General features: G+C 39.5%; 46 protein-coding genes, 1 tRNA gene and 1 pseudogene (2 of these 48 only partly in view). 26 read left to right on the top strand and 22 right to left on the bottom strand.

Annotated elements, in window-relative coordinates; genetic code table 11:
- The 7 genes in view from FBD94_RS09350 to FBD94_RS26245 are tightly spaced (at most 34 nt apart) and all read left to right on the top strand, a layout consistent with a single transcriptional unit that may run on beyond the window.
- Positions 1–3,108 carry the 3' portion of a SusC/RagA family TonB-linked outer membrane protein gene (locus FBD94_RS09350; protein ID WP_136880009.1) on the top strand. It extends 486 nt beyond the left edge of the window, so only the last 3,108 of its 3,594 coding nucleotides appear in the window; its start codon lies beyond the left edge, outside the window; the stop codon is at positions 3,106–3,108.
- A 12-nt stretch (positions 3,109–3,120) separates the two neighbouring features.
- Positions 3,121–4,551, top strand: a complete 1,431-nt coding sequence (locus tag FBD94_RS09345; protein WP_136880008.1) for a RagB/SusD family nutrient uptake outer membrane protein — start codon at positions 3,121–3,123, stop codon at positions 4,549–4,551.
- 31 nt (positions 4,552–4,582) lie between these two features.
- Positions 4,583–5,293, top strand: a complete 711-nt coding sequence (locus FBD94_RS09340; RefSeq protein WP_131610337.1) for a DUF4843 domain-containing protein — start codon at positions 4,583–4,585, stop codon at positions 5,291–5,293.
- 28 nt (positions 5,294–5,321) lie between these two features.
- Positions 5,322–6,821 (top strand): PKD-like family lipoprotein, encoded by a 1,500-nt coding sequence (locus tag FBD94_RS09335; RefSeq protein WP_136880007.1) that lies wholly within the window; start codon positions 5,322–5,324, stop codon positions 6,819–6,821.
- Between the two features lie 34 nt (positions 6,822–6,855).
- A complete protein-coding gene (locus FBD94_RS09330; protein WP_131610339.1) occupies positions 6,856–7,791 on the top strand; it encodes an ABC transporter ATP-binding protein in 936 nt (311 codons plus the stop codon).
- Positions 7,792–7,811: 20 nt separating this feature from the next.
- On the top strand, positions 7,812–10,103 hold the full coding sequence (locus tag FBD94_RS09325) for a Gldg family protein (protein ID WP_136880006.1): 2,292 nt from the start codon (positions 7,812–7,814) through the stop codon (positions 10,101–10,103).
- Between the two features lie 8 nt (positions 10,104–10,111).
- A complete protein-coding gene (locus FBD94_RS26245) occupies positions 10,112–12,799 on the top strand; it encodes a MutS-related protein (RefSeq protein ID WP_235884421.1) in 2,688 nt (895 codons plus the stop codon).
- Positions 12,800–12,862: 63 nt separating this feature from the next.
- Here FBD94_RS26245 and FBD94_RS09315 read toward each other — a convergent pair.
- Positions 12,863–13,306: pseudogene (locus FBD94_RS09315) on the bottom strand (AIR synthase-related protein); the annotation flags it as partial.
- Positions 13,307–13,809: 503 nt separating this feature from the next.
- Here FBD94_RS09315 and FBD94_RS09310 point away from each other — a divergent pair.
- Positions 13,810–14,481 (top strand): TetR/AcrR family transcriptional regulator, encoded by a 672-nt coding sequence (locus tag FBD94_RS09310; RefSeq protein WP_136880005.1) that lies wholly within the window; start codon positions 13,810–13,812, stop codon positions 14,479–14,481.
- A gap of 236 nt (positions 14,482–14,717) precedes the next feature.
- Here FBD94_RS09310 and FBD94_RS09305 read toward each other — a convergent pair whose 3' ends face one another.
- The 13 genes from FBD94_RS09305 to FBD94_RS09245 form a co-directional block, all read right to left on the bottom strand.
- Entirely contained in the window at positions 14,718–15,692 is a 975-nt protein-coding gene (locus tag FBD94_RS09305) for a cyclase family protein (RefSeq protein ID WP_136880004.1), read from the bottom strand.
- Between the two features lie 3 nt (positions 15,693–15,695).
- The gene (locus tag FBD94_RS09300) at positions 15,696–16,679 is read right to left on the bottom strand and encodes an aldo/keto reductase (protein WP_131610343.1); all 984 of its coding nucleotides are present in this window, start codon (positions 16,677–16,679) and stop codon (positions 15,696–15,698) included.
- 22 nt (positions 16,680–16,701) lie between these two features.
- Positions 16,702–18,888 carry an alkene reductase gene (locus tag FBD94_RS09295; RefSeq protein WP_136880003.1) on the bottom strand — a complete coding sequence of 729 codons (2,187 nt, stop codon included), beginning with the start codon at positions 18,886–18,888 and terminating at the stop codon, positions 16,702–16,704.
- Positions 18,889–18,959: 71 nt separating this feature from the next.
- Entirely contained in the window at positions 18,960–20,159 is a 1,200-nt protein-coding gene (locus tag FBD94_RS09290) for an MFS transporter (protein ID WP_131610345.1), read from the bottom strand.
- Between the two features lie 733 nt (positions 20,160–20,892).
- On the bottom strand, positions 20,893–21,816 hold the full coding sequence (locus FBD94_RS09285; RefSeq protein ID WP_131610346.1) for a helix-turn-helix domain-containing protein: 924 nt from the start codon (positions 21,814–21,816) through the stop codon (positions 20,893–20,895).
- Between the two features lie 16 nt (positions 21,817–21,832).
- The gene (locus FBD94_RS09280; protein WP_136880002.1) at positions 21,833–22,597 is read right to left on the bottom strand and encodes an SDR family oxidoreductase; all 765 of its coding nucleotides are present in this window, start codon (positions 22,595–22,597) and stop codon (positions 21,833–21,835) included.
- Positions 22,598–22,614: 17 nt separating this feature from the next.
- Positions 22,615–22,968, bottom strand: coding sequence for a hypothetical protein (locus FBD94_RS09275; RefSeq protein ID WP_131610348.1), 354 nt, complete (start codon positions 22,966–22,968; stop codon positions 22,615–22,617).
- A gap of 17 nt (positions 22,969–22,985) precedes the next feature.
- Positions 22,986–23,738, bottom strand: a complete 753-nt coding sequence (locus tag FBD94_RS09270; protein ID WP_136880001.1) for an SDR family NAD(P)-dependent oxidoreductase — start codon at positions 23,736–23,738, stop codon at positions 22,986–22,988.
- Positions 23,739–23,751: 13 nt separating this feature from the next.
- Positions 23,752–24,531 carry an SDR family oxidoreductase gene (locus FBD94_RS09265; RefSeq protein ID WP_136880000.1) on the bottom strand — a complete coding sequence of 260 codons (780 nt, stop codon included), beginning with the start codon at positions 24,529–24,531 and terminating at the stop codon, positions 23,752–23,754.
- A gap of 33 nt (positions 24,532–24,564) precedes the next feature.
- Positions 24,565–24,939 carry a hypothetical protein gene (locus FBD94_RS09260; protein ID WP_131610351.1) on the bottom strand — a complete coding sequence of 125 codons (375 nt, stop codon included), beginning with the start codon at positions 24,937–24,939 and terminating at the stop codon, positions 24,565–24,567.
- Positions 24,940–24,946: 7 nt separating this feature from the next.
- The gene (locus FBD94_RS09255) at positions 24,947–25,549 is read right to left on the bottom strand and encodes a short chain dehydrogenase (RefSeq protein WP_131610352.1); all 603 of its coding nucleotides are present in this window, start codon (positions 25,547–25,549) and stop codon (positions 24,947–24,949) included.
- A gap of 206 nt (positions 25,550–25,755) precedes the next feature.
- Positions 25,756–26,553 carry a type 1 glutamine amidotransferase domain-containing protein gene (locus FBD94_RS09250; RefSeq protein ID WP_136879999.1) on the bottom strand — a complete coding sequence of 266 codons (798 nt, stop codon included), beginning with the start codon at positions 26,551–26,553 and terminating at the stop codon, positions 25,756–25,758.
- Between the two features lie 181 nt (positions 26,554–26,734).
- On the bottom strand, positions 26,735–27,688 hold the full coding sequence (locus FBD94_RS09245; RefSeq protein WP_136879998.1) for an aldo/keto reductase: 954 nt from the start codon (positions 27,686–27,688) through the stop codon (positions 26,735–26,737).
- An 86-nt stretch (positions 27,689–27,774) separates the two neighbouring features.
- Here FBD94_RS09245 and FBD94_RS09240 point away from each other — a divergent pair, with 86 nt between their 5' ends.
- On the top strand, positions 27,775–28,503 hold the full coding sequence (locus FBD94_RS09240) for an IclR family transcriptional regulator (RefSeq protein WP_169472262.1): 729 nt from the start codon (positions 27,775–27,777) through the stop codon (positions 28,501–28,503).
- Positions 28,504–28,596: 93 nt separating this feature from the next.
- Positions 28,597–28,697: transfer RNA gene (locus FBD94_RS25915), tRNA-Ser, on the top strand.
- A 120-nt stretch (positions 28,698–28,817) separates the two neighbouring features.
- Here FBD94_RS25915 and bshB1 read toward each other — a convergent pair.
- The 6 genes from bshB1 to FBD94_RS09210 all read right to left on the bottom strand — a co-directional run bounded on the left by bshB1 (position 28,818) and on the right by FBD94_RS09210 (position 34,709).
- Positions 28,818–29,564, bottom strand: a complete 747-nt coding sequence (gene bshB1 / locus FBD94_RS09235; protein WP_136879996.1) for a bacillithiol biosynthesis deacetylase BshB1 — start codon at positions 29,562–29,564, stop codon at positions 28,818–28,820.
- A gap of 15 nt (positions 29,565–29,579) precedes the next feature.
- Positions 29,580–30,563 (bottom strand): type I glyceraldehyde-3-phosphate dehydrogenase, encoded by a 984-nt coding sequence (locus tag FBD94_RS09230; RefSeq protein ID WP_136879995.1) that lies wholly within the window; start codon positions 30,561–30,563, stop codon positions 29,580–29,582.
- An 81-nt stretch (positions 30,564–30,644) separates the two neighbouring features.
- Entirely contained in the window at positions 30,645–31,511 is an 867-nt protein-coding gene (locus tag FBD94_RS09225) for an alpha/beta fold hydrolase (protein WP_136879994.1), read from the bottom strand.
- Positions 31,512–31,516: 5 nt separating this feature from the next.
- Positions 31,517–32,068 (bottom strand): carboxymuconolactone decarboxylase family protein, encoded by a 552-nt coding sequence (locus FBD94_RS09220; RefSeq protein ID WP_136879993.1) that lies wholly within the window; start codon positions 32,066–32,068, stop codon positions 31,517–31,519.
- A gap of 206 nt (positions 32,069–32,274) precedes the next feature.
- Positions 32,275–33,114: a helix-turn-helix domain-containing protein gene (locus FBD94_RS09215; protein ID WP_136879992.1), complete on the bottom strand. Its 840-nt coding sequence runs from the start codon at positions 33,112–33,114 to the stop codon at positions 32,275–32,277.
- A 149-nt stretch (positions 33,115–33,263) separates the two neighbouring features.
- Positions 33,264–34,709, bottom strand: a complete 1,446-nt coding sequence (locus tag FBD94_RS09210) for an aminotransferase-like domain-containing protein (protein ID WP_136879991.1) — start codon at positions 34,707–34,709, stop codon at positions 33,264–33,266.
- A gap of 139 nt (positions 34,710–34,848) precedes the next feature.
- Here FBD94_RS09210 and FBD94_RS09205 point away from each other — a divergent pair, with 139 nt between their 5' ends.
- Positions 34,849–35,346 carry a quinol:electron acceptor oxidoreductase subunit ActD gene (locus FBD94_RS09205; protein WP_136879990.1) on the top strand — a complete coding sequence of 166 codons (498 nt, stop codon included), beginning with the start codon at positions 34,849–34,851 and terminating at the stop codon, positions 35,344–35,346.
- 56 nt (positions 35,347–35,402) lie between these two features.
- Positions 35,403–36,671, top strand: a complete 1,269-nt coding sequence (locus tag FBD94_RS09200) for a quinol:cytochrome C oxidoreductase (RefSeq protein ID WP_136879989.1) — start codon at positions 35,403–35,405, stop codon at positions 36,669–36,671.
- A gap of 329 nt (positions 36,672–37,000) precedes the next feature.
- Here the strand turns inward: FBD94_RS09200 and FBD94_RS09190 are convergent, their stop codons facing one another.
- Positions 37,001–37,894, bottom strand: a complete 894-nt coding sequence (locus FBD94_RS09190; protein ID WP_136879987.1) for a winged helix-turn-helix domain-containing protein — start codon at positions 37,892–37,894, stop codon at positions 37,001–37,003.
- A gap of 103 nt (positions 37,895–37,997) precedes the next feature.
- Between FBD94_RS09190 and FBD94_RS09185 the strand changes: the two genes are divergently transcribed.
- Positions 37,998–39,068 carry a ligand-binding sensor domain-containing protein gene (locus tag FBD94_RS09185; RefSeq protein WP_136879986.1) on the top strand — a complete coding sequence of 357 codons (1,071 nt, stop codon included), beginning with the start codon at positions 37,998–38,000 and terminating at the stop codon, positions 39,066–39,068.
- A 74-nt stretch (positions 39,069–39,142) separates the two neighbouring features.
- Here the strand turns inward: FBD94_RS09185 and FBD94_RS09180 are convergent, their stop codons facing one another.
- Complete coding sequence (locus FBD94_RS09180) at positions 39,143–39,886, bottom strand: SDR family oxidoreductase (protein ID WP_136879985.1); 744 nt, start codon at positions 39,884–39,886, stop codon at positions 39,143–39,145.
- A gap of 104 nt (positions 39,887–39,990) precedes the next feature.
- Here FBD94_RS09180 and FBD94_RS09175 point away from each other — a divergent pair, with 104 nt between their 5' ends.
- The 13 genes from FBD94_RS09175 to FBD94_RS09115 form a co-directional block, all read left to right on the top strand.
- On the top strand, positions 39,991–40,341 hold the full coding sequence (locus tag FBD94_RS09175; RefSeq protein WP_136879984.1) for a winged helix-turn-helix transcriptional regulator: 351 nt from the start codon (positions 39,991–39,993) through the stop codon (positions 40,339–40,341).
- 27 nt (positions 40,342–40,368) lie between these two features.
- Complete coding sequence (locus FBD94_RS09170; RefSeq protein ID WP_136879983.1) at positions 40,369–41,334, top strand: SAM-dependent methyltransferase; 966 nt, start codon at positions 40,369–40,371, stop codon at positions 41,332–41,334.
- Positions 41,335–41,688: 354 nt separating this feature from the next.
- Positions 41,689–43,128: a sulfatase family protein gene (locus FBD94_RS09165; protein WP_235884419.1), complete on the top strand. Its 1,440-nt coding sequence runs from the start codon at positions 41,689–41,691 to the stop codon at positions 43,126–43,128.
- Positions 43,129–43,154: 26 nt separating this feature from the next.
- The gene (locus FBD94_RS09160; RefSeq protein WP_136879981.1) at positions 43,155–44,612 is read left to right on the top strand and encodes a Gfo/Idh/MocA family protein; all 1,458 of its coding nucleotides are present in this window, start codon (positions 43,155–43,157) and stop codon (positions 44,610–44,612) included.
- Between the two features lie 19 nt (positions 44,613–44,631).
- A complete protein-coding gene (locus FBD94_RS09155; RefSeq protein WP_136879980.1) occupies positions 44,632–46,173 on the top strand; it encodes a sulfatase family protein in 1,542 nt (513 codons plus the stop codon).
- 10 nt (positions 46,174–46,183) lie between these two features.
- Positions 46,184–47,614, top strand: a complete 1,431-nt coding sequence (locus FBD94_RS09150) for a hypothetical protein (RefSeq protein ID WP_136879979.1) — start codon at positions 46,184–46,186, stop codon at positions 47,612–47,614.
- A 21-nt stretch (positions 47,615–47,635) separates the two neighbouring features.
- Positions 47,636–48,598: a sugar phosphate isomerase/epimerase family protein gene (locus FBD94_RS09145; RefSeq protein ID WP_136879978.1), complete on the top strand. Its 963-nt coding sequence runs from the start codon at positions 47,636–47,638 to the stop codon at positions 48,596–48,598.
- A 104-nt stretch (positions 48,599–48,702) separates the two neighbouring features.
- The gene (locus FBD94_RS09140) at positions 48,703–51,216 is read left to right on the top strand and encodes a CehA/McbA family metallohydrolase (protein WP_136879977.1); all 2,514 of its coding nucleotides are present in this window, start codon (positions 48,703–48,705) and stop codon (positions 51,214–51,216) included.
- Positions 51,217–51,291: 75 nt separating this feature from the next.
- Entirely contained in the window at positions 51,292–53,394 is a 2,103-nt protein-coding gene (locus FBD94_RS09135) for a prenyltransferase/squalene oxidase repeat-containing protein (protein WP_169472260.1), read from the top strand.
- Complete coding sequence (locus FBD94_RS09130; protein WP_136879975.1) at positions 53,387–55,489, top strand: prenyltransferase/squalene oxidase repeat-containing protein; 2,103 nt, start codon at positions 53,387–53,389, stop codon at positions 55,487–55,489. The genes FBD94_RS09135 and FBD94_RS09130 overlap by 8 nt, the downstream gene beginning before the upstream one ends.
- Before the next feature lie 138 nt (positions 55,490–55,627).
- Complete coding sequence (locus FBD94_RS09125) at positions 55,628–56,209, top strand: RNA polymerase sigma-70 factor (protein ID WP_136879974.1); 582 nt, start codon at positions 55,628–55,630, stop codon at positions 56,207–56,209.
- A gap of 97 nt (positions 56,210–56,306) precedes the next feature.
- Positions 56,307–57,410, top strand: coding sequence for a FecR family protein (locus FBD94_RS09120; RefSeq protein ID WP_136879973.1), 1,104 nt, complete (start codon positions 56,307–56,309; stop codon positions 57,408–57,410).
- 132 nt (positions 57,411–57,542) lie between these two features.
- Positions 57,543–57,671: the 5' end (the start) of a SusC/RagA family TonB-linked outer membrane protein gene (locus tag FBD94_RS09115; protein WP_169472259.1), read on the top strand. It continues 3,225 nt past the right edge of the window; only the first 129 of its 3,354 coding nucleotides appear in the window; it begins with the start codon at positions 57,543–57,545; its stop codon lies off the right edge, out of view.

Below are 57,671 nucleotides of genomic sequence, written 5' to 3'. Positions count from 1 at the left end.
GTGATTGATAAGGTAATTGCATTATTTGAGATTAGAAGGACCAGTACCGCCCAACAGCAAATTGTTGCAAGAGGTCTCGTAACGGATTCATTAAATAAACCTATTGCAGGCGTTTCTGTCGCTGTTAAAGGTAAAAAGGCAACCGTATTTACCAAGGCTAACGGAACTTTTGAGATTATACTTCCCAAACCTGAATCGGTCTTAACATTCAGCTATATTGGAATGGAACCTCAGGATCATAGTATAAAGAACCCTGCTCAATTGATCAGAATTGTCTTGAAACCACAAGCACGTGATCTTGATAACGTTGTAATTACAGGGTATAGCAATATTAAAAAAGACAGCTTTACCGGAAACTCAATTAATGTTACTAAAGAACAACTTTTACAGGTTGGTAACCGTAACGTGGTGGATATACTCCAGGTATTTGATCCCTCTTTCAGGGTACAGATTAACAACTTAAGAGGATCAGATCCAAATACAATGCCCGAGTTTTATGTAAGAGGAAGATCTGGTATTGGAGTAAAAGAATTAGATAAAGGTGCCGACTTATCACAGGCCGCATTAACCAATAATCCGAATCTTCCGATTTTTATTATGGATGGATATGAGGTGTCTGCGCAAAGGGTTTATGATTTTGATATTAATCAGATAAAATCAATAACCATATTGAAAGATGCAGCTGCGACAGCTGTTTATGGATCAAGAGCTGCAAATGGCGTTATTGTTATTGAAACCGTGCCACCAATACCGGGTAAACTGCGGATCGGTTATAATTTTGTAGGTACTGTTACTGCACCAGATCTTTCTGATTATAATCTGATGAATGCAGCCCAAAAACTAGAGGCAGAGATTTTAGCAGGATCATACGTGATAAAAAGTAATCTTCCAGCTCAAAATGCACTTCTTTTAACAGATGAGCTGTTAAGAAAACAATCTCAGGTATTAAGGGGTGTAAATTCTGATTGGATCAGTCAGCCACTGACCAATGAATTTAATCAAAAACATACTTTAAATATTGATGGAGGTACAGATCAGGTTCGTTTTGGTGTTGCACTTAGAATGGATCAGCAAAATGGTGTAATGAAACAATCTGCCAGGAAACGTGCCGGAGCAGGACTGTCGCTGGAATACAGACTGAAAAATTTATCTGTTCGTAATGATATCAATTATGATGTGGTAGACTCTAAAAATTCACCTTATGGAAGTTTTGGCGATTACACCTGGAAAGCTCCCTATGATGAGATTTATGATGTTAATGGGGTAGTCCAGAAAAATACTTTTGGCTGGCACGGTGGAGCAACGGATATGTTAAATCTGATTAACCCATTATATGAGGCAAGAAATACACAGAATTACAGTATTGGCAATACAACAACAATGAGTAATAACCTGTCTCTAAACTGGACAGTTTTAGATGGATTGCAAATTAGAGGTACTTTATCTTTAACTAAAGCAGAAAACAGCAATGAGAACTTCATTGATCCGGCATCTGGAAGATATTATATTGATGGAAAGACTGATTATACCACAATCGGTAGTTTGGATTTGAGATCTGGAAGTTCATTGGGGATTAATGCCAATGCTTTTGCAAACTATGTGAAAAGTATAGATAATCACAATATCAACTTGTCACTAGGTGTAAATGCAATTGAAAATTCAGCCAAAAGCAATTCATCAAGATATACGGGTTTTGCTTCAGGCAGTCAGCATGCTCCTAACCTTGCCAGTAAAATTGCAGACAAGCCATTTTATGGTGAATCAAAATCAAGATTGTTTGGTACGTTTTTAACAATGAACTATTCATTCAAGGATATTTACCTTTTTGATGTTTCTACACGCCTTGATGGTTCCTCAGAATTTGGTTCGAAAAGTAAATTTGCTCCGTTCTGGTCATTGGGGGCAGGATTGAATTTGCATAAATACGATTTTGTAAAAGATATTCCTGTTATTAGCAGAGCTCGTATCACCGCAAACACCGGACAGTTAGGTAAGACTAATTTCCCTCCATTTGCAACCAAGGATAACTATTCAATCTCTAATAACTGGTATAGTACAGGGCCGGGTGTATCCTTATACTATATGGGAAATCCAACTTTAAGCTGGGAGAAAACAAGAACATTGGACGTTATATTTGATTTAGGATTGTTTAGGGATCGTTTAACATTTAATTTCAACTATTACACTAAAAACACGCAGGATCTTGTAACTGATATCAATTTGCCATTGTCGTCGGGTTTCCCTCAATATAAAGGGAATATTGGTGAAGTTGAAAATAAGGGTTACGAATTTAGATTACGTTATGATGTGATTCGTCAAAAGGATTTCACCTTAGCTGTTTATGGTAACTTTGCATCCAATACGAATAAGCTAACAGGCATTTCTAAAGCATTAAAAGCTTATAATGATTTGGTAGATAAAGAGTATGAAGGTTATAATCCCGCAACTGGTGCCAACTCCATACCTAAGCAAACTAAATATTCAACACCACATATTAAATATGTAGAGGGTGGTTCACTTACTTCATTGTTTGGAATGAAGTCAGTGGGTATTAATCCAATGGACGGACAAGAGATATTTCTACGTAAAGATGGTACAATAACCACAGAATGGAATGCAGCAGATCAGGTAATTATTGGTGAGTTAAGTCCTAAAGGCCAAGGTGCATTTGGTATAAATGCAGGTTATAAAAACATAACATTATTTGCTTCATTTATGTACGAGTACGGACGTGATGAATACAATAGTACTTTACTTAATAAGGTAGAGAATGTGGATATCTATAACCGGAATGCGGACCTGAGGTTTTTAAATGACAGATGGAAACAGCCAGGAGATATCGCAAGCTTTAAAAATATAGCTGACATTGCCTGGACTACCCGTCCTACTTCCAGATTTATACAACGTGCTAATTCCATTTCACTTAATTCACTAAGTGTGGGTTATATGCTTGATCAAAAGGCACTGAAAAAATTAGGAAGAATTAACATGGCCCGTATTCAGGTAAATACCAATAATGTATTTAAAATATCTACTGTGAAACAAGAGAGAGGATTAGAGTATCCTTATGCCAGAACGTTTGACCTTTCATTGAATTTAGGATTTTAGAACAAACCAGTTATGAGAAAAAATATCAGATTAATAATATTTACCGCTTTTGTGATGACCGGATTATCGTCGTGTACAAAGTGGCTGGATATACAACCAACAGATCGGGTAAGTGATGAAACACTTTTTTCCGATTCTAAAGGATTTAGAACTGCTTTGAATGGAATTTATCAGCAGGTTGCGGTTCCTCAATTGTATGGGCGACAACTTACCTGGGGTATTAACAGTGCGATGGCTAATGATTATTATCCATTTAACTTGAATGATGAGCTTAAGAGTGCTTCAAATGCAGATCTGGCAAATAATAATATTAAAGGATCGTTAGCTGATATATGGAGAAAAGCATATACCGCAATTGCTAATTGCAATAAACTGCTTATTGAAATAGAGGGTAAGGATGATTCCTTTTTTCAGTTTGGCAGATCTGAAAAAAACCTCATTAAAGGTGAGGCACTGGCGCTGCGGGCACTCTTGCATTTTGATGTGGTACGTATTTTTTCTCCTGCTACCATCAGAAACAATGAACAACCGTTTGTGCCTTATCAGGAGTATTATCCAGCACATATAGCCGAAGCATTAACAACAAAAGAGATCATGGTAAAAATTATCAGAGATTTTGAGCTGGCTCAGGCACTTGTTGAAGAAAATGATCTTACTAAGAATTCGTTTTACCTGAGTGGAGGATTAGCATACACTTTGAATGGAATTTCTACACAGGATTTGGTGTTCTTTACCTTTCGGATGAATAGGTTAAACTATGTCGCTATCAATGCATTATTAGCCAGAGCTGCTATGTATTCAGGTGATTACGTTAAAGCTAAAAAAGCAGCATTTCTAGTGTATAATTTTGGACCGGATGGTAAGAGATGGTTCTCTTTTACTCCAGAATACCTTACTAATAGTGTTACAAGATCTCAAAAGTTACCGGAAGACTTATTACTGGCCTTTTACGATCCAAAACTAGTAACCAATATTAAGGATTATAGAGGAACTCTTACTTTTCAGCTTAATACAAACTATCAGACTTTCTTTCCTCCGGCAGAACGTGATTACCGCCGAAACATTATCAATACTACTGATAACGTTTCTTATAAATGGCTGGAATCTGTTTCTCAGACGCCTCAAAACCTGATCATGCCAGTAGTGCGATTAAGCGAGGCCTATTACATTTATAGTGAGTGTTTATATAGAGAAGGAAATACGACCGATGCATTAATCTTTTTAAATAAAATACGTAGCGCCCGTGGAAAATCCAGTGCATTCCTGGATATCACTGAAAATGGATATTATGGTGAATTGTTAATGGAATACAGACGCGAGTATATGTCTGAAGGACAAACCATATTCGCACATAAACGCCTGAATAGGCGAATGGTACTTGGCAATCAAACGATAGAGGTGAACGACAGATTTACTGCTCCTGTTCCAGAAGACGAAAGATAATTTATTAATAATTCTGAATAAGTAAAATATTATGTACGCTATAAAAACAAAACTAATCTTAGGTGCAGTTGCATGTTTGATTGGGATTACTTCTTGTAAACGTAATGAGATTCAACCCTATAATGGAGATCGTTACCTACAGTTTGTTGATAAATATACAGATACCATTCCTGTTTCATTTTTCCTGTATCCTAATAAGAATGAGTTTCAGATTAAGTTACCGGTAAAGATGGTTGGAATTAAGACAACCGAGAATTTATCGTTCTCAATTAATGTAGATGCCAAAGCTACTACTGCTTTTCCCTCATTATTTAACTTAGATTTAAAGGGGACTTTTAAAAAAGGCCAGGCACGTGATACCATTATTGTTAATGTATTTAGACAGGCTGATTTAAAAGGCAAGGAAACTTTTTTGGTTTTGGATCTAGTTGCAAATGACAATTTTAAACTTGGAGAAGTAATTAATCGAAGACGGGTATTGCGGATTACCGATAAGATTTCAAAACCTGTATGGTGGGATGCTACCATGACAAGTACCTATCTGGGTACCTATTCTGATAAAAAATTCAGAACATTTGTTGAGGTAACAGGAGAAGGAGATCTCGAGATTTTTAGCACAGAAAAGAGAAGGGATCTGATGTTGGAGTTTAAATACTATTTAATCAGGATGAAAGATCTTGGAACCCCAATATTAGAAGAAAATGGTAGTGATATGCTGGGCTCAGTTCCTTTAATTGGTTAGTCTAAATTTATAATTAAACATTATTAAAATGAAAACAAAATTCATATTTACGGCTATCATACTTGGTTTCTACACTTTGTTTATTAGTTCGTGTATAAAAGATAAAGGCAATTATGATTTCGCACCAGCAGATGCTGCTTCTGTAAAGTTTAAGGACCAGACTATAATTGGGTTTGTTGGTGACACTATTAGGTGTCTACCCGTAAGAACATTTAAAGACAAAAATGATTCTATTTACTTTGATCATGCCTGGTATATCGCCGGTAAACTTTATTCCAATACCCCAGACTTTAAATATTACGCCAGCGAATTAACCGGGTTAGCTGTAAAGTATTATATGACGGATAGGAGAAATGGATTGACTTATACTACTCCAACCTCCTTAGGGGTAAGTGTCTCATCTCCATTTAGAACCGGATGGTTGGTTTTGTATGAAGAAGCCAATGGTAACTCTGAACTAGCTCATATTACTTATAATGGTGCTACCGATAAGTTTACTGATTATACCGGAATGTACCAGAAAGCGAATAATGAACCTATGGGGAGTAAACCCTATAAAATTTTTCCCTATAACATGAGGGGTACCGGTGGGATATTTGTGGTCCAACGCGGGGGACAGGGTTCATTGGATGTAGGGGGTAATGACTTTAAGAAAAAGCTTGTTGCTTCTAAATCTTTTACGCGTGAAGTACCAAATCCTTTTGAGCCTGTAGATTTAGCTTTCTTTAATTCAACCGATTTACTGGTTAACGGTAACGGCGACACTTATGGCAGATTTTTTAATGGCGCTGCTGTTTTTACCATTCCATGGATGAGTGCTCCGCTAAGTGTAGAAAAAGGAATGAAAATAACAGATATCTGGGATTCATGGTATAAGTCTTCTAACGTTGCGCTCATGTATGATCAACTAAATAAAAGAATGCTTTTTGCTGATGGTTCTTTGTTTTATCCAGGTGGAGGTATTGTAATCAAGCCAATGCCATTACCTAAAAATGGTTATCCTGGAGATTATACTTCCTTACAGAATTTAGGTGATTGGCAATATTTATGGGGAAGTTCCTTTATTGATAATTACGGTAATGTAATTGGTGGTATGCTCATCAAAAGTCCGACAGACCATAGATTGTACTTTCAGAACTTTGATTTTAAAACCAATGGGCCAGATTTAACCCCTATAAAAAGAATACCATTCTTAGGATCTGATCTTGTGGATAATAAGAGTATCTATTTAGCAATTAGAAATAGAAACTATCTTTTCTTTACTGGAGCCGGTGGCAAAGATCTATACTATTTTGACGTAGAAACTGGTATGACGATGGCGAAATACCAAACATTTACTGATGAAATTACGACCGTAGAAATGGATTTTGATTCCAGAACCATTGCTGTTGGTTTGGGAAATGGAACATTGATCATCTATGATATTAGTGATCCCGTATTGCGCTCAGGACAAAGTAGAGAACTGCACAGATTAACAGGTTTGGGCAAAGTGGTTCATGCTAAATATAAAAGCTTTGATAAAATATAATTATAAATAAAATACGTTAGGTAAAATTAAACACATGAAAGAACCAATTATTAAAGTCACTAATCTTTCCCACCGCTACAACGCACAGTGGGCAATTAAGGACATCAATTTTGAATTTCAAGAAAAGGGGATTTACGGTTTGCTGGGCGCTAATGGCGCCGGCAAATCAACCCTTATGAACATCATTTGCGGGGTATTGAACCAAAGTGAAGGAGATGTTTTCATCAATGGAATCAACCTAAGGGAACAACCTGTTGTTGCTAAAAAACACATTGGTTTTTTACCACAGCAACCTCCTTTACAGCTGGAATTAACCATTAAGGAATATCTTCAGTATTGTGCCGGCTTACGACTGATGCCAGAAAACACCATTAAAGCTGCAGTTGAAGAGGTGATGGAAAAATGTCAGATTAGTCATTTCGCAGGACGGATCATCAAAAATCTTTCAGGAGGTTATCAGCAAAGGGTCGGAATTGCCCAGTCGATTATTCATAAACCAGATTTTATTGTTCTGGATGAGCCTACAAATGGTTTGGACCCGAATCAGATCCTCGAAGTAAGATCTTTGATTAAGGATATTGCTACAGAACGTACTGTTTTACTTTCTACACATATTTTACAGGAAGTACAGGCCTTGTGCGACGATATATGGATGATCAATGAAGGCCAGATTATCTTCTCTGGATCATTAGATGAATTTGATAATTATATTATGCCAAGTACGTTTACGGCTACACTTTTGGCCAGTCCGCCGGAAGCAGAGCTATTGAACATTCCTGGTATCCAGGCAGTAGAAATCATTGGTCATACAAAGTATCGTTTACAGTTTGACAATGACAAAGAAATCATAGAGAAATTTATAAAGATTTGTGTTGACAAAGACTGGCGACTTATGGAAGTAGCCCTGGAAAAAGGCTCACTAAATACTGTCTTTGCAGAATTATCGAAGAAAAAGGTCCAATCAAATTAATAAGCGAATAAAATACTCTAATGAAAGTAATATATAAAATTGCAAAGGCCGAATTACAGGTCCTTTTTTATTCACCTGTGGCATGGCTGGTGTTGGTCATTTTTATGTTCCAATCTGCTCTCCTATACACAGATATCTTTACCAATTTAGTTCGTGCCCAGGCAATGGGTAGGGAACTACAAAGTGCTACCTTAGGAATCTTCTCTGGACTTAACGGATTCTATCCATCCATCAGTAAGTACCTGTTTCTATATGTGCCATTACTTACCATGGGGGTAATGAGTAGAGAGTACAATCACGGTTCAATTAAACTGTTATTGTCTTCTCCAATAACAAGCGCACAGGTTATTTTGGGTAAGTACCTCTCTTTGATGATCTATGGGCTTGCATTAACTGCAATTACCGCAATATTTGCAATTTTTACGATTAGTACCGTAAACATGGTCGATACGCCGGTAGTGCTTGCTGGTTTATTGGGGATTTATTTACTGATCTGTGCTTATGCAGCTATAGGGCTTTTTATGTCCTCAATTACATCCTATACCGTAGTTTCGGCTATGGGAACTTTAGCCATTCTTGCTTTTCTTGGCTATGTAAGTGGTGTAGCTCAGGAAATTACATTAGTGCGCGACATTACCTACTGGTTGTCTATTTCTGGAAGAACAGAGACTTTTTTCTCGGGGACATTAACCGTCGAGGATATGCTATATTTTATTATAGTAGTTGGTCTTTTCTTAGGATTTGCCATCCTTAGACTCGAATTGAGTAAACAGAAGAACAGCTTTGTAAAAGCAGCAAGTAAATATGTATTTGTTTTTTTACTCGCAGCCATTGTAGGTTATGTAAGTACCATTCCTAAAATGATGGTCGTATTTGACGTAACCAGAAATAAGACAAATACTTTATCTATAGCCAGTCAGGACGTCGTAAAAAGGTTGGGTAATAGCAAACTGACTATTTCCACCTTTACCAATATGCTTGGTCAGGATAGCTATCTGGCGTTACCAATTGGCCAAAAGGTAGACATTGACCGTTTTAAAAGATATCTACGGTTTAAACCAGATATCACCTTAAATTATTACTACTATTACCATAAAACCAATAATCCGTTTCTTGATAAAAGATACCCAGATCTTCCGGATAAACAACGTTATGATTCATTAAAGAGAGTGTACGACTGGAAGTTTACTGCTGGTCCATTGGAAAGTCTGGAAAAGAAGGCTGACCTGGAATCAGAAGATTTTCAATTCGTAAGATTATTGGAATCTGATAATGGTAAGAAAACATTTTTAAGGGTTTATGATGATATGATGCGCTATCCATCTGAAGCTGAAATTACCGCTGCCATCAAAAGAATGACTATGGATCTTCCGGTTGTTGGTTTCTTGAACGGCCATGGAGAACGCAGTAGCAATTCTGAGAATGATCGTGGTTACAAAAAATTTGCACAGGACAAAAGATTCCGTTATGCATTGATTAACCAGGGTTTTGATTTTAAAGATGTAACCTTAGATAAGGATATTCCTGCAGGCATTAGGATCCTCATTGTTGCAGAACCTAGAAAACCACTAAGTGCCGAAGAACTGGGCCATTTACAACAGTATATTAACAGGGGAGGAAACCTGATCCTTTCAGGCGAACCTGGACAGATTGCAAATGTAAATCCAATTGCAGACCTTCTTGGTGTAAAATTCCTGCCAGGTATATTGGTTCATCCACTTCCTGATTTTACTCCAGATTTAATGATGATGACGCCTACACCAGAGGCACGTGAATTCTCTTACTATCTTGAACGCCAGGGGAAAAACAATCTGCCGCTTACTATGCCGGGTGCTGCTGCACTGGAGTATAATACAGATAAAGGATTTAATGTAATTCCATTGTTCCGTACCGACTCTGCCAGCTGGACTGAATTGGAAACGACCAATTTTATTGATGATTCTGTAAGATACAATCCTAAAATAGGTGAAATACAGAAAAGTCATCCTACAGTGCTGGCTTTATCAAGAAAAGTAAATGGTAAAGAACAAAAGATTATGGTTACAGGTGATTCAGATTGGTTAAGTAATGGAGAATTGGGTATGAGCCGAGCAAGGGTTATGTCAAGTAATTACTCCTTGATCAATGCCGCATTTGACTGGCTTTCTGATGGTGAAGTTCCTATCGATACCAGAAGAGATCCATCTTTAGATACCTCTCTAAGTATAGGTGAAGATGCCTGGGCTGTCTTTGTTTATGTCTTTAAATGGGGATTACCGATTATACTTATTATTGCCAGTTTAATTATTTGGATACGCCGTAGAGGTAAATAACCAGCATAATGAATTTTATAACAGATAAACAGACCTTAGATGATCTTAACATATTTGGAAAACGCTCCGGCAAATCCATTTATGAACTGTTTAACCGAACCGCCACTCGTGGTGGTTCGGATATTTTAGAACAGTTTTTTCTTTATCCATTGGCTGATATTGAAGACATTAATCAGCGCAGCCAAATCATCCAGTATTTTAATTCCATAGCTGCTGTATTTCCTTTTAGAACAGATCATTTTGATACAGCAGAACAGTATCTGAGTAACACGGATAGCAGAAATATGCTGGCGCAGGAAGAAAATACACTAGGTAGAAAGTTCAATAATCTAATTGGCGCAGATGCTGAGTATAAAGTTCTGTTTAATGGTGTATGTGCTGTCATAGAAATTATAGATAGCGCACGTAGGTTTTTGAATGAAGTTAATACCTCAACATTAGAAAATCCTTATCAAAAAGATCTGGAGCAGATGCTGGAAATAGTTGAACAACCTGCGTTAAGCAGCCTGTTTAACATAAAGGCAATTGCTAAATTAACTTTTGCTGAAACTGCTGCGTACGATAAGTTACTTAGGTATGAACATCGTGACAGCATAAAAAAGCTGTTGTATTTTATTTATAAACTTGATGTTTATATTACTGTAGCCAATGTTGCCAAAGATAAAGGCTTTGTATTTCCTAAAGCCTTAAGTAAAGAAGAGCATGTAATCAATATGGATGATGTTTATCATCCATCATTGGCGAAAGGCATTCCCAATACCTTACACATTTCTCCGGACCATAATATCATTTTTCTTACCGGTGCCAATATGGCGGGTAAGTCGACCTTTATGAAATCGTTGGGGATCGCCTTGTACCTGGCACATATGGGATTTCCAGTCGCAGCATCAAAAATGGAATTCTCTGTTCGAGACGGGATTTATACCACCATTAATCTGCCGGATAATCTAAATATGGGTTATAGCCATTTTTATGCAGAAGTACTGCGGGTAAAATTGGTTGCCGAACAATTAAGACAGTCGAAAAACCTGTTTGTTATTTTTGATGAACTCTTTAGGGGAACAAATGTTAAAGATGCATACGATGCCACGGTAGCTTTAACATCGGCATTTGCCCAAAAAAGGAATTGTGCATTTATTGTCTCTACACATATTCTTGAAGCCGGTGAAACATTGATGCCAGAATTTGATAACATCAATTTTTGTTATCTTCCAAGTGATATTGTTGAGGGTAGGCCTATGTATAGCTACAAACTGCAACAGGGAATTTCGGCCGATAGGCATGGAATGGTGATTATTGATAACGAGGATATCATTGGTATTTTACGGAATAGGAAAAACCAGACCAGTACTTCATTAGGCTTTGTTACAGATAAGCAGACAATGGACGACCTGAATATATTGGGTAAGTATAAAAACAATTCCGTTTACAGTATTTTTAATAAAGTGATTACCGTAGGAGGAGAGAAACTATTGGATAACATGTTCCAGCATCCCCTTATAGATGATGTGAAGATCAATGAACGGAGTAAACGTTTTGCATACTTTGGTGACAGAGAGTTTAAATTTCCTTTTAATGCTGAGCAGGTTACGGAGATGCAGAACTACCTTAGCATGTCTGGCACTGGAAGCTTTTTTGGAATGTACACCAGTACTTTCCGCAAAAAATGGTTGGATTATCTTGGCTTACCTACCGAATACAACTTAGTAAAAACAGGGGTCTATGCTACAATAAAAGTATTAAAAGAGCTAAAAGCTTTTATAAATGCGATAGAAGTACAAGAATCTAAAAATCTGTACCAGGAAGAGATCAATGCTGCTAAGAAGGTATTTGCTGATAAAAGAATTGTACTGCTGCTGAATGAGGACGAAAAGCAACCGATAAGCATTTTTAAAGTAGCTAAATACTGCCATCTTTTGAAAAATGTGTTGTGGCAGGAAATGAAAACCGTTGAAGATATGATCTATAAATTTGACGTAGCCATCGCCATTTCTACGGTTGCCAAACAAAGAGGTTTTTCTTATGCTAAAGCTTTGCCGGGAACATCTAATACCGTTCGTATAGAAGATTTATCTCATCCAGGTATAAGGAAAGCTGTGCATAACTCCCTGTATATTAATCAGGAGCATAATATCATGTTCTTAACAGGGGCAAATATGGCAGGAAAGTCAACCTTTATGAAGTCTTTCGGAATCTCTCAATACCTGGCTCACATGGGCTTTCCGGTACCAGCCAGGGAACTGGAGTTTTCCGTTAAAGACGGAATTTATACCTCCATAAACGTTCCGGATAACTTAAATATGGGGTACAGTCATTATTATGCAGAAGTACTAAGGGTTAAAAAGATTGCACTGGAAGTAAGTGAATCGAAAAACCTAATTGTAATTTTTGATGAGTTATTTAAAGGTACCAATGTTAAAGATGCTTATGATGCTACACTCTCCGTTACAGAGGCTTTTGGCGAAAATAGGAATTGTTCATTTATTATCTCAACTCATATTATTGAAGTTGGTGAAGAACTTAAAAGGTGTAAAAATCTGCAGTTTAAGTATCTACCAACCATAATGAACGGGGTAGTGCCAACATATACCTATAAACTTCAAACTGGAATTACAACCGATAGACACGGAATGATGATCATTGAAAATGAGAAAATACTTGACATCATATTAAGCAACGCTGAACTCAGCTTATAATAAAAGAGCCTATTGGAAATGCTTAAAAGCATTACAATAGGCTCTTTTGCTATCTAATATATTTTAATTGTATACGAAGTTACCTTTATCGCTATTTATCGTTACTTGTTTTTGAGTAGAAGATTCAACACGACCAATGATCTGCGCATCGATATTGAAGCTCTTGGAAATGGCGATGATATCTTCTGCAATTTCAGCAGGAACATATAATTCCATTCTGTGGCCCATATTAAAGACTTTATACATTTCTTTCCAATCTGTGCCTGATTGCTCTTGAATCAATTGGAACAAAGGAGGACCAGGGATATTGTCTTTAATGATGTGAACATTGTCGTTTACAAAATGAAGCACTTTAGTCTGTGCACCACCACTACAGTGTACAATACCGTGAATCTGCTTTCTATGGCTTTCTAAAACCTTTTTAATTACCGGTGCGTAAGTCCTTGTTGGAGAAAGAACCAGTTTGCCAGCAGTGATTGTTGTATTCTCGTCAATCAGGACCTCATCTGGGTTAAACTACTTAACCACATGTTTACAAAACAATGAAGACTTTAAGTTGATGTATAGCTCTGCTAGCATACTGAACAAGGTTAGCCCTGCAACCCTAAAATCGGCTGCGCAAAAATAACTGAGTGGAAAAAATTACATGCGATTAGTATTGATGCCTCAAAACAAGATTAAATAGAACAACTCTAATAATAATAAAATTTAGGCAGGTGTAATAGTGTCTCTGGATGGAACCCTATCACCATTGGTTAATAGTAGTGCGTTGGAATGGCCCGGTTAATACGGGCTATTCTTTTTAACTACGTTAAGGTGCTGTCGGATCATTAATGAGCTAATGAATTTTGCCTTAAATTCATTATTAATGAACAATTTGTATTTTTCTAGATATTTACGGAAATAAATTCATCAATAGTTTGTATTTAAAGAAAGTAAAAAACTATATGAAAAATATAGTAAAACTTGGTTAGTCTGAGGTTGAAGTTGCACCACTTATATAATTACAAATGAAAAATAAACGTTTTCTTAATGAAAATTTAATTAAACCTCTCCAACATAAGAGGAACAAGGAATTAACAAAAAGACTATTTATTGATGCTGCATTAGAAATTGTGCGAAGCGAGGGGTTTAAAAAATTAGGAGTAAATAAGGTCGCATATGCGGCAGGTCGCAGCAAGAGGATGTTATACGATTATTTCGGTGGTATGGAGGGATTAATAAAGGAACTGCTAAAAGAGACGGATCATTGGTTGTCATACGAAGAGAATATGGAAGAAACTATAAAGATGCACAAAAGTGATCACGGAAGGGAGCTGGCGTCACTTGCCATGAAAAAGCACTTTCATCAAATGTATTCTAATCCGTTACTAAAGGAGTTAGGCTTATTAGAACTTAGCGATGAACAAAATTTTATGAGTGAATTAGCAGAAAGACGTGAAAGATTAGCAGATCAACTCTTTTCAATATCTGAAGATTATTTCAAGAACAGCGATGTACATTTTCGAAGCCTTTGTGCACTTCTAGCTGGGGGAATTAATTATCTTATACTCCATTCAAAAACAAGAAGAAGTCCCTATTGTGGTGTTGATATAAATGATTTTCAGGATCAGAAAAGGCTGATGAGAACAATAGAACTAATTACCAATTCAGCTTATGAATTTGCAAAAGAGAATAACTAGCTAGTTAAACGATCTATATCTTTCAGTTCTTTTACAAGTGCCAATGGTTTTCATGGTATAGGTTTTTACTATTGAATGATGCAGATGCTTTCGATAGTCGAAGAAAGCTTTACCATTGGCTAGTTTTCATTTTTTATTACGGTTTTAGTATAGTTATTAAAACCTGTAGAAGATATTACTCCTACAGGTTTTAATTCCTTACGGAACTAGATAGCAAAGAAGAATTTGTACTCACGTTAATAAATTGCTATTGGATTGACATTTACCTGAGTCGATCCGATATATAAGGGTTGTCCAAGGACAAAAAGGAACTGCCAAATTTTGTCACGAACCAGTGGTCGGGAATCGATCAATTCGAGGTTATAAATGCCACGCTTGGCCAGCATAAACTGATTAACAGGAAATTCCTCTCCAGTTGGATTCGGATAAATTTCTGAAGCCCAGGTGTCGCCACCAAAAGCCACAATCTGCTGATCTGCAAGCCACTTGGCAGCATCCATACCAATTCCCGGTTCTACCTCAAGGAACTGCTTATTGTCCTTTCCAATCAGTTCTAGCCAGCCCGTATTGAACAAGACTACATCACCTTTGCGCAGCGTGATGCCCTGTTTCTTCAATACGGCCTGAATATCTGCTATAGTAAATTCAGTATCCCCTGGAACAATGGCTTTACCATAATGGGCTGTCATATCAAGTACAACACCTCGTGTAACCATAGGTGGAACTTTTTCGATCCCAAGTTTTTTCACACCTTCAACAGTAACAAAATCCGCCGCCTTGTTTCCATTGTAATAAACATTATCGATGCCGATATGGCCAATACCGTTGAGTTGGGTACCTACACCTGTCCAGCCATTAACCAATTCATCATTGAAGGTGAATTTATTTGGCCCGGTGGTATTACCTGCCTGCTCACCTGGTTGAATATTATACAGATTAAAACTACGGTGACGGAATGCAGGTAGGTTCTTATCTATCGGTACAGCCAACGGAAGGGTCTTTCCTAGCTTAACCAACTTCATAGCCTGTAAAACCACGTCTGAAGTCAGCAGATTGGCAGCACCGATTTCGTCACTTGCCCCGTAAGATGAGGGATACCAGTCAGCTTTTGCAGAAACGGATTCTTTTTGGTTTTGGGCTGATACCGGCACTATGCCGCCTAATACGAACCCGGCAGCCACTACTGCCTTAGTCAATTGTTTTGTTTTCATTGCTTATAAGTTTAAAAGATGTTCTTTAATAAAAGTCAATTCATCTGCGTTAATATCAACATTGATTGCCTGCGCATTTGAAATTGCCTGCTCTGCGTTTCTTGCTCCTGCCAGCACAATGGTGATCCCAGGCTGTAGCGTCGTCCAGCGCAGCACCAATTGGGCTAGGCTCACATTTTTATATTCTGCTAATGGTGCGATGCTGTTCAAAAATGCTTTTACCTTTTTCGGATCAAATTGGTCGAAATAGCCATTCCGGTGATCCTCTGTTTTTAAAGTTGCTTCTTTAAAATATTTACCGGTCAACAGGCCTCTTTCCAAAGGGCTGTAAGCAATCAAACCAATGTTATTTTCGATGGCATATGGAACTACACCTACTTCGATGCCACGGTTCAGCATACTGTAAGGAATTTGATTTGATGCAAGAGAGATTGATTGCTCTGCCTCTTTCAATTGGGCGAGGTCATAGTTGCAAACACCTGCGGCAAGAATTTTACCTTGTTTGATCAGTTCTTCCAAAGCATCCATGGTTTCAGCAATCGGAGTGCTTGCATCGGGCCAATGTATTTGTAGCAGGTCGATGTAATCTGTACCCAATCTTTTTAAGCTTTCTTCCACTTCTTTGATTATATTCTTTTTAGAGCCATACCTGTAAACAGGGATGCTTTTCGCCTCGGTTCCGGCGTCAAAAAAGAAGTCGCCTTTACCCTGATTACTGCCATCCCACACCAGCCCGAATTTAGTCAGTAACTGTATGTTTGTGCGGTCTTTTCCTTTGATGGCCTCGCCAATAAGTTCTTCACTTAAACCCAAACCGTAAAAAGGTGCGGTGTCCAAACTTGTCACTCCATTATCGAGTGAGGCATGAATAGCACTAATAGAATCCTTTTTTTCGTTACCACCCCACATGCTGCCGCCAATAGCAAACGCACCATAGGTGATAGCCGACAACTTTAAATCTGTTTTTCCTAATTTTCTATATTCCATTGTTATAAATATTTATTGCTTTTTATTTTTGATAATGTGGCCAGTTAAGATACCCTTGCATGGTAAGTCCATAATGAAATTCCCTGGTTGGCTGCGTTAAAGGGCAGTTGTTTTTCAGGCGGTCGACAAGGTCAGGATTAGAAATAAAAGGCTCTCCAAATGCTGCTATATCGATTGTTCCCTGGTTGATAAGTTCCTCAGCCTTTTTCTTATCCATGCCGCCTGCTAAAATGATCACACCATTATACCAGTTCCGAAAGCGTTCTAAAAAACCATCAGGCAAGGCAAAACTTCCCCTTGATTGCTGATCCATAATGTGGATGTAAGCTATATTTTTTGCCGATAATTCCTTCGCCAGATATTCGTAGGTAGCTTCGATCTCCTCGTATTGGGGCATTTCGTGCAGGCCGCCATAAGGAGTCAGGCGTATCGACACTTTATCTGCTCCTATGGCATCAATACAGGCATCAATGCTTTCTAATAAAAAGCGGCTGCGGTTTTCTATACTACCGCCGTAAATATCACCGCGGTCATTGGTATAGGGGTTTAAGAACTGTTCAATCAGGTATCCGTTGGCTCCATGCAGCTCCACGCCATCAAAGCCGGCAGATATGGCATTACGTGCGGCACCAGCAAAATCTTTAACAACGTCCTTAACCTCATCGGCTGATAGCGCTCGTGGTCTGGAGCAGGTCACAAAACCTTCTTTTCCATTTTCATCGTAACCCCAGGCATTAGAGTTTGCTGCCTGTATGTCAGAAGCACCAACGGGATCCTGTCCGCCAGGCTGATTGGAGGTATGTGATACCCTTCCAACATGCCAAAGCTGTGTGAATATCCTGGCCCTATCGGCATGAACGGCTTCCGTTACAGGTTGCCAGCCTAAAACCTGTTCCTGAGTGTAAAGACCCGGAACATGTAGCACCCCTTTTGAAGTTGCTGAAATTGCCGTGCCCTCTGTGATGATCAATCCGGCACCCGAACGTTCAGCATAATAGTGTACATTGAAAGCTTTAGGCACCCCGTCTTCATTTCTTGCCCTGGTCATCGGTGCCATTGCAATTCTATTTTTCAACTGAAGATGCCCAAGGGCAGCCGGCTCAAAAATGTCTGTGTAAAACGGATAGTCGGTGTAACCTTCTGCACCACCACCGAAGAATTTTTCCCGTTTGGGTTCGTTAAGTGGCAGGTTATATTTAAGCCGGTCGGGAAGATCTGGATTGGCAATAAAGGAACGGCCAAAAGCTATAAGGTCTGCCCATCCGTTTTCCAGTGCTTCCTCAGCACGCTGTGCAGTATATTTACCGGAATAGATCAGGGTGCCTTTAAATTCCTGCCGGTAAGCTTCTTTGAAAGAAAGTGACATAACCGGTGCATTATCCCAATCGGCCTCTGCAATGTGTATATAGGAGATATCTAGTGCGTCCAGGATTTTTGCAGCGGCAATGTAGGTTTCCTCGGGGTGATCATCCATGGCACCCATTAATGTGGTCAATGGTGCCTGGCGTACTCCAACCTTATCAGGGCCAATTGCATCAGCAACCGCAGTAGTTACTTCTTTCAGAAAACGCAGCCGATTTTCCAGCGTACCGCCGTATTCATCCTTGCGGTGATTGGTTTGAGAATCCAGGAACTGTTCAATAAGATACCCATTGGCTCCGTGCAACTCAACACCATCGAAACCAGCCTCAACTGCATTTCGGGCAGCATTTGCGTAGTCTTCTATAATCTGATGGATCTCCACAACGGTTAGTTCGCGCGGGATAGAATGCTGAACCATTTCTCCTATCCCTGAAGATGCATCACCGCCGTCTTTCGCCAGGAATACTTTAACCCCTTCCGCAACAATTGCTGAAGGAGATACTGGCGCCTGACCGTTTGCCTGCAGGGAGATGTGTGACACCCGGCCAACATGCCAGAGCTGGGCAAATATTTTTCCGTTATTGGCATGAACTGCCGCCGTAACTTTTTTCCATCCTGCAATCTGTTCTTTAGTGTAGATACCTGGTGTCCAGGCATATCCCTGACCTTGACGGCTGATTTGTGTGCCCTCAGTGATGATTAGTCCGGCAGAAGCTCTTTGAGCATAATATTCCGCCATCAGTGCGGTTGCGACCTCGCCGGTATCTGCCCTTGATCGTGTCATTGGTGGCATCACAATCCTATTCTTTAGGTGGATACCCTTTAATTCATATGGTTGAAAAAGCATAATAAATTGTTTTTGTTAGCTGATATAAATTACCTTTATTTTGATGTATCGTTAAAATTCCAGGTATCTGATTAATGATAGGTTTTCAATACTGTTGAACCGACGGCTATTGACGCTTCAATATTGCTTGTCTTTCTGTAAGCTTTCAACACAAAAGCAAGTAAAAGCCCAAGCAAAGCCATTCCCGCGCCAACCCATTCCGGAGCGACGTAGCTGTAGCCCATGGCCAAGGGAATACCAGCAAGGTAAGCACCTAAAGCATTGCCCACATTCATAGCTGCCGGACTGATAGAGGAACCGAGCATCTCGGCCTTTCTGGCCGATTGCATCATCATGATTTGAACCGGTGCTACAATTGCAAAAGCAATTGCACCAATAATGAATGTCATGATAATTACCCAAATTTGGTTATGGGATACAAAGGCTAACAAAATTAATGCAACCGCCATTGACCCCAGTAAAATGATCGTAGCAGGAAGTGGCGTATATTTGTCAGACAGCTTTCCACCCATTAGGTTTCCAAACGCCATACCCAGGCCTGCTACAACCATCAGATAGGACACACTGGCTCCACTAAAATGGGCTTGCTCAGTAAATAATGGCGCGATGTAACTATACCAGGCAAAAAGCCCACCTGTTCCAATAATTGCGATCGAGAGAATCAATAGAAGATCCGGTTGCTTAAAAATGGCAAAGTCCTTTCTGATATTTCCTGCCAGTGTCGCTTTAAATTCAGGTAGCCAATACCGTATACCAATGATAGTGAGTAATCCTATCAGTCCTACTATTTCAAAGGTAATTCGCCAGTTGAATACATGCCCTATAAATGTACCTGCTGGTACACCCACTATATTGGCGACAGTTAGCCCCGTAAACATAAAGGCAATCGCCTGTGCGGTCTTCCCTTTTTCTGCCATCCGCCCAGCTACCACCGCACCGAAACCAAAAAAAGCACCATGTGGTATTCCTGATATGAAACGCAGTAATAACATGGATTTATAACCAACAGCAAATGCAGATAAAGCATTTGCTGTCATGATCCAGGAAGCAAGTATAATCAGCGCTGTCTTTGGGGGGTTGCTTTGAAGTATAATGGTCAGCAAAGGAGCTCCTATAACTACACCCAAGGCATAAGCTGATATCAGGTGACCAGCCTCGGGTATAGAGATATCAAGGGACTGTGCCATATCCGGCAGAATGCCCATCATTACAAACTCAGTCATACCTAACGCAAATGCACCTATGGCAAGAGCAAAAAGACCTTTTTTCATAATTTCTATATAAAGGGGGTTATTTTAAATTTTTATTATTCAGCAAAATTACGCCGTTATCTTATCAAATTATAATAATAGAAATCATACATTAGTATCATAATTATAATGCATGGAGCCGGGATTATTTTTGGAATTGTTCAGTGAAATTTAAGGAAATCAAGAAACGAGACTTTAACCGGGAGGCTGTTGCACGGTGTATCCCACACGTGTGTTGTTTTACATCTAAGTTTACTTGAGGCTCTTGTGAATTATGAATTCCGAACATTATTGGTTCAAATGTGATTTCCAATGATTCTGATTTTCGTGATTCCATTTTTTTGTAAATTGTTTTTCCAAAAATACATCATCAAAGAATATGTGGGTACATTTAAAAAAAATAATGTGATTTTGTTCGTTAATAATGAATTTATAACCAGATCGGTTGAAATTGTATTTCGTATTTTACAAATTCTATCTCAATGAAAACAATACAACGATCGGCGATACTACAAAATCCTAAACTTGGAGGATATACCCCTCGGGAAAAGCCCCTCTCTATTTTTAAACATTTAAGGATAATTTGATTAATCTAATGGATCAGAACATAGCATATAGCTTCTTCCCCTAATGCCAAAATCAAAAAAAGATACGCTTTAAGTGTTCGGGCATACAATCTGAATTATACCGCAATGACCATTTTTTCAGACTTTTGAACTCATTTAAATCTTTTGCCTTGATCTTACAACTTAGTTTAATTAAAAGACTTTCGGAATTCTAGCGGTGATAGGTTAGTTTTCGTCTTAAACAATCTATTAAATGATTGTGGGTGTTCAAACCCTAGTTCGTATGCAATTTCGCTTACCGACAAATCTGTTGTAGATAATTTCTCCTTTGCTTTTTCAATCAGTTTATCATGGATGTGCTGTTGGGTACTTTGTCCTGTCAAAACTTTTAATAAGCTGCTTAAATAGCTTACAGATACATGCAACTCATCAGCTATAAACTGAACCGTCGGTAATCCTTTTGCCACCAGTTCCTCGGTATTGAAGTAAGTGGCAAGCAACTCTTCCAATCGGCTTAGAAGTTGGTGATTTGCTTTTTCTCGGGTAATGAATTGACGATGGTAAAATCTTTCAGCATAATTGAGTAAACTCTCAATTTGTGAAATGATAATCTGCTTGCTAAACTTATCAATATTGGAATGATATTCCTGCCTGATGTTATATATGATATTATTTATGGCTGTTTCTTCCTTCTCTGAAAGAAATAGCGCTTCATTTACAGTATAGCCAAAATATTCGTATTGCTGGATTTTACTTGCCAAGGCTGTATTCCAAAGAAAATCTGGATGAATAAGTAATATCCATCCAGTAGGCTTTGTCAGTTTATCTCCAGGATTAACCTCCACTCTGAAAAGCTGATTAGGAGCGGTAAAATACATAATGCCCTCATCGAAGTCATAGTCTTGTTGCCCATACTTTAATTTGCCAACTACGCCTCTTTTTATAGAAATCGAATAAAACCCGAAAATCCCTGTCAACAAGTTCTCATCAGGTGAATATTTAATTGCTTCATGTTCAATGATACTAATTAAGGGATGTTCAGGCTGAGGTAACCCTCTCAAACGATGGAATTCGCTAATGGTTTTTACTTTTATTGTTTTATTGCTTTCCATAATATCAAGTTATTTTTTATAATGCCTGACCGCCAGATATTTCAATACGTTGCCCGTTTATCCAGTACGCATCATCTGTGCAAAGAAATGCAACAATCCCGCCAATATCATCGGGTAAACCTACACGGCCTAATGCTGTAAGGCCTGCAACGTGGGCATTTATCTCTTTATTGTCACGGGTACGCCCACCCCCAAAGTCAGTTTCAATAGCTCCGGGTGCAACTACATTTGCACGTATTTTTCTTCCCCCTAATTCTTTTGCCAAATATCGGGTAAAAATCTCAATGGCTCCTTTCAATGAAGCATATACAGCGGAACCAGGGAATGTAAGACGTGCCAACCCCGATGATACATTGATGATTCCACCACCATCATTGATAAATGGAATAAATTTTTGCGTTAAGAAAAACACGCCTTTGTAATGGATGTTAAATGTGTCGTCCAACTGTTGTTCGGAAGTTTCTGTAATAAGCGAATACAAAGCTGTACCTGCATTGTTTATCAGAAAGTCAAAATTTGTGCTTCCTGTATGTTCCTGTAAATACGCTGTTGTTTGTTTAACGAAGCTATCAAACGCAGTTACGTTGCTTGTATCTAATTGAAAAGCAATAGCTTTTTGCCCTATTGATTCAATTTCTGCCACAACGTTGCCGGCTGCTTCTTTATTGGAATTGTAGGTAATCACAATATCAATTCCTTTTTTGGCAAGTGCCAATGCCATATTTTTTCCCAAGCCACGGCTACCACCTGTAACCAATGCTATCTTTGTTTTTGCGCTCATACTTTGAATTTTTGAATTTAGTTTTTAAAAGGATGTTTTAGCCATATCATCAGCAATGGCATGATCAGGAAAGGAATTTCAATCAACGCAGTTTTATAATTACCCGTCTTTAACGATAAGGCCATTATGGTTAAGATTAAAAAGGCATTCATCAGATTGCCTATGAAGAATGTTTGTGGAAATAAAATCAACAATGCGATTGCTATTGAAACTATAGCGATCAAAGGAATGAATGTCTTCTGTATTCCCAAATCATTCATCATTTGTGCCTGTGCCGGATGATTATTGATATGTAACGCTTCCCAACCGTGTTTGAAACTAAAATAGGCAGTGATACCTATCAATAGGCCGCTAATTATTTTCGCTGTCATTGTATTCTTTTATGTTTTTATTGACTTCCTCCGCCATTGACGATTAAGTGTTGCCCGCTTACAAACGATGATAAATTCGAAGCAAAAAATACTGCTGCATTTGAAACGTCTTCAACGGTTGCCATTCGCTTCATAGGGTTCATATCCGAAAGCCATTTCAGTTCAGGTGTATGAGTGTCCATTCCTGTAAAAATCCCAGCATTTGCTACCGCATAAGGTACAATGGAATTTACTGTTACACCACGATAGCCGATTTCTTTCGCTAAAACCTCAACGAGGTAATTAGGTGCTGTTTTACTTCCGCCATATACTGCAAAGCCCGGAAAAGGAGAGGCGGCCGAAGTTGAGGAAATATTTATGATCCTTCCGTTGTCTTCAATATTTTTTGCAGCGCATTGTATCGTAAAGTAAGTTCCCTTTGTATTTATCGCAAAAAGTCTGTCAAATTGCTCTTCCGTAAAATCAGTTACAGGTACGTCCGCCAATTCAACACCAGCATTAGCCACTACAATATCAATTTTTCCAAAGGCTTTTTTTGCTTCGGCAAACAAGTTTTCTATATCTGCCGGTTTGCTGATGTCAGCCTGAACAGCAATTACCCGAACGCCCAAAGCCTGAATATTTACAACAGCTTCATTAGCAGAAAAACTATCTTTTGAATAGTTGATTATAATGTCCGCTCCTAAACCTGCAAAACGTTCTGCAATTGCCCTACCTAATCCTCTTGCCGAGCCTGTTATCAGGGCTACTTTATTTTTTAGATCTGTCATGAGTTCAACTTTTTTACGGTTGTGAATAAATATTCGCCCCTACTTTACTCATCTCTTTCAGGATAAGTTTAGGTGCCAAACGGCTCATTATTCTTAGTATTCTTCCAAAGCCCGGCGCTATTTCGTAACTGTCTTTCTTTAACCCTTTAATAGTAGCATCAATAATTTTTTCAGGTGTTGCCAATAGTTTAGGATTAAAACCATCCACGTTCACAAATTGGTCATTCAATGGAGTGCTTGCGGCTGGTGCAACCAATTCAAAAACTTTGATTTTTGTTTTTTGCAACTGTACCCTTAAAGAAACCGTGTAGAAATGCAGGCCTGCTTTTGAAGCACTATAAATCGGGGAATAGGGAGACGGTACATAAGCAATTCCCGAAGAAACATTTAGGATAGCCGGATTTAACTGTTTTTTCAAATGGGGTAAAAATTGTTGTACCATTCGTATCGGCCCCGATAAATTGATTGCAATTTCCCTATTGATATCATCTAAACCAATGGAAGTATCATGTAAGCTCATCTTTCTCATCTCACCTGCATTGTTTATTAGGAAATTAAGTTTGGGAAACTGGGTGGTAACTTTTTCGTAAAGCTCAATTATAGACGCAGCGTTACCTACGTCATTTTGAATGGTATGTACTTGCGGAATTTGCTTTTTGACTTCATCTAATTTCGCCTGGTTTCTTCCTGTTATAATAACCTGGTTACCTAAAGCAATAAACCTTTTAGTAAGTTCCAGGCCGAAACCACTTGTTCCGCCTGTAATGAGTATGGTGTTATTATCTAAATTCATTTTTATTGATATAATCTATGAAGTATGCTTTATTCAATCTGTATGCACAATCTTTAAAAAAAGTTCGTTGGCAAGGGCTATCCGTTTCAGTTTAAAATATTGATTTGTAGCTATAGTATCTTTACCGATTACGATTTTGCTTTTCATCAATAGGTTATTCAACTCCTGTTTATCACTATAAGTCCATTTAGTTTTATCGTAATAGATGACCAATTTTCTATCGCGACCTTCTTTTGGAATATAAATTACCCTCTTGGAATTGTTAAAGAATTTATTCTCTATGGTATTCGGAACCATTAGTGTTAATGCTACATCTAACCTGTTACTGATATATAGTGATTTCTTTGATAAGTTACATGAAGACAATATCATCAGGAGACAAACGTAGAGAAAAGAAAGATTCTTCATGGTTTGGCTATACTTTAATAATTCTTCCTGTGATAACCCCTGAAATTGCCCTTTCATATGCTCTTGCTACTTTCCAGGCCTCAACTGGAATGAATCCTGGAAAAAATGGATGATAGTCCTCGGATTCCGTCAAAACAGTTGGGCTAATGCAGTTTATACGAACACTTTTGGGAAGTTCGTTTGAAGCTGCTTTTACAAAGCCTTCTATACCGCCATTTATTACTGTACCGATTGTGCCGCCTAAAATAGGCTCATCCGTTAATACACCCGAAACCAATGTGAATGAGCCACCTACATTGATATAAGGCAGGGCCGTGCGAACAACATTGATTTGCCCCATTAACTTACTGCCTAAAGAAAACGAGTAGTTTTCATCCGTCAGGTTTTCAAATGGAGCTGCCGCAACTTCGCCTGCTGTAATGCCAATGGAATCAAATGAGCCAATGTTTTTAAATAAGTTTGCAAGACTTTGTTTGTCCGAAATATCTGCCTGATAGTCGCCCGAGTTTCTTGAAACACGTATTACTTCGTGTCCAACTTCCTCCAGTCTATTAGCGACTTCTTTTCCAATAGTCCCACTTGCTCCGATTACAATTATTTTCTTAATCATTTCTTTGAAATTTAACAATGTAAAGTTCTGTAAAAGAGAATGTTCAGAGTTAACTGAATCTGCTTTTGTTGTAACCGGATTTTAGGTGAGATTAGTCGGTTAACCTGGGAATAGATTAACCAAACTATAAACGTTATAAAAATATTAAAGAAAATTTCAGTCTTTCTTTGGTGATTTCAAACCAGGACAACATCCTAGGATGTTATCTAACGATTTTTACTTTTTAACTGCAATAAAATGGCTTCACCCACTGCTTTTGCAGACTGTGGGTTTTGCCCAGTGATCAGTCTGCCATCAACGACAACATGTGATTGAAAAGGCTCTGTTTTTTCATAAATGCCACCACGCTCTTTCAATTTATCCTCAAGCAAAAAAGGTACCACAGCAGTTAGTTTTACAATTTCTTCTTCCTGATTACTGAATCCATTTACTTTTTTGCCTTCTATCAGGTATTTTCCATTGCCTAGGCGAATATTTAACAAGCCTGCAGGGCCGTGACATACTCCGGCAACTACGCCATCTTGTTCATATACTTTGGCTACAATACCTGCAATAGTTGTATCATTTGGTAGATCCCACATCGCTCCATGACCACCGGCAAAATAAATGGCCGCATAATCTTGCGGTTTTACATCCACTGGTTTCAAACTGTTGCTTATTTTTTTATGATAATAAGCATCCTCCCAGAATTTCTTATTAACTGAGTCGGTTAAATCAAAAGCATCTACAGGGGGATTGCCTCCTTTAGGACTTACAAAATCTATTTCATAACCGGCTTCAACAAGAACCTCCCAGGGATGGGAAACCTCGCCTAGGTAATATCCAGTCTTCTTGCCTGTATTTCCTTTGATACCATGGCTGGTCACCACGAAGAGAATTTTCTTTTTTACAACCTGTTTTTCTGTTTGCAGGCTAATGGTTTGCTGTTTGGAACGCTGACTTACACAGCTTGTAAACGCTATAAAACAGATAAGACAGCATAAGGTATTAATTAACTTATTCATAATTGATTTTTTAGGAAGTTGAACCGATATAATGATAATATTCGATTTTTGATTATATCAGGCAGAATACCATGGAGCTAAACACATCGAAATACTCTGTTTTAAAATAACAAAAGTGTCCCTTTAAATTATCCAACTTTTGGGGCACTTCAGGAAATAGTCCTGTTAAACTATTAAGGAATTATAGACTGCTTGCAGTTGCCAACAAGGTTATATCCTCATGGTCTAAAGTAATTGTGGTCGCCTTGATTAAATCAGCCAGTTGATCTATGTTTGTTGCACTTGCTATAGGAGCTGTGATTCCAGGTTGTTGTATAACCCATGCTAATGCAATGCTTCCAGCAGTAGTCTCATGCCTTGCTGCAACGTTATCAAGCGCATTAAGTATATTAAAACCACGATCTGTAAAATACTTTTCTACAAATCCAGCCCTCTTGCTATCTTTAATATCATCTAAACTCCTGTATTTGCCCGTAAGAAAACCGCTTGCAAGAGAAAAATAGCTAATCACACTTAAATTATTGGCCGAAGTTATTGGTCTAATATTTTCTTCAAAATCAGCCCTGTCATACAAATTATACTCTGGTTGAAAGGTTTGATAAATAGGAAGGTTATTGTCACGACTAACTTGCAAAGATTCTTCAAGGCGTTCTGGAGTGAAATTAGAAGCGCCGATAATTCTTATCTTTCCTGCTTTGATCAGGGAATCATACGCAGCCAAAGTTTCCTCTATTGGTGTCTCCGAATCATCGTAATGTGATTGATAAAGATCAATATAGTCTGTATTTAGACGTTTTAGAGAAGCTTCTGCTGCACTAATGATATATTTTTTACTTAGTCCCTTTTTGTCAGGTGCTAACTCCGCACCCAACTTAGTAGCCAACACAACCTTATCTCTCTTACCACATTGTTTAAGCCATTTTCCAATAGCCAACTCCGATTCTCCACCTACATGTCCATCAACCCATTTAGAATAAACATCCGCAGTATCAATAGCATTGAAACCTTGTTCAGTAAAATAATCTAATAACTTAAAGGCCATCGCCTCATCAGTCGTCCATCCGAAAACATTTGTTCCTAATATCAGTGGTGCAATCTTAATTTCTGATGCACCTAATTTTCTATTTTCTAACATGTCATTATATTTTGTCCACCAAAAGTACGCCATAGATGGCTTTTATTGAAACATAAAATAATAAAATGTATATTTGTTCATTATTAATGAAAAATATGATTCAGTCTGTACAAAGAACCTTTCAAATTTTAGAATATATAGCCGCAAATGGGAATTTCATTCGAGTTAATGACGTAGCAAAAGCCTTAGAATTGGAGAAGACAACCGTATATGGTTTTATAAAAAGTCTTAAAGAATTAGGATACTTAGAGCAGGACGAAATGAGCCCAAGGTATAGGATTACTTCCAAATTGGAATGTTTATATGCACCTCCATTTTCACTCATTGAGTTGAAACAAGAATTGCGACCAATTTTAGAGAAGATAACAGCCGCTACACATGAATCATCCTATCTGGCTATACAAATGGGTTATTATTATAGACATGAATTAAAATGTGAACCTAATAGGGCTGTAAAAATTACACTTAATATGGGGCGAGATTACGAAATGAACACTACTGCTATTGGTAAAGCATTTTTGGCTTATTCCGAACATTTGCAGCGTAATTTATTTGATTCCCAAAATGATCAATCTGCATTAACAGCAGAAGTAGCCAACATTAAACAAATTGGATATGCCCTGGATATTGGGGCGTATGATCCTGACCTGAACTGCGTAGCTATGCCTATTTTCTTTAAAAATAAAGTCATAGCAGTACTTTGTGTATCTGGTCCCTCATATAGGTTCAAGCGAGAACAGTTCATCGAAACACTGAAAGTCATGAATATACTTTTAGGCGAGCAGGGTAAATATACAACACAAGTAAAATTATAAAATGCATTCAAATAAAACGGATTACTTAACTATAATAGTGTTACTCATATGTAACGTTACCATGTTGCGGTGTAAAAATTATTGTGTATTTTAGGGCATTGTTGAACAGAAACGGTGATTTTTGCCATAAAACATACAGAGAGTCTATAAGACTCATAATCTTTTGGTCGATGGTTCGAGCCCATCATGGCCCACTAAAGTGGTCAAGTCTGAAAATTCAGATTTTGACCACTTTTTTTTTCTGATCACATAATCAACATATGTCGATTGTGTGATCAGAAATCTGATAAGAATAAACGATGTCATGCGTTGTATTACAATAGCTCTAAAAGGTTTGTTGTGCCTACGTAGCGTTCCGTAGTAAATCCCTCTGCATACCTCACATTTATCGCCCTGCCAAAAATACAATTTGTACTTTCAATTTGTTTCAAGAGTGAAATGGTTCCATTTGCCTGCTGATCTACAGCTGAAATGAACTGAGTTTGGTAGGTCTTGATCGCTGACATTTTCTGTTTATAAAAAGCACTGATGTCAACGACAATATTAGGTTCTATAAAATAGTCCTGTATGTAATGGTACACAGCCTTTGACCTCCAGGGTTTCTGCAAAATACCATCATCTATCGTTTCTACTTTCTTTAGGCCAGATAAAAATGATGCTTGTGAAACTAGGTCAGATGCTTTCTGGTGATCTGGATGTCTGTCGTTTATGGCATTGGCCAGGATGATCTTCGGACGGTAGCGCCGGATTAAACGGATGATTTCTAACCGGTTTTTTTGGCTATTTTCTATATTTCCATCTCCCATATCCAATTGTATCCGATCCTGCAATCCCAATATTTTTGATGCCAGTTCCGCCTCTTGCTTACGCGAAACCGGATCGCCAAAAGTTCCCATTTCACCCCTGCTAAGGTCTGCAATTACTACTTTACCACCGGATGCAGTTGTGCTCAGCACAACTCCACCGGCGGCACACTCTACATCATCTGGATGGGCGCCAAATGCCAGTATATCAATACTTGTGTCGTTCAATTTATTTAAATTTACATTTAAATTTATCATGATGTTATTATCTATTTATAAAGATTGAATCTGTCTAATCATTTGGCTGGTGAATCCCCATTCGTTGTCATACCATGCCATAACTTTGACCAGATCCCCATCAACAACTCTTGTCAGTTCCAAATCGACGATAGCGGCATAGGGACTTTTTATGATATCTGTCGATACGAAAGGTTCATCTGTAACACTTACTATTTTATTGTAACGTTTTGATGCGGCCTCTTCGATTAATACAGCGTTGATTTCTTCTATAGTTGTTGGACGTTCAGCAATGAACGTAATGTCAGAGATAGAACCTACAGTTACAGGTACTCTGATGGCAATGCCGTCAAATTTACCTGCATATTGTGGTAATGCCCGGGTTGTTGCTATTGCAGCCCCTGTAGCTGCCGGAGCTAGGTTAATACCTGCCGCTCTTCCCATTCTTGGTTCTTTTCTGGACGGAGAATCCACTAAACTTTGGGATGCGGTATAAGCATGTGTAGTATTGAGTATTGCTTTTTTAATTCCAATTCTTCGTCCCAGTATCTCTATAATCGGACTGATGTTATTGGTTGTACAGCTGGCACAGGAAAAAACAGCCACGTTTCCGTCCTCTGTGTTTACTCCGTGTACAACAGTTGGGGTATCTTTAGTTGGTCCGGAAATAACTACGAAGTGAGCCCCTGCTTTAAGATGTTTTTCTGCATCCGTTTTATTGGTGAATACACCGGTACTTTCCACCACTACATCAACATGGAGTGCTTTCCATGGTAATTCAGTTAACTCCTTAATAGAAGAATATTTTATCGATTTACCATTGATGTAAATTAGGTCGTTCTTGTACGATACGTTTTTTTCAAAAGATCCATAGATACTATCGTGCTTCAATAAGTATACAGCATTTTCAATACTCATTAAGTCATTTATTCCTACTACTTCAAGATCTTCAGTATCTAATATAATCTTTAGTGTTGCCCTGCCTATTCTTCCAAATCCATTAATTGCTATGCTTTTCATTATCTGTTAGTTTAAATCCACTATTTTTTTAGAAAAAGTATTTATGTCGCAACAGAAATTGCGACATAAATGATGACCTGCTTATTTTACTACTTTTCTTTTCAGGAAGTCTCCGATGATTTCAGCGATTTCAGTTCCATGGCTTTCGAGTGCGAAATGCCCTGTTTCAAAGAGATGGAATTCCAGGTTTTTCAGGTCTTTTTTAAAGGCCTCTGCGCCTGATCCGGGGAAGATGTAGTCGTTTTTTCCGTAGACGATCAATGTTTCTGGCTGATGGTCCCTGAAGTACTGCTGCCATTTCGGGTAAAGTGTCAGGTTGTTCTGGTAGTCATAGAACATAGCGAGCTGTATAGCTGCATTTTCGGGTCTCTCCAGGTGTCTGAGGTCGATCTCCCAGTTGTCGGGGGAAATTGCTGACACATCTGGCACACTGTGCGTATACTGCCATTTCAACCCGTTTGCATCATGGAATGTACCCAGTGTTGCTTCCGCTTCCTTATCGTTGATGTCCTTCCAATATGCTTTGATCGGATCCCAGAAGGCTTCCAAGCCTTCCTCGTAGGCACATCCATTTTGGATGATCAGGGAGTCCACTTTTTCAGGATTTGCGCTCGCAATCCTGAAGCCTACAGGTGCTCCGTAGTCCATCAGGTACAGGCTGTACTTTTGGATTTGGAGTTCAGATAGGAGCGTGGTCACTATTTTCGCATAATTGTCAAATGTGTATTCGAATTCTGCAATAGGTGGTTGTTCGCTTCTGCCATAGCCTGGATAGTCAGGTGCGATCAGATGGTAACGGTCAGAGAGGTCGCTGATCAGGTTTCTGTACATGTGAGAGGAGGTAGGATAGCCGTGCAGCAGCACTAGTGTAGGTTTATTTTTATCGCCTGCTTCTCTGTAGAAAATTTCCAATCCCTGGATTTTTCTGGTGTTATACGTAGTTTTCATAATGTTTAATGGTTGAGTTTTTGAATTGGTGTAAGTTTTGGAAAATCGATGTCTGTTCCGGCAACGATGTTTAGGTAATTGGTATAGATGCTTAGAGAGACTTTGGCCACGATCTCGACAATTTCTGCATCACTGTATCCGGCAGCTTTAATGTCTTCAATTACGGTGTCTGAAACGTGTCCCCTGTTATCGAGAATAGCTTTTGCAAAACCAAGAGCAGCATTTATTTTGGGATCAGCAGATATTCCTGATCTGGCATCATTTATAGCTGCTGCTTCCAATCCGATTTTACTTCCGATGTAACTGTGTGCGGAGTTGCAATAATTACAACCATTCTCATTCGCCACAGTCAGGGAAATCAGCTCTCCCAGTTTAGTTCCGATAGAAGAATTGTTCAGCGCAGCATTAAATCCCAGATATCCGTTGAGTGCTGCTGCTGAGTTTCCCATGGTTCTCATCATGTTGGGGATCATACCCATTTTACTATTGACTGAGTCAAATAACTCTTTAGTTTTTCCGGTAGCTTCTTCCGGATTTAAAGCTTTTAAACGTGCCATAACAGTACTGATTAAATTGTTAAGATATTTTATTTGTATTTTCATAACAAAGTTGCATGATAAAGTCATGTGTCAGATAGGCACGTTTTCCCGAAGAGTTGGCATTTCTTCCTAAGTGCGATTAATGCCATTCAGAAGGAGTAGAGATAAAAAAAAAGCATGGCATGGCCATGGTCGTGTCAAAACGATTCAAAAATCAGATCGGTTTAGTTTTGCAACATGCTAAACTTTTCCCGGTATTGAACAGGGGATATTCCTTCCTTATTCTTAAAAAATCGGCTGAACGTCTGAATGTCTTCATAACCAAGCTGGTAGGCGATTTCTTTGATCGAAAGGTTTGTGTAGTTAATTTGTCTTTTTGCATGAATCATGATTCGATCATGAATAATGTTTAGCGGTGCACGATCGGAGACAAGAGAAAAAAGGTTCGAGAGCGTTTTTGGGGATTTATTGAGTTTAGATGCATAAAAGGCTACATCATGATGCTTCGAGAAATGACCTTCAACGAGATAGTTGAATTCTCTGATAATATCAGATTGGCTTTTCTCAAGCTTATCGAAATTGTTGGATTTTTTTAATATTCTGACCGAAAGAATGAGCATTCTCTTGAGCATCGATTGCAACATGTCTTTTTGCAGCGTATCTTTTTGTTGCATTTCGGAACAAAAGATGTTCCAGGAAAATTCAAAGTCTTTAACAGCACTGTCATCCACCGAAATAACGGGCACAGCTGAAGCACCGAAAAAGAGCATTCCCTTGCTGCCGACTTCATTGTCGTGGTTAACAACACAATAAAACGGCTGATTAAAACGTACCATTCTTGCTGTTTCCAAATCAATGGTGTCAATTTTATGAAACTCAGTTAGGAAAACAATTTGGTTTTTTGACAATTGATAGGAAATTTTATCGATTGTAATGTTCATGCGACTACCAGTATTCCATATGAAGGTCATATCTGTTTCGTGAATATCGAAAACGGTGTCACTGTTTATTTTGTTCAATTCGATTACACTCAGGCGTTCTTTTGAATTATTTTCAAAGACCATGATTTACTTTGTTAGCAAGATAAATATACTTTTGTTTTTTGAATTAAACAACAATAATTGTCTATTCCGGACGCTCGCTATAGGTATTGACGCAGCGCTTTTCAAGCAAAAATATGTGCCTATCTTCGTGAAAATAACGGCAAAGCCAATCATCTCTGAGGGTTATTATAATTAATAATAAGCGTTCCTAGTTTTTTTAGATGTTTGTCAATCTTTGGAGTCCACAACAGGCAATAGTTTAGGCGGATGAAATTATTGTATTGATTTGATGCAGTGAATATTTGCCCGGGACAAATGCCAATGCCCTGGTCAATCGCCCTTCTTTGCAACTCTAAAGCATCGATATGGGCTGGTAATTCCATCCAAAGACACAGCCCTCCTTTGGGTGTAGAAATTTTAATATCTGGGGGATAATGATTGTTAATGGAGTCCATGTAACGAGCTAAATTTTGCTGCATAGCAGTTTTCATTCTTTTTAAATGGGAATTGTAAAGTCCTGTTTCTAAAAAGCGGCCTATCGCATCCTGTAATATACCATTTGTGAAGAAATTGGACATATATTTCAGCCTTTTTATTTTTTCATGGTATTTGCCCCCCGATACCCATCCAATTCGGAAACCCGGGCCGAGTGACTTGGAAAAAGAGGTGCAGTAAAGTACATTGTTGTCCAGATCATAGGCTTTGGCAGGTAAAGGTCTGGGATGTGTAAAACTTAAATCTCCCAAAGCATCATCCTCTATCAACGGAATATTATTTTTCTTTAATATTTCTAATAGTTTTAGGATGTTTTCTTTTGGCATCGCACAGCCCATTGGTGCGTTTATTACAGTCGTGAGCACACAGGCGGTCACTTTGTGCTGCGCTATGGCAAACTCCAGTTGATCCAGGTAGAGACCAGTCTCCGGGTGCACCGGAACCTCAAGCGCCAGCAGATTCCTTAATGCCAGGCTTTGAAGGATTCCATATGGAGCGGGGGACTCAATTAAGATAATATCTCCTGGTTGTGCAATGGCATCCAGGCATAAGTTGATTGCTTCGGTACAACCATTTGTAACCAGTACGTGTTCTGTAGAGAGGCTTAGCTCCCAATCAAACGTTTGCCGTGCAATCTGTTTTACCAATCTAGGATGCCCTTCAATTAATGGGTATTGAAAACTGTCACTATTTGTGTCTTTTAATGCATCCCTTACTGCTTTACTTATTCTTGAAATTGGCAACAATTCATTAACAGGGGCAAAAATGAAAAAATTTACCAATCCGAATTGCTTCATATTCACAAGCATATTCGCAATCATTGTATTTAGGGTCACATTGATTGGGAGCGGGATGTATTTGTCATTATGTGGTTTTTGGATTAAATTGTTTTTAGTTGTTGCATTGACAAAATAACCTGATTTTGGCCGGGAAATAACTAATCCCTTAGCTTCCAGGGTACGGTATGCCTGGAGGGCTGTTGCCAGACTAACTTCCAGTTCTTTGCATACTTGTCTTAATGAAGGAACTCTATCCCCCGGCTTAAGGTTTAAATTTTTGATGATACTCTGGATTTTATCTACTATTTCTTCGTACCGAAATAAGTCGTGCTCATTTTTCATAAAACAGTATTAACCTAAGGTCAAAATTAACAAACTGTTCTGGTTTTTTTGTTAAAAGCTGTATCTGTTTTTTTATTTCATAATGAAATAACTTTGTAACAATAAATTGAGAGCAGATGACGAACGGAGCAATGATATTATGAGGAAAAGTAAATCAATTTTACTGCATTTTTACGACCTGGACGATCTATTTCATGGAATTGAGGTGCTGCAACATCATAAGGTTCCTATTTTCGAGGTATATATGCCCAAGCATGTGTACGGAATTGAATTCAAACTCCAGATAAAGAAGATCCGTCTAGGTTATTCGATTTTAAAATATGGATGTCTGGGTGGGGTAGCATTTAGTTCACTGGGGTATTGCCTTTTTGCAACAGGCAGCTCCAATATTATCAACGGAAAATCTCTTTTTTCCCTATTTCTTAATTTACTTATAATCACTGTTACCTATTTTTTCTCCACTCGTTTATTTCCCGGAGCCGCGCCAAAACTGATCAAGCTAAAACGACATGACAATAAATACCTAATGGTGGTTAAGGCGAACAGCATTGTTTCTAATGAAGATATTATCTGTCTTTTCAAATACGCGGAAGCTGTTGAAATAAGTTCAGCTATAAAAGATATGATAACGGCATAAATAACAGAAAGAAATAAAGAATCAGAAAGTTTAATTCAACATAATAATTTATAACAATGACAAATCATAGTTTCGACGAACAGTTCATATTTAAGCGCAAAACCAGGGCTTGGACTTTTGTATTGATTACAATCGGTATAACTGGCACATTATATGGCTTTTTATCAGGTAGCGCTGAGCGGACATTTTCAAATTTACTGTTAATGGGGTATTACTTTGCAGCAATATGTATTTTTGGGGTTTGCTTTTGTGCAATTCAATATGTATCACAGGCTGGCTGGTCTGCTTCTATACTAAGGATTCCCCAGGTATTTGCCAGATTGCTTCCCGCTGCATCCGCTATACTGTTAATTATTATTGCTGCCGGAATATTTACCACCCATACCGGTCTCAATGAAGAAGGAAAAGAAGTAATATTGCCGTATCTCTACAAGCTTTGGGCCGCGCAAGGTATTACTTCACCAGCGAGTGAAAACTATGATGCGCTCATTGCCGGAAAATCAGCCTATTTAAATATACCATTCTTTTTTATCCGTTTAGTTAGTTACCTGTCGGCATATAGCTTTTTAGGGTGGTTGCTTGTAAAATACTCAAGAAATGAAGACGAGATCGGCGGAATACTGAATCATAAAAAGAGTTTTAAGATTTCCTGCATTTTTCTAGTAGTCGTTGGTTTTACTGTTCCACTATTCACTTTTGATACCATCATGTCATTAGAAGCACACTGGTTCTCAACTATGTTTGGATGGTATAATTTTTCCGCTTTTTTAGTCACAGGACTCGCTGTCCTTACCTTAACCATTATTTACTTAAAAGAAGCAGGCTATCTGCAATGGGTAAATGAAAACCATTTGCACAGTTTAGGGTTGCAGGTATTTGGGTTTTCTATTTTCTGGACCTACTTATGGTTTGAGCAGTTTTTGTTACAGTACTATGCAAATATTCCTGAAGAGGTAGTTTATTTTTATAAAAGACAGGAACCCGAATTCAATATTTGGTTTTGGGCTAATATAGTACTTAATTTTTGTGTGCCTTTACTTGTTTTGATGTCGCGTGATGCTAAAAGGCAAATGAAATTAATGAAGTTTGTTTGTGTTACCGTTGTGTTAGGTCACTGGGTGGATTATTGGTTAATGATTATGCCAGGAACAACAGGCCCTCAGTCACATTGGTATACGGAAATCGGTTTTATTGAAGTTTCCATTTTCATAGGATTTGCTGGCTTATTTGTCAATCTTGTTTTAAGCTCGCTAAGCAAATTTAAAGCGCTTGCTCCCAAAAATCACCCCTTCCTCGAAGAGAGTGTTCATCACCATATTAATTAACTGATTATAAATAAAATATTATGTTAGAAATTGCTTTTATTCTGTTCATACTTTCAATTATTAATTGCTTTCAGGTTGCTGCAGGCATTCTTGCCATGCATTCGGGAAAGAGTTTTTGGCGTTGGTTCTGGATTTCCTTATTTCTTCCGCTTATTTCCATGATTATTTTAGTCACATTGTGGGATGAAAATAAAGCGAGGAACTAAGGTTGGTTGTTATAGATTGCATAACAGATTTCTATAGCTTTATAAGAAAACAAGTCGAATAAAATAAGAAGTCTGTAGTTTAGAAAGGCTCCTTTTAAAGGGGCCTTTCTCATTTCGACCTCCTCAACTGTTCGTAACTTCAAGCTTGTATCCTTTGCCGCGGATAACAGTAATGTTGATGTTTGGATCAAGTTCCAATTTTTTTCTAAGTTTTGATATGAACATATCCAGACTACGCCCTACAATAACGCCTTCATCTTCCCAGATCTCTTTTTGCAGCCGGCTTCTCTCTATAATCTCGTTAGGAGACAACGCGAAAATGCGTAGTACACGGGTTTCAGTTCCGGTCAAATCTATTGCTTTTCCGTTGATGATGAGCTTACGATTTTTCGCGTCGAACCTCACTGTGCCTAAAGTTAACATGTCACTATACTGACCGTCAGGTAAGGCTCTTCGCGGTTTAACCGATCTCAAAAATATAAAACCAACAAATGCTAAAAAGGGAAGGCCGCTGAGAATGTAACCTTTCGTAGTTGCATTTATACCTGTCGGTTTGAATTTAATGTTAATCCTGTAACATGCTCTGGGCTGCTGTCTTCCTATGCAGGCTACAATATCATCTTTTTTATTTTTGGATATAGCATATCCATAGGCTACACTAGAGTTTCCGCAGTTTAGAACGTTGACAACATAATCACTTGCCTGTGGGTCTTTGGCCAACAAACGCCGGGTAGTATTCACCAGGGAGTCGGGTAGAAAAGTAAGCTCATTCTCAAACCTGATCTGGTATTCATTTTCTGCGATCTTTTTTATCGGAAGCACCCTTGATTTACTATCGGCAGACTGTAAGAGCAGTTCATGTCCGATCCTGCGGAGCAAAACTTCCCTTCTGGAAATATCAAAATCTTCATTATCCTCCATACTGAAAGCCACACAGATTACAGAGATAAACAAGAGTATGATTGATCCGAACAGGTATTTGCGTTTCCCGGAGATGAGATTTTGGATAAGATGCATAGTGTCAAGTTTTTATTTACAAAGTTTACATTTTTATTTACAATCCTTATTCTTCAGAGGGAAAGATATCAAAGTAATTTCGGTGAATCAATTTTAATAGGATATGAAAAATAAAAGAAATGTTTTTTACAGCCTGCTGATCATACTGGCAGGAGTAATTTATTTTCCCGTACAGGCTCAACAAAAAAATGGCGCTCAAGATGTCGTTGAAACCAAAGACGTAACCACTTCTCAGGGCCCCAACAGCATCGTTCGTACAATCAAACAAGATAGAAAGGGCAACATTTGGATTGCCTCATGGGAGGGTATTTTTAAATATGATGGAAAATCTTTTACTAATATTAGCAGTAAAGTGAGTTCTGCCCGTTTTTTTTCTGTTTTAGAAGATAGAAAAGGAAATTTTTGGTTCGCTTCTATTGGCTCAGGTGTTTATTATTACAATGGAAAGTCCTTTCGAAATTTTACAACCAAGGACGGGCTTGCTAATGATCGGGTAACTAATATTTATGAAGATAAAACCGGTAATATCTGGTTTGGTACTGAAGGCGGAGCAAGTCGCTACGATGGGAAATCCTTTCAAAATTTTAAAATGAAAGAAGGGGCAGCCCATACTGATGCTGATTCTATCCACGTGTCATTTTACCAACAACCGCTTCCAGAAGGTCATTGGATGCATAATGATGTTAATTCTATTATTGAAGACAAAACAGGAAAACTTTGGTTTGGTACAAGGGGTTATGCCTGCGTTTATGATGGAAAGACATTTACCACTATAACCAATAAAGACGGAAAACCTTTTGCGAATGTTCGTTCGATAATCAAAGATAAAAAAGGCAATATTTGGCTGGGGGGCAATGATGGCCTTTGGCGCTATGACGGCAGTACATTTACCAATTTTACTCAGAAGTTTGTTGGTTATATCTACGAAGATAAAAAAGGAAACATTTGGACTAGTTCAGAAAGTGCTAATACCGCAGCTTGGGCACTTTCCCGTTATGATGAAAAGTCCTTCTCTAATAAAAAACCAACTGTAACTGAAATAACAAATAAACCAATGATCTTCGGGATTTTAGAAGATCATAAAGGAAATATTTGGTTTGGCGCTTTTGATGGAGTGTATCGTTATAATGGAAATACCATTACCAGCTTTAACGGTAAACAGAGCCAGAAGTAGTTGGGGTCACAATAAAAAAGCCGTTTTTCGATAAGAAAAGCGGCTTTTTTGTTTTTGAATTGTGATATCACACACTATTTTAATGCGTAGTTAAGGTAACCACCATCCACAATGATCTCTGTTCCTGTTATAAAACTTGCGGCATCAGAAGCCAGGAATAATACGGTTTTTGCAATTTCATCAGGATCACCAATTCGTTGCAGAGCTGTAGCCCCAGCCAAAAAATCTTTTGCTTCTGCAGGTACGGCATTTGATAAACCAGGGGTTAAAATAGGTCCCGGGCTAACAATGTTTACACGAATTTTTCTTCCCGCCAGTTCATTTGCTGCAATCTGGGCAATTTTATTCAATGCTCCTTTGGTTGCAGAATATACGCTGGCTCCTGAATTTGCAGCTGTTGCAACCGTTGACGAAGTGAAAACTACCGCTGCTCCATCTGCCAGGTGTGGAAGTAATTTTTGCAATGTGAAGAAATGCCCTTTAACATTGGTATTGAATTGGGCGTCAAAATTTGCTTCAGTTACTTTTTCTATTGGCTCAAATGTCGCAATTCCAGCATTCAGGAAAAGGACATCTAATTTGTTTCCAGTTTCTGCAACTGCTTTTTCCAGGATCGAAATGTCTTCGAGTTTTGAAGTGTCTGATACTACAGTAAACAATTTCGGGTTGTTTATTTCTGCCGTTGCTTTCTGCAGATTGTCGGCATTTCTGCCTGTAATCCAAACGTTTGCACCTGCGCTGATAAATGCTTTTGCTGTTGCTAGGCCTATTCCGGTAGTTCCACCTGTAATAACGACGTTTTTATTTGTAAAGTCCATGATTAGATTTTTAACTGTTTATGGTACAAAGTTAGAATAGGTAAATTTATTTTGGTTACTTTGTAACGAAAAGTAACAGTAACTTTCGGGTAACAAAGTAACTTATGACTGAAAATGAATGCCAATTAGGGCATAAAAAAGAGATTATGGCCATCCACGATGCGATGGATGTTTTGAATGGAAAATGGAAAGTCTCCATCATTTCTTCCATTTGCTATTATAACAAAAGAAGATTTTCTGACATTTTGAATGATGTACAAGGAATATCAAACAAAATGTTGAGTAAAGAATTAAAGGAGCTGGAAATCAATAAACTGATAAAGCGAACTGTATTAGATACTCAGCCTATATCTGTTCAATATAAATTAACAGAATATGGCATGACGTTAAAGACCATCATCAGCAACCTTGCTGAATGGGGTATAGAGCACCGTAAAGTAATTACTGGTAAATAGAATTAAACCATATAATTATTGATCAAATTGAAAAAAACAGAATTAAAAGAGCGACTGTCCCAGTATAGCATAGATATCCTCAATCTCGAAAACTTTCATGATAAACTCGCCCCTGCGGTAATGGGCTATGCTGATCTTTTATTTGAGGAATTCGATGTTAATGGTTCGGCTGGAAGAGAACATATTCAAACTCTTAATGGTAATGCAATAGGCACTTTTTGGGCCGCAAATTGTATCAGGGAGATTTTTAGAACCCAACGCTTTTCAAGGGCTCTTTATTCATCTGTGTTAGAAGCGATAGGCAAAAATAGAAGACCAATTCATGTTCTATATGCTGGAACCGGGCCATTCGCAGCACTCGCATTACCGATTATGATGATGCTCAAGCCTGAAGACGTACAATTTACATTTCTGGAGATTAACCCTGAAAGTATTGAGATACTAGAACAGGTTATCGACTTATTCGATTTGCATGCTTATGTTAAAAACATTCATCAATGTGATGCTTCGTTATGGGATGTGCCCTCATCTGGGATTGATATTGTGATAAGTGAAACGATGTCTCGGGCGCTGATTGCAGAACCTCAGGTGGCGATCATGCTTAATCTTGCAAGCCAATTGCCTAAAGAAGTTGTCTTTTTACCTGAAGAAATTAAAGTATCACTTTGCAAGCTAAGCAGAGGTTCTAGAGAACCGGAAAGAATTGCTGAATTAATCAATTTTAATAAAGAATCGATTTATTCCATTATCGAGAATTCCTCAATGAGAAACTGGAACTTTAACGATCAGAATATTCAAACCAACCTATCTGAAGACGACCAACTCTACTTTATGACGGAGATCAGGATTAATGATGGCAATATTTTAAATTTAAATGATAGCTCACTAAATCTGTTGGAGAAAATAAAGGTCAATAAAAAACAAGGAGTGATAAACTTGAATATTAAATACGCTCTGGATAAAAGGTCTGGTTTTAGGGTGATAGAAAAATAAAGAAGACAATTATCTATCTTTATAATTGGATAGAAACAAAAAAAATCCGTTTTTCATAAAGAAAAACGGATTTTTTTGTTCAAATACTTTGTTTGATGTTATAAGTTCTTTACTTTATGAATGGCCAATAATGGCTTTCTGAACAGGAAGCAAGAAAGTTTATTTGTTTGCCATTGTTGCTTTCATATCAGAATTCGAGAAATATTTTTTTTTGCTTTAAAGGAATCCGGCCCGACAATAGTCTTATAGTCAGAAGGTGAACTCATGAATATCGTATCGAAATTTTTAGTTATAGGATCTGTACTATTTTGTACATCCACGGCAAATGCACAAAAGTCAAAACCCAAACCTAATGTGATTGTAATCTACACTGACGATTTGGGTTTTGGAGATATTAGTGCCAATGGGACAACCGGGATCAATACCCCAAATATAGATCGTATTGCTAAGCAAGGCTTGCGGTTTACCAGGGCCTATGCAACTTCTGCTACCTGCACCCCTTCAAGATTTTCATTGCTTACCGGAAAATACGCATGGAGAAAAACCGGAACAGGGATCGCACCTGGTGACGCTGCCCTGCTTATTCCTACAGATGCAGAAACCCTGCCGGGGATGCTACAAAAAGCCGGATATCAGACTGCAGTCGTAGGGAAATGGCATTTGGGTTTAGGGCCGCAGGGAGGTCCGGATTGGAATGCAGACATTAAGCCTGGCCCATTGGAGATCGGATTTAATTATTCCTTCATTATGCCGGCAACTGCCGATAGGGTACCATGTGTCTACATGGAGGGCCATAGGATCGTAGATCTTGATCCGGCTGATCCGATCATCGTATCCTATAAGGAAAAAGTTGGGAGCGATCCGACAGGAACAGAAAATCCGGAATTGCTGAAAATGAAATATTCCCACGGACATGATGCTTCAATAATTAATGGAGTAAGCCGTATCGGCTGGATGAGCGGGGGTAATAAAGCACGCTGGATAGACGAAGATATGGCTGATGTTTTCACCAGCCGCGCGGTTAATTTCATCAACAAAAATAAGGATAAGCCTTTCTTTTTATATTTCGCAACTCATGACATTCATGTGCCCAGGCTTCCGAATTCCCGTTTTGCAGGCCAAAGCGGCATGGGACCCCGTGGGGATGCCATCCTGCAATTGGATTGGACCGTTGGGCAGGTTTTAAAGACCCTTGACAGCTTAAAGATCGCCAATAATACGCTCCTTATCTTTAGCAGTGATAACGGAGCCGTTATTGATGACGGCTACCAGGACCAGGCCGCTGAGCTGCTTGGAAAGCATACGCCTTCTGGCATAAGTAGGGGCGGAAAATACAGTGCGTTTGAAGGGGGAACCAGAGTTCCTTTAATCCTGAGATGGCCCGGAAAGATAAAAGCAGGAACAGTGTCAGACGCCTTGTTTAGTCAGGTAGATTTTTATGCCTCCCTTGCGGCGCTAAGCGGGCAGGCTATAACAGACAGTAATGCCCCGGACAGCTTTAATAGCCTGGGTACCTTACTGGGAGAAGGTAAAAGCCGGGAATATATTGTCCAACAGTCTATAAATAACACATTAGGAATCATCCAGGGTAACTGGAAGTACATCGAGCCAGGCAAGGGACCTGCCATAAATCCGCAGACAAAGATAGAATTAGGAAATAATCCTCAACCTCAGCTTTATAATTTAAAGAACGACAGTGGCGAACGGGACAATGTTGCGCATCTCTATCCGAAAGAAGTTAAAAAGCTTTCAGACATGCTGAAAGAAGTAAAAGAGAAAAGTCAGACCAGGTAAATAAAACCACTATACAAAATAATTTTATGTCAGATAGAAACGCCAAACAAGCAGGCAATACCCGCAGAGATTTTATAAAGACAACCTTTATGGCTGCTGCAGGTTTTATGATCGTACCCCGTCATGTTTTAGGTGGGAAAGGCTTTACAGCACCAAGTGACAAACTGATGATAGCAGCTGTTGGAGCAGGAGGGAAGGGCCAGTCGGATATTGCAAACTTTTATAAGAGTGGCAAGTCTGAAATTGCTTTTTTATGTGATGTTGATGATGCGCGTGCAGCAATAACGGTAAAAAATTTTCCAAAGGCAAAATACTATAAAGATTGGCGGGAGATGTATGAGAAGGAGCACAAAAATTTTGATGCAGTATCTATATCCACCCCTGATCATACGCACGCTGTGGCTACCATGGCGGCCATGCAGATAGGTAAGCATGTATATGTGCAAAAACCTATGACGCATGACATTTACGAGGCGAGGATGCTTACAGAAGCGGCTAAAAAATACAAGGTAGTTACCCAGATGGGCAACCAGGGTGCATCAAACGATGGAACAAGACAATTAAAAGAATGGTACGATGCAGGTATAATCGGTGATGTTCATACTGTTTATTGCTGGACTAACCGGCCAATATGGCCCCAGGGTATTCCATGGCCCGACCAGAAATCGGAGATACCAAAAGAGCTGGACTGGAACCTGTGGCTGGGTACAGCACCCGAAAAAAACTATGTAGATAAACTGGTTCCGTTTAACTGGCGCGGCTGGTGGGATTATGGTACGGGTGCCTTGGGCGACATGGGCTGTCACCTTGTTGAAGCGCCTTTCAGGGTACTTGACCTGAGCTACGTAAAGGATGTACAGGCTACGGTAGGTACGGTCTTTATAGACGCAATGAAACAGGGGTATTTCCCGGATAGCTGCCCTCCTTCAAGTCATGCCACGTTAACTTTCCCTAAAACAACCAAAACACAGGGCGAAATCACTTTACATTGGATGGATGGTGGGATACAGCCCGAGCGCCCGAAAGAACTAGGAGCAAATGAACTGTTTGGAGATGGTAAGAATGGTACCTTGTTTATCGGCACAAAAGGAAAAATGATGGCCAGCACCTATGGGGCAAATGCCCGCTTGCTTCCACTCAGTATGAACCAGGAAGTAAAAATAAAACAAACACTGGAAAGGGTTCCCGGACAATCCAATGGTCATTACGCACAATGGGTTGAAGCTGCTATCGCAGGTTATGGTAAAAAAGAAGTAAGCTCGCCATTTGAGATAGCTGGTCCTTTAACGGAAGCATTGCTGATGGCAAATCTTGCCATCCGTGGCTATGATATACAGGAAACGAAAGCTAGCGGAAAAGTTGATTACCCAGGCCGTTTTATCAAATATTTATGGGATAATGAAAATATGAAGGTCACCAATTTTAATGCAGTTAACCAATTTGTTAAACGCGAATACCGTCAGGGATGGTCCCTGGGAGTTTAAACCACCTGCCCCAAACCTCATGAAATATCTGAAACTAATATTTGCCGTAATTATTTTTTTAGCGCCGGCTTGTTTTGTTTTTGCCATGGCTCAAAACCTGTCTTATCAAACTATTCCCGGAACTAAACCTAAAAACATTATTTTTATCTTATCAGATGATCATCGGTATGATTTTATGGGTTTTACAGGGAAGGTACCTGGGTTAAAAACGCCCAATCTCGACAGGATAGCCAATGAGGGAGCTCATTTTCAAAATGCATTTGTATCCACTGCCCTTTGTTCTCCGAGCAGGGCATCTATATTAACAGGACAGTATGCACATACCCATACCGTTGTGGACAATCAGGCGCAAGCGCCGAAATCATTAATATTCTTCCCTCAGTATCTCCAAAAAGCAGGTTATCAGACTTCGTTCTTTGGAAAGTGGCATATGGGRGGGGGCGGGGGTGAGCCGCGGCCCGGGTTTGACCGCTGGGTAAGCTTCGCTGGACAAGGGGTTTATTATAACCCCAGAATGAATATTGACGGAAAAGTTGTAGAATATCACGACAATGCTTATATCACGGATATCCTTACAGACCTTACCTTAGACTGGCTGAAAAAGCGAAAGAAAGACAAACCCTTCTTTGTTTACTTGTCACATAAAGCGGTGCATTCAGATTTCAAACCGGCTAAAAAGGATATAGGTCTTTATAAGAATATTCAGATCCAGTATCCTGTATCCATGTTTTCAACGGCTACAGCAAGAAGTAAAAAATTTACACGTGGCCAGCAGGCTGATTCAACGGCCTATGCATTTAACTACAAGGATATCCCGCAGTGGGTAAGGGCACAGCGTTATAGCTGGCATGGCGTGGATTTCATGTACCACGGACAAACCGATTTTGACCAGTTTTATATTGATTACCTGGAAACGCTGATGGGTATTGATAACAGCGTGGGGCGCGTTCTAAATTATCTGAAAGAAAACGGTCTTGATAAAGAAACCCTTGTTATTTATATGGGAGATAATGGGTTTTCTTTTGGAGAACATGGGCTCATCGATAAGAGACATGCCTATGAGGAGTCGATGAGGGTGCCGCTTATTGCCCGCAGCCCTTCCCTGATCAGAGCAGGTACCAAGATCAAAGAAATGGTATTAAACGTAGATATCGCTCCCACCATCCTGGAATTGGCAGGGATCAAAAAACCAAAACAAATGCAGGGAAGTTCATTTGCACCGCTCCTGAAAGGACAGCCTAATGCCAGCCGAAGAAAGGAAGTCTATTATGAATATTACTGGGAGAATGCTTTTCCACAGACACCAACCCAATATGCGGTGCGTACCGATCAGTATAAATTTATACGCAGCCAGGGCATATGGGATATCGATCAGCTATACGATATACAAAAAGATCCTTATGAGGTAAATAATTTGATACGTAAGCCTGAAATGCAAACTCTTGCTAAGGATCTTAATATGAGATTATGGGACTGGCTTGGAAAAACCCAGGGTTTGTATATTCCGCTTAAACCCATAGATGAAAAAAAGAAAGATCACCTGTATAAGGGGACCTGGTAAAAAATATATAATGTATAAGAAAACCTTACAAATTATTGGCTGCATCTGTGTGATCAGCCAGCTGTCCTTTACAAAATCTGTCGATCCTATATCTGGTAATGAGGTGGTCATATCGATAAATGCGGGCATTGAACAAGGAATTGTTAGTCCTAATATTATGGGATTCAATATTGTCTATTCATACGAAAGTGACGTCGGCTGGCAGAGCGGCAGCGGTAAAGTACCGGCTATGATCAAAGCTTTAGGCGCCAGCCAATTGCGGTACCCCGGCGGTACTGTGGTAACAAAGTACCACTGGGAAAATCCCACCGGTCAGGGCTGGAGCGACAGCTGGTCGCCCGATTTTAATTCCTCAAAAAATACAGACCCTTCCACTTATATGGATATTGATGAATATCTGGGTGTGATAAAAAAGCAAAAAATAGAACCGCTTTTAGGCATAAACATGGGCTCAGGAATGAAGTATAACCGGGTTCAGGATGGCGTTAATGAGGCAGTACGTTTAATGAAACATTGCCTGGCAAAGGGAGTGAAAATAAAATACTACTATCTGGACAATGAACCCTATCAGCATGATGCCAATTTTACTTATACATCGGAACAATATGCGGAGGCTGTAAACACATATGTCCCGGCAATGAAAAATGTCGATCCTGATATTAAGATCATTGTCAACACACATCCCAATACAGAAAACTATACAAAAGCATTACTGGCTAAGGCCGGTAAGAACATCGATTTCGTAGATGTTCATATGTACTGGAGATTCAAAAATGCAACGTTCGAAAATTGGAAAAAAGAAGGCCTGATGAAACACAGGGGACTTAAACCCTATCGTGAGCAAAAAGATATTTTTGAAAAAATATTTGCTGATGCTGGTTTTCCCAATATCAAACTGGTTGTACTGGAATGGAATATTGGCCCTGCAGGAGAAGGCAATACTCCTCCTACCGAAGCACAGTCCGCCTTAATGGTGTCCGAACAATTTACGCAGTACATTCAGAGCGGTTTATTTATGTCAACGTTTTGGCCTCTTTCCTGGCCTTCTCCCGCCTTCCGTGCCCTGTTAAATGCCAAAGAGGAATATCGGCCAAACAGGATGTATGGTATGTTCGCCTTGTATAAAGACGTTTTGAGGCAGCAAAAAGTGAGCAGTAAGAGTACCCAAAAAAATCTGGTTAATCTGGCTGTAAAAAGTACAGACGGCAAAACCATGTGGGTATACCTGATAAATAAGGAGCAAGATCAGAACGTACTTGATATAAAGTTGGATCTTGATGGTTTTAACGCCAAAAGCTATGGAGCTGTAGGCTTTGATGCTGAGGATACTGCTGATGCAGGTCATGCCATACATGAGGTTAAACTTAGTAAAATAGACACTAAGCACTACCAGATCCAGGTTCCAAAGAACGCTTTTGCCAAAATCACTTTTAAAAAATAAATATTGATAACACAAACTAATATGCCTGAAAAATTAACGCGCAGATCGTGGAATAGATTGGTATTAACTGGTCTTTCCGGAGTATTTATTTCTTCAATTTTTGCATCGTGTAAAACAGCTGCTGTGATATCGGGATCCCTGAAAGAAACAGGAGCCGCAAAGGATGCAAAAGAGCTGGGGCTTATGCTGGGCGTTCAGACCTATAGCTTTAGGGACCGCTCCCTGGATGATGCTATTAAAGCAATGCAGGAGCTTGGCGCAAAAAGCTGCGAATTATGGGAAGGACATGTAGAACCGCGTCAGCTGCAATGGGCGGCCGGACAAACGACTGCTGAGGTTAAAAACAAAAGAGAACAATTAAAAGCCTGGCGTGAGCACTTGTCGATGAAAGAAATTGAAGGAATAAAGCTAAAGTTTGACCAGGCCGGTATAAGCATTCAGGCCTATAATGCCGGAATAAAGGATGGCATCACAGACGAAGATCTTGATCTGGCATTTAAGATCGCACAAACGCTTGGCGTGAATGCCATAACGACTTCAGCCACAGTGAGTGTGATGGAACGGGTGGACGTATATGCAAAGAAATATAAAATGATCGTGGCGATGCACAATCATTCGCATACAGATAGGCCTAATGAATTCTCTTCACCGGATAGTTTTGCGCGTGCTATGAAAGGACGGTCGGAATATTTATGGATTAATCTCGACATCGGGCACTTCACAGCTGCGGGTTTTGATGCGGTGGATTATATCCAAAATAACCATGAAAAGATCCTCAGTATCCATATCAAGGACCGTAAAAAGCAACAGGGACTTAATATGCCTTTAGGGGAAGGGGATACACCAATAACAAAAACCCTGCAGCTGATAAGGGATAATAAATGGCCTATACCTGCAAATATAGAATACGAATATAAAGGAGGCGATACTGTGGAAGAGGTTCGTAAATGTTTAGCGTATTGTAAAAAGGGATTGAGAGGGTAAAAAATAAAAACCTGAATGTATTAGTAGATTCAGCAGTTTCCTCCGTCTATTATATTGATCAAGTACTTATAATAATTTATCTGAAAATGATTCTGACAAGAAAAATGTTACCAGCATTATTACTGGTATTTACTACTTATTGTTCCCAGGCAGCAGAAATAGTGCGCTTAACCAAAGATAACCTGCGAATTTTACCCAAAGGTAAAGAGGTAGATGCAATGATAGGGGACTGGGTGCTGAAAAATGATAAAGTTGTAGCCGTAATCGCGAATGCTTCACATGATCGTGAAGCCAACCAGATGGTTTCATCCATCCAGGGTGCAGTTATCGATTTTACAACCTTATCAGCAAATAATGATCAGCTGACCGTTTATTATCCACAAGGCGCAAGGGTTGATGTTCAATCTGCAGATACCATTATTGTTCTGGAGGCAAACGGAAAAGAGATCCGATTGAAAGCAGTGAAATACGCTACTGAAAAGGAACCGTTTACTGCGGAAACAACTTATTCACTTGCAGACGGCGATGCCTTTTTGAAGGTGAAAACTGTGTATAAAAATACCTCTTCTGCTGAAATTAAAATACCTGTTTATGATTTTATAAGATGCGATAACCTGCTGGATGAGTTAACTCCATCTGGCCATGGAAATCTGGCATTTATCAATAATAAATGGTATAACGCAGCTTACGGAATCTCATCACCAGACAGGAATATGTTTACCTCAGTTAAAAAGGGTAAAAGAAATCTGATTACACTAGGACACCGGGTATACTATGATGGATTAACGGCTCAGCCCGAAGAGCCTGTTTCGTTACTTCCAGGCAAAGAGATCGTAATTTCCAGAAATTTCCTGACCGGAGAGACTATAGCGGATCTGCAATTTCAGCAAATCAAATCCGGAATGAGAAAAGACCTTTCACAAACAGATGTTCTGGTGATGGATACCCGCAAAAAAAATCTCGCCGGTGTATTTGTGGATGTAAGGAATGATAAAGGCGAAATCATCACATCTGCCATTACAAATGCTAAGGGGCTGGCTACTGTTTTGGCCCCCGATGGGAATTATAACATACTGATCTCCAAGCCAGGCCATAATGACCTTTCAGAAAAATTAGAAATAAAGTCGGCTTCGCAAAAACGTACGTTCCTGTTAAAACCAGAAACAAGGATAGCCTTTACAGTTAAAGACGGTGAGGGCAATTTTATTCCGGTAAAATTGGAATTTAAGGGTATAAACGGAACTAAAGATCCGGACCTGGGCCCTGCAACCCGTAGTAATGGGCTGCTGCACCTGTATTATTCCAACAGCAGTGACTTCTCAGTCCCAGTTCCAGAAGGGGAGTACCAAATAGTAGTTTCTCACGGACCTGAATACAATATTCAAATCTTAAAATGCGCTGCAGTGCCGGGCGAATTGAAAAATCTAACGGTTACACTGAAACGTGCTTTTTCAACTCCGGGTTATATTATCGGTGATCTTCACAATCACACCACTGGAAGCGGCGATTCAAACGCAGGTATTAAGGATAGGGTGATCAATATGGCAGCATCGGGAGTTGAATTTGCCCCAGCCACTGAGCACAACAGGATAAGTACTTATACAAATGTAATCAAAGATCTGAACTTACAGAAGTTCATTGCATCCTCTACCGGTATCGAGTTGAGTGGAAGGCCAGGTCCGGGAAGTATAAACCATCAGATCGGATTTCCGCTGCGCTTGCAGCCAGAGCTAAGAGGGTACGGTGCACCGAAAACAGATAAAGACCCTTACGTCCAGATGAAACGACTGTATGATTATGATGGCGGGAAATTTAAGCTGATGCAACAGAACCATCCGGTGATCAGCCTGCTTTATTTTGATAAAAATGCTGATGGTGTTGCAGATAAAGGTTTTGGAACTGAAAAGTTTACTGATGTAATGGAGATACGGGAGAGTATGCTGGATTTACCGGAAGCTGTGAATGGAGGGAATGTGAATACCCGCTCCTTCCAGTGGCTGCAGATGTTAAACCTGGGATACAGAATCCTGGGCGTTGCCAACTCGGATGGACATGCTGTCGGTAATGCCTCAGGATCTATCTTTAATTATATCATGACCAAAAAGGACAGACCTGAACTGATAGATTCAATCGAAATGGCCATGCAGGTTAAAAAAGGTCATGTAGTTATGAGTAATAGCCCCTTTATGACGGTTAGCATTAATGGCGCCCTTCCTGGTGAAGATGTTAAGGTACAAGGGGGTAAGGTAAATGTTATGGTGAAAGTTTTAGCGGCCGACTGGTGTAAGATCAATACCGTGCAGGTACTGGTGAACGGGAAAGCAGAGCCCGCACTAAAATTTGACAGAACGAAAAACCCATCGTTTTTTACCAGCTCACCCGAAGTATTCAATAGAACCATTCCGGTTACCCTTACAAAGGATGCCCATATCATCGTAATGGCTTATGGCGACAAAGAGGATATTGCGATAGTTCTTGGTAAAAAACACAGCATGCCTATTGCTTTATCAAATCCTATTTTTGTGGATATTGACGGGAATGGGTTCGTGCCTAATAAAGATATGCTGGGACATACCCTGCCAGCACCAAAATCAAACGATCACTCTGAATCTGAATAACAGGTATTTATGGTAAACCTTTTTAGATACATGGAGATGAAGAAAATAATATTTGGTTCCGCCCTGTTATTAATAATGAATTTTTTACCGCTGCATGTATTTTCGCAAAGTGGATGGAAGAAGGAATTGTTAAATTATATTGAAGGTAAATTGTCGAAACCTGATGGTGGATATGGCTGGGAGGATCAGTACGATTCACATTTAACCCCAACCTTTGCTGTAACAGGTATTTTATATGATATAAACGAACTTCCAGCTAATAAAAGCCAACTGGCGGAGTTTATACGGACCCATCATCCTCAAAAAGGAACAAATACAACCACCAGTTATTACCTGGGCAATGGACCGCGCGGAGAAGCCGGGCCAAGCGGATCAAATATGCGTAACCTCATTTATGAACAAATTCAGGCTATTTTATGGTTGGGAGGCAATGTATCTTCTTTTAACGAAGATGTAAAAAGCTGGAAATCTCAGGCAGGCGTGCTGGCAAATTATGAAGGCCATGGTTACGGAGGATTATTCCAGGAAACTATGACGCCTGTCTGCAGTAAATTACTGGGGCTGCCCATGCAGAACAGTGCTGCATTTTTGCAGTACCTGGAGCATTGCCGCCGTTCGAACGGGAGTTTCAATAATGCTCCCGCTTCGACCGGAGGGGATGGGAATATTTTAAATACCTATTGGAGCCTTTATGCCCAAAATACCCTGTCTGGTTCAAAAACCTTAACTGCCGAAACCATTGCCTGGCTGCAGGCCTGCCAGTTAAAAAACGGCGGTTTTACGCACCAGCCGAATCCTAAAATAGGGGTCAATGACGATGTGATTTATACCTGGGCAGGAATAAAAGCCCTGCAAATGCTGGCTGCAAAACCAAAGAATATCCAGGCTGTGATTGGTTATTTATTATCCCTGCATAATGCCGATGGCGGTTTTGGCGACCGGCCCGGCCTTCATTCCACGCCTGTTGCCTCTTATTATGCCATTGATGCGTTAAAAACCCTGAATGCGCTTTCAGCTCTTGACCGGTCTCCCAAACCTAAAGCCAGGATAGAGGCCCAGCCTGATTTCACAGGTTATAAAACTTATACGGTACAATTTCAGGCTCATGGTCAGGGGAGTCCGCAGGAGGCGGTAATGCTGGCCGACAGTCTGAAGATCCACCTCTGGGGTGTGAAATATGCAGCAAAAGGCTGGGTTGATGCCGCCCAGAAGATCGCAGACGAAAAGAAAGTTCCAGTGACTTTCTTTATTTCCGATGAGCCCCATGATAATTTGCTGGCCGTTCCGGGGATGGGGTCTTTTGACCATATACTAGATTATATTGCTCCGGCGAAAACGCCTGTTCATTTCCCTGACAGCTCCACATTTGATGAATTTAAAAATACAACACTGAAGGAGTTGAAAGATGCCCGCGGTGGATTGATCCTGCAGGTGAGCAATAATGAACCTTTGGCCCGTATGCTGATTGATGAATCGATTAACAACTTTGGCTATCTGGCGCTCAGTACGGTGCATTTTGGCCAGAATTTCATGTTTTGGCTGCCTTATCTGGCGCAGTACAGCTACCGCTTGCCGCTGGTTTCTTTACAGGATGCTCACGGTACTGAATCCTGGTGGTGGTCAAATGAGTTGGTTAGTCACCGGACAGTATTCATCGCGAAAGCACCTACATACGGAGGGATGATCACCGCTCTAAAGAACAATTGGGTTACCGCGGTAAGGCATGATTCTGTTAGTAATGACAAAACCAGGATGCTTGGCGGTACAATTGCTGCCCGTGCATTCATCACAAAGAATCAAAATAGCTGGCAGTGGTGGGACAATAAGGACATGGCCCTTCGTCCATGGGCTGCTGTAACGGTATTAACTCCCGGAGATCAATTTGAGGTCGGTCACCCGGATAAAGGAATGGCCATTCGCATCCGTTGCTGGTGGAATAGTACACGGCAAAGTTTGAAATCCCCCGCCGTTGCGCTGCAGAAGCTGGAGATGGACGGCAAATCCATTGAAGCAAAATTGGTCACCCTAAAAGCAAGGAATGGTGATACCAGTGATGCTTATTACCTGTATTCGGTTGAAGATCTTCCGAAAGGTAATCATGTAATTACTGTTACTTTAAGAAATATTGCAGATGGTACTGTTAAAATAGTGAGCAAGTCATTTAAACAGGATGAATAGAAAATACCAGTTTGTTTTGGTGCTACTTTGTTGCTGTAACTTACCAGGAATAGCTTTTGCCCAAAGCTATTGGAAAAAGGAACTACTGAATTACATTCAAACGCTATATAAAGTCGATGGTGCTTATGGCTGGGAAGATCAGGACGATTCGCATTTAACCCCAACTTTTGCTGTTTGCGGAATATTATATAAGCTGGATACACTTCCTGCAGATAGACTCCACTTGCAGGAGTTTATTCGTACGCATCATCCTCAGAAGTTACCTTACTACGGAGCCAGTCCTAGCATATCAACTTTACGTAATTATACCTATGAGCAGGTTCAGGCTATTTTATGGTTGGGGGGAGATGTGTCTTCCTTTAATGAAGAAGTAAAAGACTGGAAATCTCAGGCAGGTGTCTTAGGTAACCATGAAAGCCATGGTTATGGCGGATTATTCCAGGAAACCATGACACCTGTCTGCAGTAAATTACTGGGGCTGCCCATGCAGAACAGTGCTGCATTTTTGCAGTACCTGGAGCATTGCCGCCGCCCGAACGGGAGTTTCAACAATGCTCCCGCTTCGACCGGAGGGGATGGGAATATTTTAAATACCTATTGGAGCCTTTATGCCCAAAATGCCCTGTCCGGTTCAAAAACCTTAACTGCCGAAACCATTGCCTGGCTGCAGGCCTGCCAGTTAAAAAACGGCGGTTTTACGCATCAGCCGAATCCTAAAATAGGGGTCAATGACGATGTGATTTATACCTGGGCAGGAATAAAAGCCCTGCAAATGCTGGCTGCAAAACCAAAGAATATCCAGGCTGTGATTGGTTATTTATTATCCCTGCATAATGCCGATGGCGGTTTTGGCGACCGGCCCGGCCTTCATTCCACGCCTGTTGCCTCTTATTATGCCATTGATGCGTTAAAAACCCTGAATGCGCTTTCAGCTCTTGACCGGTCTCCCAGACCTAAAGCCAGGATAGAGGCTCAGCCTGATTTCACAGGTTATAAAACTTATACGGTACAATTTCAGGCTCATGGTCAGGGGAGTCCGCAGGAGGCGGTAATGCTGGCCGACAGTCTGAAGATCCACCTCTGGGGTGTGAAATATGCAGTAAAAGGCTGGGTTGATGCCGCCCAGAAGATCGCAGACGAAAAGAAAGTTCCAGTGACTTTCTTTATTTCCGATGAGCCCCATGATAATTTACTGGCCGTTCCGGGGATGGGGTCTTTTGACCATATACTGGATTATATTGCTCCGGCGAAAACACCTGTTCATTTCCCTGACAGCTCCACATTTGATGAATTTAAAAATACAACACTGAAGGAGTTGAAAGATGCCCGCGGTGGATTGATCCTGCAGGTGAGCAATAATGAACCTTTGGCCCGTATGCTGATTGATGAATCGATTAACAACTTTGGCTATCTGGCGCTCAGTACGGTGCATTTTACCCAGAACTTTATGGTCAGACTTTCTTATCTGGCTGAGTATCGGTACCGCCTGCCATTGGTTTCTTTACAGGATGCTCATGGTACTGAAGCATGGTGGTGGTCAAATGAGTTGGTTAACCACCGGACAGTATTTATCGCCAAAGCGCCTACATATGAAGGGATGATCACCGCTTTAAAGAACAATTGGGTTGCTGCGGTAAGGCATGACATCGTGAGTAATCATAAGACAAAAATCTATGGAGGTACAACTGCTGCCCATGCATTTATCATAAAGAATCAAAACAATTGGCGGTGGTGGGACAATAAGGACATGGCCCTTCGTCCATGGGCCGCTGTAACGGTATTAACTCCGGGGGATCAATTTGAGGCCGGCCATCCGGATAAAGGAATGGCCATTCGCATCCGCTGCTGGTGGAATAGTACACAGCAAAATTTGAAATCCCCGGTAGTCACGTTGCAGAAGCTGGAGATGGACGGCAAAGCCATTGAAGCAAAACTGGTCACCCTAAAAGCAAGGAATGGTGATACCAGTGATGCTTATTACCTGTATCAGGCTGAAGCTCTTCCAAAAGGTAACCATATGATTACCGCAGTTTTGAGGAATCTTACAGACGGGACTTTTAAAATAGTGAGTAAGTTGTTTGTCAAAGTTGAGTGATGTTTTTTCAATTTGACTAATATCCAGTGCTTTAACTGCTTGTGTTCTTTAACAAAGAAAAAATGTTCATTTGATGTTGAAATAACATTGGTTACTGATCTTGCTAACATAAATCCTCACATAATTAAAAGCCCAGTCATGTGTCAAACTGTTCAGGAAACTTTTATTAATCTTATCGCTAAACACAAGGAAGACGATGCATATCGATTTCTGCATGAGCAATATTATGCTTTATTATTAAAATTCGCTACGGGATTTTTAAAAGCGAAGGAGCCGGCGGAAGAGGTTGTTTATGATGTATTATATAAAATTTGGTTGAAGCGTGAGCATGTGGTAGAGATAAATAATCTGCGGATCTACCTTTTTACAGCCGTACGGAATTTATGTTTAACAATTATAGCTAAACATAAAAGGGAGCAGGATCTTATAACAGATGTATCATCTGAAAAAGCAGGACTTACTGCCTATGATCCTGAAAGCATATTCATTTCAAGCGAACTGCAGGAAAGGATAAAAATAACAATAAATGATTTACCTCCCCGGTGTAAGCTTATTTACGAGATGATACGTATTGAGGGCCTGAAGAATAAAGACGTTGCTGAAAAGTTAAATATTTCTGTAAATACTATCGATGTACAGTTAGCAATCGCATTAAAAAGATTGATTCACACGGTCAATATTTTCAATCAGAAAGAAGTCACGTTCAAAAAATACAAGTAGATTTTAGTATTAACAAAAAAATCATAACACTTATAGTAGAATTTTAAATAAGCATAGTCTTACTAGTAATGAAGCTTATAAACAACACTACTGGTAAATGAAGGATACGAATAAGATATGGATATTGATGGGTAAGAAATTATCCGGCTCTATTACTTCAGAAGAAGAGATTGAGATGGAAAGCTTACTTTCAGAAGATCCGGAATTATGGTATACTTATGAATTATTGTTAGCAGTAATTAGCCTGGACGATGTTCCTCCTGAGTTTATCAGGGAAATTGAATCCTTGTTTATAAAGGAAGTGGATCATCAAAAGTTGCAAAATTTGTTGCTTGAGGAGTTGGGGCCATCCCCAAATGATGACAATATTGAGAATCACCGTTCGCGAAAAAAAAAATACTGGTTGGTTGCCTCGGGATCTTTCTTTACTGCTTTATTGTTGTGGTTAGTATTTCCATTCATTACATCCTACTACACCGTTCCACAGCCCCAGGTAGTTGCGATGCACGAGATCATTGCTCCTAAAGGTATAAAAGTGCAGGTTACATTAGCGGACAAAACGCAGATATTGCTAAACTCAGGCAGTAAGCTGATTTACCCGAAGAACTTTAGTATGGAAAGCCGTGAGGTCTCATTAATCGGAGAGGCTTTTTTTAAGGTTACTCATAATGCTGAACATTCTTTTGTGGTGCATACAGCTGAAGCAGATATAAAAGATCTGGGTACTACCTTTAATGTAAAAGCTTATAAAGGCAGTGTCACAACGGAGACTACCCTGATTGAGGGATCAGTGGAAGTTGTCCTCAAAAACAATCCTTCTCAGAAAATTCTGATGAGGCCAAGGGAAAAATTTATTCTGTACAATCAACAGGCTGTTGTGAATAACAATTCTGAAAAAGAGCAGTCCTCACCAATTTTTGAAGTCCATAAAATAATGCCCTTTTCAACCACTGACGATATCGTGGAGACCGCATGGGTGAACGATAAACTTATCTTCAGAAGCCAGCAGCTCGGAGAACTGACTAAAGAGATGGAAAGAAGATATAATGTCACAATAATTGTGATGGATGAAGTAGTAAGAAACTATAGGGTCACAGGGATTTTCAAAAACGAAAATATAGATGAAGCTTTAAAGCTTTTGCAGGTTATTGCACCATTTAAATTCATACGAAATAATGAAAAAATAATTATTAGCAGATAGGAAGGGTTCCGGTTAGAAGCTATCCGGAAATAAGAAAGAGAAATGCGGGAACATTCCTCTTTCAAAAAATTAAGATATATCTGGAAGTGCTGTTTGAAAAGAAACTTCCAAAAAAACATAATGAATAAAAGTATGAAAAAAAAATTACTAAATAAAAGGCTTTTATTGCCTTTTCAGGGTAAGCAATTTCAAAGAACGATGAAGCTCACTTTAATGGCTATTTTTCTGATTTGCATGCAGTTATCTGCAAAAGTGTATTCA

Origin of the sequence: Pedobacter hiemivivus, assembly GCF_005144565.1 — a bacterium.
GTDB classification, from domain to species: Bacteria; Bacteroidota; Bacteroidia; order Sphingobacteriales; family Sphingobacteriaceae; genus Pedobacter; species Pedobacter hiemivivus.
The sequence above is the reverse complement of the archived record's forward strand: the minus strand, read 5'-3'. Positions and strand labels throughout refer to the sequence as shown.

Bases quoted from the DNA above. Each gene is read 5' to 3' on its own strand.
- FBD94_RS09345 (WP_136880008.1), top strand. From the start codon at position 3,121: ATGAGAAAAAATATCAGATTAATAATATTTACCGCTTTTGTGATGACC.
- FBD94_RS09340 (WP_131610337.1), top strand. From the start codon at position 4,583: ATGTACGCTATAAAAACAAAACTAATCTTAGGTGCAGTTGCATGTTTG.
- FBD94_RS09335 (WP_136880007.1), top strand. From the start codon at position 5,322: ATGAAAACAAAATTCATATTTACGGCTATCATACTTGGTTTCTACACT.
- FBD94_RS09330 (WP_131610339.1), top strand. From the start codon at position 6,856: ATGAAAGAACCAATTATTAAAGTCACTAATCTTTCCCACCGCTACAAC.
- FBD94_RS09325 (WP_136880006.1), top strand. From the start codon at position 7,812: ATGAAAGTAATATATAAAATTGCAAAGGCCGAATTACAGGTCCTTTTT.
- FBD94_RS26245 (WP_235884421.1), top strand. From the start codon at position 10,112: ATGAATTTTATAACAGATAAACAGACCTTAGATGATCTTAACATATTT.
- FBD94_RS09310 (WP_136880005.1), top strand. From the start codon at position 13,810: ATGAAAAATAAACGTTTTCTTAATGAAAATTTAATTAAACCTCTCCAA.
- FBD94_RS09305 (WP_136880004.1), bottom strand. From the start codon at position 15,692: ATGAAAACAAAACAATTGACTAAGGCAGTAGTGGCTGCCGGGTTCGTA.
- FBD94_RS09300 (WP_131610343.1), bottom strand. From the start codon at position 16,679: ATGGAATATAGAAAATTAGGAAAAACAGATTTAAAGTTGTCGGCTATC.
- FBD94_RS09295 (WP_136880003.1), bottom strand. From the start codon at position 18,888: ATGCTTTTTCAACCATATGAATTAAAGGGTATCCACCTAAAGAATAGG.
- FBD94_RS09290 (WP_131610345.1), bottom strand. From the start codon at position 20,159: ATGAAAAAAGGTCTTTTTGCTCTTGCCATAGGTGCATTTGCGTTAGGT.
- FBD94_RS09285 (WP_131610346.1), bottom strand. From the start codon at position 21,816: ATGGAAAGCAATAAAACAATAAAAGTAAAAACCATTAGCGAATTCCAT.
- FBD94_RS09280 (WP_136880002.1), bottom strand. From the start codon at position 22,597: ATGAGCGCAAAAACAAAGATAGCATTGGTTACAGGTGGTAGCCGTGGC.
- FBD94_RS09275 (WP_131610348.1), bottom strand. From the start codon at position 22,968: ATGACAGCGAAAATAATTAGCGGCCTATTGATAGGTATCACTGCCTAT.
- FBD94_RS09270 (WP_136880001.1), bottom strand. From the start codon at position 23,738: ATGACAGATCTAAAAAATAAAGTAGCCCTGATAACAGGCTCGGCAAGA.
- FBD94_RS09265 (WP_136880000.1), bottom strand. From the start codon at position 24,531: ATGAATTTAGATAATAACACCATACTCATTACAGGCGGAACAAGTGGT.
- FBD94_RS09260 (WP_131610351.1), bottom strand. From the start codon at position 24,939: ATGAAGAATCTTTCTTTTCTCTACGTTTGTCTCCTGATGATATTGTCT.
- FBD94_RS09255 (WP_131610352.1), bottom strand. From the start codon at position 25,549: ATGATTAAGAAAATAATTGTAATCGGAGCAAGTGGGACTATTGGAAAA.
- FBD94_RS09250 (WP_136879999.1), bottom strand. From the start codon at position 26,553: ATGAATAAGTTAATTAATACCTTATGCTGTCTTATCTGTTTTATAGCG.
- FBD94_RS09245 (WP_136879998.1), bottom strand. From the start codon at position 27,688: ATGTTAGAAAATAGAAAATTAGGTGCATCAGAAATTAAGATTGCACCA.
- FBD94_RS09240 (WP_169472262.1), top strand. From the start codon at position 27,775: ATGAAAAATATGATTCAGTCTGTACAAAGAACCTTTCAAATTTTAGAA.
- bshB1 (WP_136879996.1), bottom strand. From the start codon at position 29,564: ATGATAAATTTAAATGTAAATTTAAATAAATTGAACGACACAAGTATT.
- FBD94_RS09230 (WP_136879995.1), bottom strand. From the start codon at position 30,563: ATGAAAAGCATAGCAATTAATGGATTTGGAAGAATAGGCAGGGCAACA.
- FBD94_RS09225 (WP_136879994.1), bottom strand. From the start codon at position 31,511: ATGAAAACTACGTATAACACCAGAAAAATCCAGGGATTGGAAATTTTC.
- FBD94_RS09220 (WP_136879993.1), bottom strand. From the start codon at position 32,068: ATGGCACGTTTAAAAGCTTTAAATCCGGAAGAAGCTACCGGAAAAACT.
- FBD94_RS09215 (WP_136879992.1), bottom strand. From the start codon at position 33,114: ATGGTCTTTGAAAATAATTCAAAAGAACGCCTGAGTGTAATCGAATTG.
- FBD94_RS09210 (WP_136879991.1), bottom strand. From the start codon at position 34,709: ATGAAAAATGAGCACGACTTATTTCGGTACGAAGAAATAGTAGATAAA.
- FBD94_RS09205 (WP_136879990.1), top strand. From the start codon at position 34,849: ATGAGGAAAAGTAAATCAATTTTACTGCATTTTTACGACCTGGACGAT.
- FBD94_RS09200 (WP_136879989.1), top strand. From the start codon at position 35,403: ATGACAAATCATAGTTTCGACGAACAGTTCATATTTAAGCGCAAAACC.
- FBD94_RS09190 (WP_136879987.1), bottom strand. From the start codon at position 37,894: ATGCATCTTATCCAAAATCTCATCTCCGGGAAACGCAAATACCTGTTC.
- FBD94_RS09185 (WP_136879986.1), top strand. From the start codon at position 37,998: ATGAAAAATAAAAGAAATGTTTTTTACAGCCTGCTGATCATACTGGCA.
- FBD94_RS09180 (WP_136879985.1), bottom strand. From the start codon at position 39,886: ATGGACTTTACAAATAAAAACGTCGTTATTACAGGTGGAACTACCGGA.
- FBD94_RS09175 (WP_136879984.1), top strand. From the start codon at position 39,991: ATGACTGAAAATGAATGCCAATTAGGGCATAAAAAAGAGATTATGGCC.
- FBD94_RS09160 (WP_136879981.1), top strand. From the start codon at position 43,155: ATGTCAGATAGAAACGCCAAACAAGCAGGCAATACCCGCAGAGATTTT.
- FBD94_RS09150 (WP_136879979.1), top strand. From the start codon at position 46,184: ATGTATAAGAAAACCTTACAAATTATTGGCTGCATCTGTGTGATCAGC.
- FBD94_RS09145 (WP_136879978.1), top strand. From the start codon at position 47,636: ATGCCTGAAAAATTAACGCGCAGATCGTGGAATAGATTGGTATTAACT.
- FBD94_RS09140 (WP_136879977.1), top strand. From the start codon at position 48,703: ATGTTACCAGCATTATTACTGGTATTTACTACTTATTGTTCCCAGGCA.
- FBD94_RS09135 (WP_169472260.1), top strand. From the start codon at position 51,292: ATGAATTTTTTACCGCTGCATGTATTTTCGCAAAGTGGATGGAAGAAG.
- FBD94_RS09130 (WP_136879975.1), top strand. From the start codon at position 53,387: ATGAATAGAAAATACCAGTTTGTTTTGGTGCTACTTTGTTGCTGTAAC.
- FBD94_RS09125 (WP_136879974.1), top strand. From the start codon at position 55,628: ATGTGTCAAACTGTTCAGGAAACTTTTATTAATCTTATCGCTAAACAC.
- FBD94_RS09120 (WP_136879973.1), top strand. From the start codon at position 56,307: ATGAAGGATACGAATAAGATATGGATATTGATGGGTAAGAAATTATCC.